Consider the following 57,671-nt stretch of genomic DNA (forward strand, 5'->3'; position numbering starts at 1 on the left):
AGGTCGCCGTCACGCAGCGCGGTGTCGTCCGGGATGCCGTGGCAGATCACCTCGTTCACGGAGCTGCAGATGGACTTCGGGTACCCGCGGTAGCCGAGCGTCGACGGGTACGCGCCCGCGCCGACGACGAAGGCGTGTCCGATGGCGTCCAGTTCGTCGGTCGTGACCCCGGGGCGGACCGCCGCTCCGACCGCCTGGATCGCGTCGGCTGCGATGGTCCCGGCGACGCGGATCCGCTCGATCTCCTCGGGCGTGTAGAGGTCGCCGCGGTCGTCAGGGGCCGGAGCCGCGCGACCGACGTACTCCGGTCTGGCGATCACCGCCGGCACCGTTCGCGGACGGCCGACGAGGCCGGGGATCAGGTGACCTGCGGAGTCGAAAGGCATAGGATCGAGCCTAACCGAGCAGGGGAGCAGCGCCGTGGCCAAAGAACCGTCCGAGCAGTACTGGTACAACACGAAGACCGGTCAGGTCGAGTTCGGATTCGAGTCGAGCGTCGTCGACCGCGTCGGCCCCTTCGAGACGGCCGCGGAGGCCTCGCACGCACTCGAGCGTCTGCGCGCGAACAGCGCGAAGTGGGACGCCGAGGAAGCCGCCGACGACTGAGCCCCCGGCTCGCATCGCGAGCTGCGTGCGGGTCTTCCCTCTTCCGGAGCTGCGGTGTGTTCCGCCAGGATGGGCCGAGCGATGAAGCTCGAGCGGGGGGAACATGCACAGGATCGACCGTCCGCGGACGCCACGTGGTGTGCCCTGGAAGGTGGCCGCAGTCCTCGTGGCAGCCGTCGTCGTCCTGCTGCCGGCCATCCCTGCGGTCGCCGTGCCGACGGCTCGCGCCGAGGTCCGCGCAGCCGAGTGCGTGGTCGAGGTGCCGGGCGGTTCCCGCTGCGGTGAGCTGAGCGTCCCGATCTCGCGTGAGGTGCCCGATTCGGCCCAGGCGATGCTCCCGTACGTGCTGGTACCCGCCACCCTCGACACCGGCCGGGTGCCCCTCGTCTACCTCGCCGGAGACACGCCGCTCTCCGAACTCGACGTCGCCGCGCTGACGGTCGAGCGTGGACTGGCGGCCGACCGAGACGTGGTCCTCGTCGAACGGCGGGGCGGAGCGGATGCGGCCCCGACGCTGGCATGCGATCCGGCGGCCGAGGCGTTCCGGTCGGCGCTCGGTACCGAGGGGAGCCGCGAGGAACGGGTCACCGCCGTCGCAGCCGCCTTCACGAGCTGCGCGGAGGGCTGGCAGGAGGACGGCTTCTCGGCGGGCGACTTCGGGGTGCAGGCTGCGGCTGCGGACCTGCGGGACCTCCGGCAGGAACTCGGCTATGCCCGCTGGACGGTGCTGGCGGTCGGCTCCTCGGCCGGTGTCGCGCTCACCGCGGCGGGGGTCGACCCGGAGGGTGTCGAGGGGGTCGTCCTCGACGGACCCGATCTGGGCGCACCGGGGATCGTGTCCTCCGGAGGGCTCGAAGCGGCGCTCTCCGTGATCCGCGCGCGGGGCGACGATCGCGCACCGACTCCGTCGAGCCCCGACGAGACCGAGACGAGCGATGCGGCACCGGCGACCGCCTCGGCGCCGATCCTCGACACCTCCTGGTCGGCTGCGCGGCTGACGGCGGCGAGCGAGGCGCTCACCGCCAGCCCGCACCGCACGACCGGTGCTCGGCCGACGACGATCGGTGGCGACGCACTGCTAACGCTCGTCTCGCACGCCCTGTCCGACCCGACGACCCAGGCGGCGCTTCCCGTGCTGCTGGAGACCGTCGCGGACGGGCACCGTGCCGCGCTCGACCCGCTGGCCGCGGCGGCGGTCGACGACCTCTCGCAGGGCGGCGTGCTCGGGCGCGTGCTCGGGTGCTCGACGGCCGCCTGGCCTGGAGCTGCCGAACGGACCGATCCCGGGACCCCGACGACGACCCTCCTCGAGGACGTCGCCGCGGCGGCCTGCACCACGTTCGGCGTGGCGACGAGCCCCGCGCCATCACCGCTCGACCGCCCGCTCCTCGTCGTCAGTGCGCCCGAACAGGACGCCGCCTGGGCGTCCCCGCCGAGCACCTGGTCGGCCTCCGCCATCGCCGCGGTCTTCCCCGGCTCCGGCGCGATCCCCACGGCGGACAGCTCCTGTGCGTCGGTTGCGGTCCGCTCCTGGCTGAGTGAACCGTCGAGCTACCGAGCGGCACTGTGTGCCGGTGACGACGCCGCGATCCCCGTCATCGACGCAGCAGCCGTGTCCCCGAGCGCCAGGTGGGTGACGGACACGACCGGTGGCGGCGGACCGTGGCTCGTCCTGGCGCTCCCGATGCTGTTCGCCCTGGTCGCGATCGGATGGTCCATCGCCTGGGCCTACCGACTGATCGCCCAGGCACTCCGGCGCGAACCGGTGCAGGACGGTCTCCGCCTGGGGATCGCGCCGGTGTTCGGCGCGAGTTGGGCCGTGGGCGCGGCGGCTCTGCTCCTGCGGGACGGCCTGACGAACCCGGCGGTCGGCCTGATCGGCGTCCCCGCGGCCCTGCCATGGCTGTCGATCGCGCTCCTCGTCAGTTGCCTCGGCCTCGTACCGGTCTGGGAGGGGGCGCACCGCGGTTCACGAGTCCGGATCGCGGCGATCTCCGCGCTCTGGGCGGCGACTGCGCTGTGGACGGCGGTCTACGTGCTCGCCTGGTGGTGACGGACCTGTCGAACGCCTCCGCCTGGCGTGCTGATGAGCACGAAGACGGACGGAGCCAGTAGCCTAGACACGGGCCGCCGGCCGAAGGAAGAGGGGCAGATGGATAAGCAGCGCGACTTCGTTCTCCGCACGATCGAGGAGCGGGGCGTCAAGTTCGTCCGGCTGTGGTTCACCGACGTCGTCGGCACCCTCAAGTCCGTCGCGATCGCGCCGGCCGAGGTCGAAGGCGCCTTCTCCGAGGGCCTCGGTTTCGACGGCTCCGCGATCGAGGGGCTCAGCCGGTCCTACGAGTCGGATCTGCTGGCGCACCCGGACCCGACGACGTTCCAGATCCTCCCGTGGCGCGGCGAGATCGACCCGACCGCGCGCATGTTCTGCGACATCACGACGCCCGACGGCCAGCCGGCCGTGGCCGATCCGCGGAACGTCCTGAAGCGCACCCTGGCCAAGGCGGCCGACATGGGGTTCACCTTCTACACGCACCCCGAGATCGAGTTCTACCTCCTGAAGTCCTCGCAGTACGGCGTCGACGGCCCGGAGCCCGTGGACTCCGCCGGCTACTTCGACAACGTCCCCGGCGGGACCGCGCACGACTTCCGTCGTCGCTCCGTCCGGATGCTGGAAGACCTGGGCATCTCCGTCGAGTTCAGCCACCATGAGGCCGGGCCGGGTCAGAACGAGATCGACCTCCGGTACGCGGACGCCCTCACCACGGCGGACAACATCATGACCTTCCGCACCGTCGTGAAGGAGGTGGCGATCGAGCAGGGCGTCTACGCGACCTTCATGCCGAAGCCCCTCGTCCACCAGCCGGGGAGCGGCATGCACACGCACATGTCGCTGTTCGAAGGCGATTCCAACGCGTTCTACGAGGCCGGTGCGCAGTACCAGCTCTCGAAGACGGGCCGGCAGTTCATCGCCGGGCTCCTCACGCACGCTCCGGAGATCACCGCGGTCACCAACCAGTTCGTGAACTCCTACAAGCGACTGTGGGGTGGAGTCGGGCCGAACAAGCTCTCCGAGGCGCCGAGCTTCGTCTGCTGGGGTCACAACAACCGTTCGGCGCTCGTCCGGGTCCCGCTCTACAAGCCCAACAAGGGCCAGAGCGCCCGGGTCGAGTACCGTGCCATCGATTCGGCGGCCAACCCGTACCTCGCGTTCTCGCTCATGCTCGCGGCCGGCCTCAAGGGCATCGAGGAGGGCTACGAACTCCCACCCGAGGCCGAGGACAACGTCTGGACCCTCTCCGACACGGAGCGTCGTGCCCTCGGGTACAACGCCCTGCCCGCCAGCCTCGATCGTGCCGTGAGCCTCATGGAGGGATCAGAACTCGTCGCGGAGACGCTCGGTGAGCAGGTCTTCAACTACGTCCTGCTGAACAAGCGCCAGGAGTGGCAGGAGTACCGCGCCCAGGTGACCCCGTTCGAATTGGCCAGCAACCTGGAGATGCTCTAACCGAGGGGGCCGGTGGCTCGTATGGTCCGGGAGAACATCTCACTCAGCACCCTCGCGAGGCTCGGCTTCACCGGTCTCGGTGAGGCCCGGGATCGGTTGCAGGAACTCGCGGCGCTCGTCCCGGTCGACCCGGCGGTCATCACGCCGTCGTTCGCCGTCGCGGCGGATCCGGACGCAGCGCTCGTCGGTGTGCTCATGATCGGCCGGAAGTCGCCCGACGAGCTCGCCGCACTCCTCGCCGACCAGGCGTCGACCGAACGCTTGTTCCGGCTGTTGGGTGCATCGCAGGGCTTCATCGACTTCTTCCTGCGGCACCCCGACCAATTGTCTGTCTTCGAGTTGCCGGTCACGAGGGTCCCCACCCTCGACGAAGCCCGCGACGAGCTGCTCGCGAGCGTCGGTGCCGTGGACGGCTTCGCCGAGGTCGTCGAGGAACCGGCCTGGGACGCGATCCGCGTCGTCTACCGGCGTCTGCTCGCGGAGGTCGCGCTCTTCGACCTCTGCGCACCCGATCCCATCGTCGTCCTCGACCGCGTCGCGAGCGCCCTCTCCGATCTCGCTGCAGGCGCCTTGGAGGCGTCGATCGCGGTCGCCAGGACGCAGACGAGCGGCTCACGCGGTCCCGGCGTCTATCCGCGCGAGGAGGTCGCGGCGACACGGTTCGCCATCATCGGTATGGGCAAGGCCGGCGCGCGAGAACTGAACTACGTCTCGGACGTGGACGTCATCTTCGTCGGCGAGGGCTCGGGGGATGACGAGGGCGGCCTCGACAACGGTCGCGCCGTCGAGATCGCCACCCGACTCGCCGTCCTCACCATGCGGGGCCTCGGCCAGGCCGGTCTCGAGCCGAGCCTCTGGGAGGTCGACCCGAACCTGCGCCCGGAGGGAAAGGCGGGCGCCCTGGTGCGCACCCTCGAGTCACACCTGGTCTACTACGACCGGTGGGCGAAGAGCTGGGAGTTCCAGGCCCTCCTCAAGGCCAGGGCTCTCGCCGGCGATCAGGAGCTCGGGGCGCGCTACATCGAGGCGGTGCAGCCGAAGGTGTGGGGGAGTGCGTCACGTGAGGGCTTCGTCGAGTCCGTGCAGCGCATGCGCGAGCGCGTCACCGAGAACATCCCCGCGGAGGACGTCCACTATCAGTTGAAGCTCGGCCCGGGCGGCCTCCGCGACATCGAGTTCACCGTCCAGCTCCTCCAGCTGGTGCACGGCCAGCTCGACGACTCCGTCCACCAGCGCGGCACGCTCGCGGCGCTCGACGGCCTCGCCACGGCCGGATACATCGGTCGCGCCGAGGCGCAGGAGTTCGCGCACGACTACCGCCTGCTCCGCGTCCTCGAACACCGTCTCCAGCTGACGCGACTGCAACGCACCCACATGATGCCGCGCGACGAGCCGTCGCTGCGGTCGCTGGCCCGCTCGAGCACGCTCGCGACGACCGCCCAGGCGCTCGTCTCCCGGTGGGAGACGACGAAGCACGGCGTCCGGCAACTGCACGAGCGGCTGTTCTACCGTCCGTTGCTCTCGGCGGTCGCCGCCCTGCCCGAGAGCGGACTGAGTCTGACCAGCGGGCAGGCTGAGGCCCGACTCGCGGCGATCGGCTTCGTCGACCCCCGCGGTGCGCTGGCCCACATCGGAGCGCTCACCGCCGGGGTGTCCCGTCGCGCGAACATCCAACGGCACCTCCTCCCCGTCATGCTGGGGTGGTTCGCGGACGGCGCCGACCCCGACTACGGCCTGCTCGCGTTCCGACGACTCAGCGAAGCGCTCGGCGAGTCGCACTGGTTCCTCCGGATGCTGCGCGACTCCTCGGGTGCGGCCGAGCGCCTCACCCGCGTCCTGTCCGGCTCGCGGTTCATCGGCGAGCTCATGGACCGGATCCCGGAGTCCGCTGCCTGGCTCGCCGGCGATGAGGACCTCCGCCCTCGGTCGTCGGCAGCGCTCGGCGAGGAGATCGCGGCGATCCTCCGACGACACGACTCTCCCGACTCCGCGGCCGCGGCCATTCGGGCGGTACGGCGCCGCGAGGTCCTGCGCCTCGCGATGTCCTCCACGGTCGGCATGCTCGACGTCCAGGGGCTGGCCGCAGGTCTCACCGACGTCTCGACGGCCACGCTCGCCGGACTCCTCGGTGCCGTCCGCCGCATCGGCGGGCTCGGAGCCGACATCGAGTTCGCCATCATCGCCATGGGTCGGTACGGCGGAGCCGAGCTGGGCCTCGGGTCGGACCTGGACGTCCTCTACGTCTTCCGGGCGCTTCCGGACGTCGAGCCGCAGCTCGCGCAACGGCAGGCGGCTGCGATCGCCGCCGAGCTCAACCGGCTGAGCGAGGACGCACGGCTCCCGCTCGACCTCGACCTCGACCTGCGTCCGGAGGGCAAGAACGGGCCCCTCGTGCGGTCCCTCGACTCCTACCGGAACTACTACGCGCGCTGGTCGCTCACCTGGGAGGCGCAGGCGCTCCTGCGGGCTGCCGGCGTCGTCGGCGACGTCGACCTGATCGCCGCCTTCACCGAGGTGGCGGACACCGTCCGCTACCCGGCGGAGATCAGTGAGCAGTCCGTCCGTGAGGTGAAGCGGATCAAGGCGCGGGTCGAGAACGAACGACTGCCGCAGGGCGCCGATCCGACCAGACACCTCAAACTCGGACGCGGATCACTGAGCGACGTCGAGTGGTTCGTGCAGCTGCTGCAGCTCGAGCACGGCGCGGATGTGCCTGCGCTCCGGACGACGTCGACGCTGCGCGCGCTCGACGCGGCGGTGGAGGCGGGCTTCGTCGATCGGGAGTCCGCCGACCGTCTGCGCGACGCGTGGATCCTGGCGTCGCGGATCCGCTCGGCCATGACCCTGTGGTTGAACAAAACCCAGGACGTGCTGCCCAGCGACCGACTGCAGCTCGAGGGCGTCGCACGGTTGTTGGAGTACCCGACCGGATCGGCGAGCCTCCTGGAACAGGACTACCTCGCCGCCACCCGTCGGGCCCGCACCGTCTTCGAGCACGGGTTCTACGGGCTCTGAGCCCGGCTCACCGATCACGCGGAACCGCCCCGCCATCCGGAGGGATGACGGGGCGGTTCGTGGTGCTGAAGGGACTCAGACGCCGTAGTACAGCTCGAACTCGAACGGGTGCGGGCGCTGGGCCAGCGGCTTGATCTCGTTCTCGCGCTTGTACTGGATCCAGGTCTCGATGAGCTCCGGCGTGAAGACGTTGCCGGCGAGGAGGAACTCGTGGTCCGCCTCGAGTGCCTCGAGTGCGGCACCGAGCGATGCGGGCACCTGCGGGATGTTCTTGGCCTCCTCGGGGGGAAGCTCGTAGAGGTCCTTGTCGACGGGCTCGTGCGGCTCGATGCGGTTCTTGATGCCGTCGAGGCCCGCCATCAGCTGCGCGGCGAACGCCAGGTACGGGTTGCCGGAGGCGTCGGGCGCGCGGAACTCGATGCGCTTGGCCTTCGGGTTCGTGCCCGTGATCGGGATACGGATCGACGCTGAGCGGTTGCCGGCCGAGTAGACCAGGTTGACCGGAGCTTCGAAGCCGGGGACGAGGCGGTGGTAGGAGTTCACCGTCGGGTTCGTGAAGGCGAGGACCGCGGGGGCGTGCTTCAGCAGACCACCGATGTACCAGCGGGCGAGGTCGGAGAGACCGCCGTAGCCGTTCTCGTCGTAGAAGAGCGGCTTGCCGTCGCTCCAGAGCGACTGGTGCGTGTGCATGCCCGAACCGTTGTCGCCGAAGAGCGGCTTCGGCATGAAGGTCGCGGTCTTGCCCCACAGCTCAGCCGTGTTCTTGACGATGTACTTGAACTTCAGGATGTCGTCCGCCGCGGCGACCATGGTGTCGAAGCGGTAGTTGATCTCAGCCTGGCCGCCGGTGCCCACTTCGTGGTGAGCGCGCTCGAGGATGAGGCCGGCGTCGATCAGCTTGAGGCTGATGTCGTCGCGGAGGTCGGCCTGCTTGTCGACGGGGCTGACGGGGAAGTAGCCACCCTTGTACGGCGTCTTGTTACCGAGGTTGCCGCCCTCTTCGGCGCGACCGGTGTTCCAGGCTCCCTCTTCGGAGTCCACCGAGTAGAAGCTCGAGTGCTGGTTCACCTCGTAGCGGACGTCGTCGAAGATGTAGAACTCTGCTTCGGGGGCGAAGAACGCGGTGTCCGCGATGCCGGTCGAGGCGAGGTACTTCTCAGCCTTCTTGGCGACCTGACGCGGGTCCTTCGAGTAGATCTCGCCGTTGCGGGGGTTGTAGATGTCGAACACCATGATGAGCGTGCGCTCGGCACGGAAGGCGTCGATGTAGGCGGTGGAGACATCCGGGATCAGCTGCATGTCGGACTCGTGGATGTTGGCGAAGCCACGGATGGACGAGCCATCGAAGAGCTGGCCGACGGTGAAGAACTCCTCGTCGACGGTGCTGGCCGGGATGTTGAAGTGCTGCTGCACGCCGGGAAGGTCCGTGAAGCGGATGTCGAGGAACTTGACATCGGTGTCCTTGATGAACTTGAGCACTTCGGAAGAATCACTGAACATGTGAATGGCTCCAAATGGGGTTGGTACAGGGAGGCTGCACAGCGCAGCCACCTGTGAGACTACGGGGAGGGGGTTACCCCGCCATGACACCCATGTTTCGTGGATGTTACGAGAATCCCCGCCCGAATAGAATGGCACAGTGCCCCAGACCCCGCAGAATCCACGGACCTTCGGTGAGCTTCCTCCCAGTGCCTTCCCTGGCGAACGGCTCGGACTTCCCGAGAGCGGCGTCCGTTCGGTCGCGCGGGTCGGTCGGCGTATCACCGCCCTCGTGATCGACTGGGCTCTCGCCGTCGTGCTCTCCGTCGCCTTCTTCGCCTACGACGCCACGGCGACGCTCGTCATCTTCGCGATCATGCAGCTCGTATTCATCCCGACGATCGGTGGCAGCATCGGTCACCGCCTGTGCGGCATGCGGTTGATGCCGTTGACCGGCGGTTGGGTCGGGCTGTGGCGTCCGGTGGTCCGGACGGTGCTCCTGTGCGTCGTCGTGCCGGCGCTCGTCTGGGACTCGGACCAGCGCGGCTTCCACGACAAGGTCGCCGGCACGGTGCTCCTCCGCGTGCGCTGAATCCGCGCCGACGATCGGAACACGACAACGGCCGCCCTCCGGAGAGGGCGGCCGTTGCGGTTGCGCGGGAGACGTTGCGCGACGTCAGGTGATCAGCGTGCGCGCTGCGGGCGGACCCGCATCGGGTCGACGCCCTTCGGGATCGGGAGCTGGGTGCCGAACGACGACAGACGGTTGCTCACGGCGAGCACCTCGGGGTTGGTCAAGGACTTCTTGACCTTCCGGAGGGCACCGGAGAGCTGACGGAGCTGCACGGAGTCGGCGTCGGGGCCGACGTGGAAGACCGTGATGGGCACGTTCGGGAGGATACGGGTGACCTTGCGCTTCTCGTCCTCGAGCAGGCGTGAGGTGCGCGAACGTGGTCCCTCGGCGATGAGGGCGACGCCCCCGCGACCGACGGCGCGGTAGATCGCGTCCTGGGTCTTGGGGTTCACGGCGACGGGCATCTCGCTGGTCTGCCACGAGCGCGGAGCCGCACGGAGGACCTGTCCGACAGCGCCGGGCCGACCCTCGATCTGCGTGTAGACGACCTTGTCCGCGCGACGCGTGAGGATGAACAGCGCAACCAGGATGCCCGCGAGCACGCCCGCGATGATCCACATGACGAGCGCGAAGATGTTCCCGGCGGAGAACAGCAGCGCCACGGCGATGCCGATGAGCACCGGCAGGATGAACCCACCGAGCATCAACCACTGCGCCGCCTTGTCGTGGCGACGGGTGAGCTGGAACACCTGCCAGAGCTGCTTGATCCGCCCTGGTTCCTTCTGCGCCGCCGGGGGCGCGTCCTTCTGAGCCATGCTCCCAGGATAGCCGGTGCCGGAGGGTCGTGATGCTGCGATGTGCTCCACAGGAGCGCCCCGCCGGTTCCTTGTCCACAACGATGTGAGCGGAAGGACGCACCGGACCCTCGACGTCACAGGATCGGGATATGGAAACGACGATCGATCCGTCCGATGCAGCAGTCACCGTGGCAGGCCGTCGCCTCGTCAGGCGCCTGGGTACCGGCCAGGAGTGGACGGCCTACTCGACGGTCCCGGTCGAGGTCCAGCCCGGCGGACGCGGCGGAGGAGTCCTTGCGCCGACCGTCGCCGACGCCGTCCTGCTCCGCGCCAGGGCGGACGCCGCTGAACGGAGCCTCTGGCGGCGGGCGGCCATCCTGTCGCGTCTCGATCATCCGCACATCGTGAGACTCATCGATGTCGCAGAGGACCCAGGTGGCCTTCCGTGCCTGCTGGTCGAGCGGCTCGCCGGTGGCACGCTGGGGGAGTTGTTACGACGCCGCGAGTCGATCGCTCCTGGCGAAGCCGTCACCATCCTGGCGCCGCTCGTCGACGCCGTCCGAGCGGCGCATCTCGCGGGCATCAGTCACGGTGGCATCGCGGCCACGGCGGTGTCGTTCGCCGCCGACGGTCGACCGGTCCTCGCCGGTTGGTCCCAGGCCGTCGCCGTCGACCGTCCCGGTCTCAGCGGCGGCACCGGCCAACCCGACCCGGCGTTCGTCGAGGATTGGTCGGCGTTCTCGAGACTCATGGACGGCGTGCTGCGATCGACGCCGTCCGCCGATCAGCCCGAGACTGAGTCGTGGGTCGCGGAAGTCGCGCCCGGACTCGCCGACCATGAGATCGCCAACCGCCTGCAGCAGCGGATCCATGCCCTCGCACGACCCCTGCCTGTCCTCCTGGACCGCATCGATCCTCCGGCGGGTACCGCAGCCGACGAGATCCGCGCTGCCGTCGAACACGACCGGGTGATGCGGTCGACCGCGCCGCCGACGAGACGTGCTGTTGCCGAGGCGAGGCGCCGCACGCCCCTGACCACGAGGCTGCGTCAGCGCATCGACGTTCGTGGGGGTCACCGCTCCCGTGAGGCGAGCGCCGACCGCCCTGCGGTGCGGCGGAGCGGCCCACCGCGCCGGCGCCTGATCCTCGGGGGAGCGGGCATGGCGGTGGTACTGGCGTCGACCGCGATGGTGCTCCTGCCACCGGAGGTGCCGAGCACCGCCGACGCTGGTTCGAGCGAGCAGCAGCCCTCGACGGTGCAGGCGCCGTCCTCCGCTCCTGCGCCCGTCCCCTCCGTGCAGGCCGATGCCGGCGAGGCCGGCGAGGCCGGCGAGGGCGCCGAGGCCGGCGAGGGCGCCGAGGGCGATGAGGCCGTCGAGGGCGATGATCCGCTCGCAGCCGCCCGCGCACTCGTACTCAGACGCGACCAGTGTCGTTCGAGTTCGGATGCAACGTGCCTCTGGGAGGCTGTCGAACCGGGATCGCCGTTCGGCGACGAGGAGCAGGTGGGCGACGGGATCGGATCGATCGAGGCGGCGACGCTGGAGCTCGTCGACCGCCAGGGCGACGCGGCGGTCCTCCGTGGCACCGGCGAAGGAGTGGCCACGGACGACGGTGCGACGAAACGACGCCAGCCCGTCACGCTCCTCGTGGTGAGGGGCGAGACGGGCTGGCGTCTGCGGGAGGTCTTCACCGCCGGATGAGGCGGAGATCCCCGGGTGGTCGTGCTGCGATCAGATCCCGAGCGAGCCGCGGAAGTCGCCTGCTTCGAGGCGGTTCTTCACCTGGACGAGGAAACGTGCAGCGTCCGCGCCGTCGATGATCCGGTGGTCGTAGCTCAGGGCGAGGTAGACCGTCGAGCGGATGGCGATGGCGTCGGCCCCGTCGACCGTCACGACGACCGGCTTCTTGGTCACGATGCCGGTTCCGAGGATCGCCGACTGCGGCAGGAACACGATCGGGGTGTCGAACAGCGCACCCCGCGAGCCGGTGTTGGTCAGCGTGAACGTCCCGCCGGAGAGCTCGTCGGGCTGCAGCTTGTTGTCGCGCGTCCGCTGAGCGAGGTCGGCGATCTCCGCGCCGAGCTCCGCGATCGACTTGGAGCCGGAGTCACGGATGACCGGGGTGAGGAGACCACGCTCGGTGTCGACCGCGATCGCGAGGTTCTCGGTCTCCGGGTAGACGATCTGATCGCCATCGACCGTGGCGTTGATGATCGGGTACGTCTGGAGCGCCTCGCTGGCTGCGAGGGCGAAGAACGGCAGGAAGGAGAGCTTGTTGCCGGTCTTGGCCAGGAACTCGTCCTTGACGGCCGTGCGCAGTGCGGCGACCTTCGTGACGTCGACCTCGACCACGCTCGTGAGCTGGGCGGTGCCCTGCATCGAAGCGACGGCGCGCTCGGCGACGACCTTGCGGAGACGCGACATGGCCTTGCTCGTGCCGCGGAGTTCCGAGACCTGGACGGCGGGTGCCGCTGCGGTCTCGGTGTCGGTCGTGCTGCCGGCACGCTGTGCCTGGAGGACGTCCTCCTTGCGGATGCGTCCACCGACACCGGTGCCGGTGACGGTGTTGAGGTCGACCCCGTGCTGGTTCGCCAGGCGGCGGACGAGCGGCGTGACATAGCCGGAGTTGACGACACCGGAAGGCTGCTCGGAAGCAGCAGGTGCCGGAGCAGCGGCCGGAGCCGGAGCAGCAGGCGCGGGAGCCGGAGCAGCGGCGGGGGCCGGAGCAGCAGCCGGTGCCGGAGCAGCAGCCGGTGCCGGAGCAGCAGCCGGAGCCGGAGCAGCAGCCGGAGCCGGAGCAGGCTCGGCTGCCGGGGCCGGCTCGGGCTCGGCGGCAGGGGCAGGTGCTTCAGCTGCCGGCTCCGCCGCCGGAGCGGGCTCTTCAGCCGCGGCAGCGCCCGAACCATCACCGATGGTCACGAGGGCGGTACCGACCTCGACGGTCTCGTCTTCCTGGACGAGGATCGCTTCGATGACACCTGCGACGGGCGAAGGGATCTCGGTGTCGACCTTGTCGGTCGAAACTTCGAGCAACGGCTCGTCGACCTCCACGGTGTCGCCGACATTCTTCAGCCAGCGGGTGACCGTACCCTCGGTGACACTCTCGCCGAGTGCCGGGAGGCTGACGGATTCGCTCATGACCTTGTCTCCTTTGAAACCTGTTGTGTGTGCTTTAGCTTATTGGGGTGTTCGGGCCGCGTCACAGCGCGTGCAGGGGCTTGCCTGCGAGCGCGAGGAATGCTTCGCCGAGCGCCTCGTTCTGCGTGGGGTGTGCGTGGATGAGCGGCGCGATGTCCTCCGGGTATGCCTCCCAGTTGACGGCGAGCTGGCCTTCGGCGATGAGCTCGCCTACCCGGGCACCGATCATGTGGACGCCGATCACCGGGCCGTCGTTCACGCGGATGACCTTGACGTTGCCGCTCGTGCCGATGATCTCACTCTTACCGTTGCCGGCGAGGTTGAAGTCGTAGCTCGTGATGTTGTCGGCGCCGTACTGCTCAGCCGCCTTCGCCTCGCTCAGACCGACCGACGCGATCTCGGGGTCGCTGTAGGTGACCTTCGGGATGTTGATGTCCTCGATGACGACCGGCTTGAGACCGGCGATCTCCTCGGCGACGAAGATGCCCTGCTGGAAGCCGCGGTGCGCGAGCTGGAGGCCGGGCACGATGTCGCCGACGGCGTAGAGGCCGGGGATGTTCGTCTCGAGGCGGTCGTTGGTGATGACGAAGCCGCGGTCGATGGTGACACCGACCTCCTCGAAACCGAGTCCGGCGGTCGACGGGCCACGGCCGACGGCGACGAGCAGGAGCTCGGCGTCGATGGTCTTGCCGTCCTCGAGCGTGATCTGCACACCCTGGTCGTCCTGGGTGACGCCCTGGAACCGGACGCCGAGCGAGTACTCGATCCCGCGCTTGCGGAACGCGCGCTCGAGGGCCTTGCTGATGGCCTCGTCCTCGTTGGGGACGAGGTGGGGGAGCGCCTCGATGATCGTCACCTCGGTGCCGAAGGACTTCCACACGCTGGCGAACTCGACGCCGATCACGCCGCCGCCGAGCACGGCGACCTTCTTGGGGACGAAGTCGAGCTGCAGCGCCTGCTCGCTCGTGATGACACGGCCACCGATCTCGAGGCCGGGGAGCGAGCGGCTGTACGAACCCGTCGCGAGGATGACGTTCTTGCCCGTGATGAGGTCGTCGCCGACCTGCACGCTCGTCGGGGAGACCAGACGGCCCTCACCCTCGATCGTGGTGATGCCACGAGCCTTCACGAGGCCTTGGAGCCCCTTGTACTTCTTCGCGACGATGCCCTCGCGGTACTTCGTGACACCCTCGATGTCGATGCCCTCGAAGGTCGACTTGACGCCGAACTTCTCGGACTCGCGGGACGCGTCGGCGACCTCGGCGGAGTGCAGCAGCGCCTTGGTCGGGATGCAGCCGCGGTGCAAGCAGGTGCCGCCGACCTTGTCCTTCTCGATCATGCCGACGGTGAGGCCGAGCTGCGAAGCGCGCAGCGCCGCAGCGTATCCGCCGCTTCCGCCTCCCAGGACTACCAGGTCAAAATTCTGCTCGGACACTCCGTTGCTCCTTGTGTGTGCTTCGTGGTCGATCGGAAACCGTCGTGGTGTGTTCGGCGGTGTCGAGGCAGGTCGAACCGCCCCCGTCGACCTTACTACGGGTGGCTAATCTCCTCGGCCATTGCGAGGAGGGTACGGACCGCGACACCGGTCGGTCCCTTGGCGGTGAAGCCGTATGCGGCGTCGCCGTTCATGGCGCTGCCGGCGATGTCCAGGTGCGCCCACGGGATGCGGGTCGCCACGCCCTCGGCATCGGTGCGTTCGGGGATGAACTCCTGCAGGAAGGTCCCGGCGACGAGCATGCCGCCCGCGGTGGTGCCAGGCTTCGCGTTCGCGAGGTCGGCCACGTCCGAGTCGAGCACCTTGCGGAGTTCCGCTGGGAACGGCATCGGCCAGAAGAGCTCGTCGGCGCCGGACCCGGTCGCGATGAGGTCGGTCACGAACGCGGCGTCGCCCATGACCCCGGTGTAGCGGTTGCCCAGCGCCACCACGGCGGCGCCGGTGAGGGTCGCGACGTCGATGATCGCGTCCGGCTCCTCCTCGCCGGCGGCGACCAGACCGTCCGCCAGGACCAGACGGCCCTCGGCGTCGGTGTTGGTGACCTCGACCGTGCGTCCACCACGGATGGTGAGGACGTCGTTCGGTCGGATCGCGGTCCCGGACGGGAGGTTCTCGGCGAGACACAACCAGGCGGTGAGTCTCGTCGGCACGCCGAGGCGCGCAGCGGCGGCCAGGACGGCGAGGACGGTGGCCGCCCCGGTCATGTCGTACTTCATGCCGACCATCGACACCGGCGGCTTCAACGACAGCCCACCGCTGTCGAAGGTGATGCCCTTGCCGACGAGCGCGAGGTGCGTTCGAGCCGCCTCCGGGTGGTAGCTCAGCTTCACGAGACGCGGGGGCCGTGAGGATCCCTGCCCGACCCCGAGGATGCCGCCGAAGCCGTCCTCGGCCAGGCGGGTCTCGTCCCATTCCTCGACCTCGACGTCGAGGCCGTCGACGGCGGCCCGCGCGGCGTCGGCGAAGGTCGCCGGGTAGAGCTCGTTCGGTGGGGTGTTGACGAGGTCCTTGACGAGCCCGATGGCTTCGGCGACCGCCGCAGCGTGCTCGGCGACGTCGACACCAGGGGCGTCGAGGGCGGGCGGGACGACGACGGTGACGCGCTCGAGGGGGTCGGGCGCCGACGGCGTTCCCGTGCCACGGGACGCGGCGTAGCGGTACGCGCCGATGGCCGCGCCCTCGAGGACGGCTTCCGCTGCCTCCGCCGTCTCCTCCGTCAGCGCGAACGTGATGGAGGCGTGGCCGTCCAGCCCTCGGGTCACCGCGCCTGCGGCGCGACGGAAGGCCGCAGGGTCCGTGTCGGCGCCGAGTCCCATGAGGACGAGACCCGCCGCGGTCCCGAAGTGGTCGGGGAGCCGACGCACCTGGTCTTCGGCCCCGGAGACACCAGAGGCGCGAAGTTCTGCGGTCAGTGCCGTGTACGGCTCGGGAGCGAGCAGTTCCGGGCCGTCCTGGCCCTGCCTCACTGCGAGGACGAGTAACTCGCCCTCGAGCTGCTCCACGGTGGCGGACACGACGGACAGTGCGGGGATCGTCATGTCTCCATCGTAGGCACGCGCCCCGCGGGCCGGACGCGACGCCGCCCCTGTTCGCTCTCGGCGGTACCCGGAGGGGCCAGAGGGGCGGAGCCCTCGGACACCCCCGTTTAGAGTTGGACCATGCCTACGCCAGACGACCTCTACGAGGTGCACGCAGAGATCGACGTGCCGGCCGGCCTGCACCTGGTCGCGGGGCTCACCGGTTTCTCCGACGCCGGGGGAGCGGTCGGGCAGCTGAACTCCTACCTCGACGACGTGCTCGACACGACGGTCGTCGCCGAGTTCGACGCCGACGTGCTGCTCGACTACCGCGCGCGCCGACCGATCATCTCCTTCGACCAGGACCACCTGACGGAATACCGTCCGCCGCGGTTGACGCTCTCGCTCGCGCATGACGAGCTCGGATCGCCGTTCCTCCTCCTCACCGGCTTCGAGCCGGACTTCCTGTGGGGACGGTTCGTCGCCGCGGTGCTGGAACTCGTCGACCGGTTCCGGGTGAGCGACACGACGTGGGTCCACGCGATCCCCATGCCGGTCCCGCACACCCGACCCATCGGCGTGACCGTGAGCGGCAACCGCTTCGATCTCATCGAGTCGCTCTCGGTCTGGCGCCCGCGGACTCAGGTGCCGTCCAACGTGCTGCACCTGCTCGAACACCGCCTCTATGAGCGCGGCGACAGCATCGCGGCGTTCGTCCTCCTCGTCCCGCACTACCTGGCGGACACGGAGTTCCCCGCCGCGGCGATCATGGCCATCGAGAGCCTGAGTGCCGCGACCGGTTTGATCTTCCCCACGGACCGGCTCCGTGAGGACGGCCGTGACTTCCTCGCCAAGATCGACGAACAGGTCGGCACGAACCACGAACTCGGTCAGCTGGTCACGACGCTCGAAGAGCGTTACGACGCCTACATGGCGGACAACTCCCCGAAGTCGCCGCTCACCGACATCGACGGTGCCCTGCCGACCGCCGACGAGATCGCGGCCGAACTCGAGAAGTTCCTCGCCAGCAGGCGGCACGGCGACGAGGACCGTTCGAGCACCTAAGCTGGATCGGTGGGATCTCGACGCGTCTGGTGGGTGTTCGGCGTCGGGGTGTTCGCCTACCTCATCACCGTCATGCAGCGGTCGACGCTCGGTGTCGCAGCCGTCGACGCCACAGGCCGATTCCACATCGACGCCGCCGCCCTGTCGACGCTGGCGGTCGCGCAGCTGATCGTCTACGCCGCGATGCAGGTCCCCGTCGGCGTCCTCATCGACCGCCTCGGTCCACGGATCCTCATCGCAGCGGGCTTGTCGGTCGTCATGATCGGTCAGATCTGGTTGGGGCTCACGACCGAACTGGGAGGCGCCATCATCGGGCGGATGCTCGTCGGACTCGGCGACGCCGCCGTGTTCACCTCGGTCCTCCGGCTCGTGAACTCCTGGTTCCCGACGCACCGGGTCCCGATCGTCTCGCAGTGGGTGGGCAACATCGGGCAGATCGGGCAGGTCCTGTCGGCGGTCCCCTTCTCGTTCGTCCTGCACGCCCTCGGGTGGTCGCCGGCGTTCCTCGGCGCGGCGGGCCTCGTCCTGCTCGCCCTGGTCGGCGTGTTGATCGTCGTCCGCGACCGCCCGACGGGGTCCGACGAGGCACCCCGGCCGGAGAGCTGGGGCCACGTCGTCCGCGAGGTGGTGGTCAGCCTGCGGCGGCCCGGCACCCGTCTCGGGTTCTGGTCGCACTTCGTGACCCAGTCCTCCGGGACCGTCCTCACCCTCCTCTGGGGCTTCCCGTTCATGGTCTACGCGCTCGGGTACTCGCAGCCGCTTGCGGCGTCGCTCCTCATCGTGATCGTCGTCTCCGGCATGATCGCGGGACCGATCATCGGCGTGCTCACCGCTCGGTTCCCGTATCGGCGCAGCAACCTGGTGCTCTGCATCGTGACCGTCATGGGCCTTGCGTGGGCGGCGCTGCTCCTGTGGCCCGGCGTGCCACCGATGTGGCTCGTCATCGTCCTGTTCGTCGTCGTGGGGGTCGGCGGACCGGGGTCGCTGATCGGGTTCGACTTCGCCAGGACCTTCAACCCCATCCGTGCGCTCGGCGGTGCGAACGGCATCGTCAACGTCGGAGGGTTCCTCGCGAGCTTCGTCATCATGTTCCTGATCGGCCTCATCATCGACGCGGTCAGTGGCGGCTCGCGCGCCGACTACTCGATGGACAGCTTCAGGATCGCGTTCTCGGTGCAGTACCTCGTGATCGGCTTCGGCGTCGCCATGCTGCTCGTGGCCAGGTCGCGCACACGGAAGCGCTTCGTCGAGGAGGAGGGGATCGCGGTCGGCCCGCTGTGGATCGCCGTCCGCGCCCGACTCGGTCGCCGTCGCTGAGCGTTCGCCCCGTGCGCCGGACCGGCTCTTGACAAACCGCCGGTGGCTCTGCGGCCTTCCGTAGCGCGCTATAATGGATCTCGGACCCGTTCACCTCTCGGAATGTCGGCGGCCCTTTTCGGGTTGCACTGCACCAAGACTTGACATGGGTCCTCGTAATGTCCGAAATCACGGACGATCCGGCGTTGACTCTCGAAGCCGGGTCCGAACAGGAAGGTGCAGCTATGGCCACCAAGACCGCTCGCGCAGACGAAGCAGCGCCGGCAGACGAGGCCACGGAGGCTCCCGCAGCGAAGGCTCGGACCACCAAGGCCGCAACGCCGCGCACGAAAGCCGCTCCCAAGGCGAAGGCCACGCGCGCCAAGGCCGCCCCGAAGGCGAACTCGGAGGCCGATGAGGCTGCCGACGACGAGGACGTCGTCGTCGAGGTCGTCGCCGACGACGCCGTGGTCGACGCACCCGCCGGCGAAGCGACGGAGACGGTCGAGGAGGAGGACGACAAGTCCGTCCCCGAGATCACCCTCCCCACCGACGCACTCGTGCTCTCCAACAGCGACGACGACGAGATCCCGGTCTACTCCGCCGCGATCACCGGCGCGACCGCCGACCCGGTGAAGGACTACCTCAAGCAGATCGGTAAGGTCGCCCTCCTCAACGCAGCAGAGGAGGTCGAACTCGCCATGCGCATCGAGGCCGGACTCTTCGCGGAGGACAAGCTCTCGCAGCTGTCCGACCTCGAGAAGCGTTCGCGGGTCGGCCGAGAACTCCAGTGGGTCGCGAAGGACGGAGCCCGGGCGAAGAGCCACCTGCTCGGTGCCAACCTCCGACTCGTCGTGAGCCTCGCCAAGCGCTACACCGGACGAGGCATGCAGTTCCTCGACCTCATCCAAGAGGGCAACCTCGGTCTCATCCGTGCCGTCGAGAAGTTCGACTACACGAAGGGCTTCAAGTTCTCCACCTACGCGACCTGGTGGATCCGTCAGGCCATCACGCGAGCCATGGCCGACCAGGCGCGGACCATCCGCATCCCCGTGCACATGGTCGAGGTCATCAACAAGCTCGCTCGCGTCCAGCGCCAGATGCTCCAGGACCTCGGCCGCGAACCCACGCCTGAGGAACTCAGCCGTGAGCTCGACATGACGCCCGAGAAGGTCATCGAGGTGCAGAAGTACGGCCGCGAGCCCATCTCGCTGCACACCCCGCTGGGGGAGGACGGCGACAGCGAGTTCGGCGACCTGATCGAGGACACCGAGGCGGTCGTCCCCGCCGATGCGGTGAGCTTCACCATGCTGCAGAAGCAGTTGGAGTCGCTGCTCGATTCACTGTCCGAGCGTGAAGCCGGGGTCATCCGGATGCGCTTCGGCCTCGGAGACGGCATGCCGAAGACGCTCGACCAGATCGGCGACACGTTCGGCGTCACGCGCGAGCGGATCCGACAGATCGAGTCGAAGACCATGGCGAAGCTGCGTCACCCGAGCCGATCCCAGTCGCTCCGCGACTACCTCGAGTAGGAGCATGCGCTACGCCCCCGCCATCCTCGCGGGTCGAGCCGTCCGATTCCTCGCCAGGCTGCGTAAGCCGGGCGGGGGATCTGCCGTTCCCGGCCTCGTGGTCAACCGGGTCGCGCCCGGGTTCCTGCCAGATACGCTGAACAGCTTCCCGCGTGGCCTCGTCATCGTGAGCGGGTCGAGCGGGAAGTCCACCACGACCAAGATGCTCGTGGGTATCCTCCGCGCGCATCAGGTCTCGGTGTTCACGAACCCGTCCACGGCGAACATCTCACAGGGCCTCACCTCGGCATTGCTGGAACGTGCCGACCTGCGAGGTCGGATCGACGCGGACCTGGGCGTGCTCGAGATGGACGAGGGCCACGGCGCCCTGATCGCCCCGCGGCTCCGTCCAGCGCATGTCATCCTGACGAACGTGTCCGTCGACCAGATCGACCGCTTCCACGATGCCGCCATGGTGTCCCGGATGCTCGACGCGATCGCCGGACGATCGACCGGTTCGCTGGTGCTGAACGGCGACGACGCGCTGGTCGACGAGGTCGCCTCGGGCAGTGCCGCGACCCGGTGGCGGTACGGCGTCTCGGCCTCGGTCCTGGAAGCCAGCCCACGTGGTCTCGGTTACAGCTCGACCGCCCCGGATCGTGTGGACGCGGACGCCGGCACGGTGGTGCAGTCGCTGGCCGGCGACGAGGTGGTCATCGCGCACCGAGGCGAGACCGCGCGGTTCCGTCTTCCCGCTCGCGGCGTGCACTACGCCGTCGACGCGGCTGCAGCCATCTCCGGTGCCGCGGCCATCCTCGGGCCGGAGTTCCGACTCGCCACGGCGGCGGCCTCGTTCGAGGCCCTGACCCCGGTGTTCGGCCGAGGCGAGGTGACCACCGTGCGTGGTGTCGAGGTGGAGTTCGTGCTCGTCCAGAACCCGGCGAGCTTCCAACTGAACGTCGACAGTCTCGCTCCGGACACGGAACAGATCCTGGTGGCCGTCGGCAGCGACGTCCGCGACCCGTCCTACCTGTGGCCGGTCGACACGGCCCGTCTCGGTCGTGTCGCCGTCGTCTCCGGGTCGAAGGCCTGGGAGGCGGCGCTCCAGCTCGGGTACGACGGCGTCGAGATCGATCGCATCGAGCCGGATCTCGGTGCGGCCCTCGACGCGTTCCTGGCGCTTCCCGCCCCACGTGTCGGCCGCAAGACCGTCATCTTCACCGCCGACTCGATGCGTCGCACGCGTGCGCACCTCGGGCTCGCCTCGAACGATCAGGACGACGCATGACGACCGAGCCGACGATCATCATCGCCGTCCTGCTGCCGTCGAGCTGCAACGTCAACGGCGACGCCGAGAACGGCTCGGTCCTCGCTCGCCGTGGTCGCGCTCGGGGACTCACCGTCGAGCTGGTCCCGGTCGAGTCGGTGGCGGACCTGCCGGACGCGGCCCACGCCGTCGTGCTCGGCTCCTGCGACGACCCGTCCGCCCCGGTCGTCCTCGAAGCGCTCCGGCCGTTCCACGACGCCTTCATCGCGTGGGTGGAGGCTGGGGTGCCGGTCCTCGCCGTGGCGAACGGATGGAAGCTCCTCACCCGTCGTCTCGAACTGACACCGGGCAGCTGGGTGGACGGACTCGCGATCATCGAGGGGGACGCCCCGCTCCGCAGCGCCCGGGCCAGCGACGACCTGCTCGTCGTGCCGGCCGGCGACCTCGAGCTGGAGTCGCCCGTCCTCGTGGGCTACGAGAACCACGCGAGGGACTTCCGCGCCGGTACGGGCGTCCAGGCGGTCGGCGCGGTGCGCCACGGCCGCGGCAACGGAGACGGCACCGAGGGTGCGATGGTCGGTCCGTTCATCGGCACCCATCTGCACGGACCGGTGCTGGCGAAGAACCCCGAACTGGCCGACCGGCTGCTCCGTCAGGCCATCGCCGTCGCCGGTGGGACGTCGATGCTCGACGAGTCGCCGGAACTGAGGGCGCTCGACGACATCGCCGAGCAGGCACGGGCACAGATTGTCACGTCCATCGGCTGAACCCATGACGAAGGGCCCCGGATCTCGGATCCGGGGCCCTTCGTCATGACTGGGGAGGCTACGCGCGCTGCTCGGTGAAGAGCCGCGCGGACTCGTCGTGCCAGTCGGTCGCGACCTGCGTCAGCTTCTCCTGGTACTTCTTGCCGTGGTGCGCGCAGAACAGCAGCTCACCGCTGTTCATCTGCACGCGGATGTAGGCCTGTGCTCCGCACAGATCGCAACGATCGGCGGCAGTCAGTTGCTGGGCGTCGAGGTCACTCGGCGTGCTCTCGGTAGCAGTCTGTGACATGTGCTCCTCCTGACTCGGGCGGCTACGAAACTCGTAGTACTCATGAAAGCACGCGTTCGCCGCAACGGTGTGCCTTTGCGCGTTCGTTTCGCTCTGCGCGTAGATCATTCGGACCAGACCCTCAGCCGGATGGGTGGCCGGCCGGAATGCAGGATGGCGGGATCGCCGCCGAGTGTCACCATCGGCGTGTCGGACGCGGAGACTACTCTTGAGAGGTGAGCAGCGACTACTCCGCCCGGCATCTCTCCGTCCTCGAAGGCCTCGAGGCGGTGCGCAAGCGACCCGGCATGTACATCGGATCGACGGACTCGCGGGGCCTCATGCACTGCCTCTGGGAGATCATCGACAACTCGGTCGACGAGGCACTCGGCGGGCACGGTGACGAGATCGAGATCATCCTGCACGCCGACCAGAGCGTCGAGGTCCGAGACCACGCGCGAGGCATCCCGGTCGACATCGAGCCGAAGACCGGCCTGTCGGGCGTCGAGGTCGTGTTCACGAAGCTGCACGCCGGCGGCAAGTTCGGCGGTGGGTCCTACGCCGCGTCGGGCGGGCTGCACGGCGTCGGCGCCTCCGTCGTCAATGCGCTCTCGGAACGGCTCGATGTCGAGGTGGACCGCGGTGGCAAGACCTACGCGATGTCCTTCCACCGTGGCGAGCCCGGCATCTTCGCCGACACCGGTGAGCCCACGCCGGACGCACCTTTCACCCCCTTCGAGAAGCAGAGCGAACTCCGGGTCATCGGGAAGACCAAGCGCGGCGTGACGGGCACGCGGATCCGCTACTGGGCCGACCGCCAGATCTTCACGAAGGGTGCGCAGTTCCAGGCTGAGGAGCTGTTGGGCCGAGCCCGTCAGACGGCCTTCCTCATCAAGGGGCTCGGCATCCACATCCGCGACGAGACCGTCGAGGAACCGACCGAGGCGATCTACCGCTATGAGGGCGGCATCTCGGAGTTCGTCGACTACCTGGCGGGCGACACCGCCCTCACCGACACCTGGCGTCTCACCGGAAGCGGCACGTTCACCGAGACGGTGCCCGTCCTGTCGCCGTCGGGCACCATGGTCGCGACCGAGGTGGAACGGGAGGCGGAGGTCGACATCGCCCTTCGCTGGGGGACCGGGTACGAGACGGTCATGCGGAGCTTCGTCAACATCATCGCCACGCCGAAGGGCGGCACGCACCAGCTGGGGTTCGATCAGGGGCTGCTGAAGTTCCTCCGGGCCCAGGTGGAGCAGAACGCCCGCCGCCTGAAGGTCGGCTCGGACAAGCTCGAGAAGGACGACGTCCTCGCCGGCCTGACCGCCGTGCTGACGGTCCGGCTCGCGGAGCCGCAGTTCGAGGGCCAGACGAAGGAGATCCTCGGGACGCCTGCCGTGCGGGCCATCGTGGCGAACGTCGTCGCCAAGGAACTCAAGGAGCGGTTCGCTTCGACGAAACGGGATGACAAGGCGCAGACGGCGCTCGTGCTCGAGAAGATCGTGTCCGAGATGAAGTCCCGGATCTCCGCCCGGACCCACAAGGAGACGCAGCGCCGGAAGAACGCCCTCGAGAACTCGTCACTGCCGGCCAAGTTGGTCGACTGCCGCTCGGGCAACCTCGAGTCGAGTGAACTGTTCATCGTCGAGGGGGACTCCGCCCTCGGGACGGCGAAGCTGGCGCGCGACAGCTCGTACCAGGCGCTCCTCCCGATCCGCGGCAAGATCCTGAACGTGCAGAAGGCCTCCGTCTCCGACATGCTGTCGAACGCCGAGTGCGCGTCCATCATCCAGGTCATCGGAGCCGGGTCAGGTCGATCCTTCGACCTCGACGCCGCCCGGTACGGGAAGATCATCCTGATGAGCGACGCGGACGTCGACGGTGCGCACATCCGCACGCTCCTGCTCACGCTCTTCTTCCGCTACATGCGGCCGCTCATCGAGGCGGGCCGCGTCTTCGCTGCGGTGCCACCGCTCCATCGGGTCATCGTCATCAACCCCGGTTCGAAGCCGAACGAGACGATCTACACCTACTCCGAAGCCGAGCTGCACGCCGTGCTCGCCGACCTCAAGCGCACCGGCAAGAAGCATCAGGAACCGATCCAGCGGTACAAGGGACTCGGCGAGATGGACGCCGACCAGTTGGCGACGACCACGATGGATCGACGCCACCGCACGCTCCGCCGCGTGCGCGTCGAGGACGCCGAGTCGGCCGGACGTATCTTCGAACTCCTCATGGGCAACGACGTCGCCCCGAGGAAGGAGTTCATCGTGGACAGCTCCGACCGACTGTCCCGCGAGAGCATCGACGTCTGATCCTCGCGGGGTTCACGAGGCCCGAGGACGACCCCTCTGGTTCGGGAACGATCGAGGCCCGGTGCGAGCGGATGCTCGGACCGGGCCTCGTCGGCGCAGGACAGGATTCAGTCGGATTCGTCGCCGGCGGTCGCGTCATCCGTGGTCGGCGGAGCGACCGGCGGTGTGATCGCGACGCCGATGAACCCGATGGGAGCGTCGAGCGGCGTGCCGGATGCGTCACGCTTGGCCCCGACCTCCGGGAGCGTCCGAGGCGTCCCGTCCGTGCCGACGGCGTGTGCCGGACCGGCGCCGACCCAGGCGACGGCCAGCTGATCCTCACCCTTCAGGAAGCGTTGCGACCGGACCCCGCCCGTCGCCCGACCCTTGGCGGGGAACTCCGAGAACTCGGACACCTTCGCGCTGCCGGTGTCCGTCCCGGCCAGCGTGAGTGAGTTCGTCGCGACGGTGACGACGACGACCTCGTCGTCCGGGAGGACGGCGGTGAAGGAGATGACCTTCGCACCGGCGGCGAGGTTGATGCCGGCCATGCCACCCGCGGCACGACCCTGCGGCCGGACGGACGACGCGGCGAAGCGGAGGAGCTGCGCGTCGGAGGCGACGAACACGAGCTCGGCGTCGTCACCGACCTGCGCCGCACCGATGACGCGGTCGCGCGGCTTCAGCGTGATGACCTCGAAGTCGGGCTTCGCGGGCAGATCGCCCGGGATGACGCGTTTGACCACGCCGGTCTCGGTGCCGAGCACGATCGGCTGCTCGCTGGAGAGGGAGACGATGGCCAGCACCCGCTCATCGCGGTCGGGCAGGGAGAGGTACTCACCGATCCGGACGCCGGCCGCGAGCTGGATGGACGCCGCGGGCACCGCGGGGAGGTCGAGCGGCGTGAACCGGATGAGCCGTCCCTTGCTCGTGACGGCGCCGAGCTCGGTGCGGCTGGTGGTCTCGACGACGCTCAGGATCGCATCGTGCTTGCTCCGACGTCCTGGCCGGGGCGCCTGAGCGTCCGGGTCGAGGTCGACGCGGAGCGCCCGTCCCGTCGCGCTGAGGTAGACACGGCACGGGGTGTCGGCCAGTTCGAGGATCGGGGCGCTCTTGCCGCGCCCGGTCGTCGCGACGCTCGGCTTGGCGTTCGTCAGCATCGTCCGTCGTGGGGTGCCGAACTGCTCGGCTGCGGCGGCGAGTTCCGCCGAGACCGCCGCCCGGATCAGTCGCTGGCTCCCGAGCAGGCGCTCGAGTTCGGCGATCTCCGCGAGCAGCTTGTCGCGCTCCGCCTCGAGTTCGATCCGCGAGAACTTCGTGAGCCGTCGTAGCCGGAGCTCGAGGATGTACTCGGCCTGCAGCTGGGACAGGTCGAAGACCTCGATCAGTCTCGCGCGGGCCTGCTCCGAGTCGTCGCTCGCCCGGATGACCTGGATGACCTCGTCGATGTCGAGGATCGCGATGAGGAGACCCTCGACGAGGTGCAGGCGTTCCTTCCGCCTCGCCAGCCGGAACCGGCTCCGGCGGGTGACCACACTGATGCGGTGGTCGACGTACACCTGGAGCAGCTCGCGGAGACCGAGCGTCTGCGGGCCGCCGTCCACGAGGGCGACGTTGTTGATGCTGAACGAGTCCTCGAGGGGGGTGTACCGGTAGAGCTGCTCGAGGACGGCTTCGGGGGAGAAGCCGGTCTTGATCCCGATCACGAGCCGAAGTCCGTGCATCCGGTCGGTGAGGTCGGTGACGTCCGAGATGCCGTTGAGCTTCTTGGAGGTGACGCCGTCCTTGATCTTCTCGATGATCTTCTCGGGCCCGACCAGGTACGGGAGTTCCGTGATGACGAGGCCGGTCTTCCGGGCGGTCACCGGTTCGACGGACACCTTCGCGCGGGTCTTGAAGGAACCACGGCCCGTCGCGTATGCGTCCTTGATCCCGTCGAGCCCCACGATCGTCCCGCCGGACGGCAGGTCCGGTCCGGGCACGAACTCCATGAGGTCCTCGAGGGTCGCCTGCGGGTGCGCGATGAGGTGCCGGGCGGCGCCGATGACCTCGACGAGGTTGTGCGGCGCCATGTTCGTCGCCATACCGACCGCGATGCCGCTGGCACCGTTCACGAGCAGGTTGGGGAACGCCGCCGGCAGCACCTCCGGCTGCATGAACTGGTTGTCGTAGTTCGGGACGAAGTCGACGACGTCCTCGTCGAGGTCGGCGGTGAGCGCGAGGGCAGCGGCGTCCAGCCGGGCCTCCGTGTACCGGGGGGCGGCTGGTCCGTCGTCGAGCGATCCGAAGTTGCCGTGGCCGTCGATCAGCGGCACACGCAGGGTGAACGGCTGCGCGAGGCGGACGAGCGCGTCGTAGATCGCCGTGTCGCCGTGCGGGTGCAGCTTGCCCATCACCTCACCGACGACCCGCGCCGACTTCACGTGACCGCGATCCGGGCGGAGACCCATCTCGGTCATCTGATAGAGGATGCGGCGCTGGACGGGCTTCAGCCCGTCGCGGGCATCCGGGAGGGCGCGGGCGTAGATGACCGAATAGGCGTACTCCAGGAAGGAGGTCTGCATCTCCGACGAGACATCGATGTCCTCGATGCGCTCGCCACTGGGCTCCGTCGGCGGGGTCTGCTGTTGGCGGGTCATTCCGTGTCTCTGCTGAGGGACACCGAGCCGATGCTCGGCGGCGATGGCGGGGCTCGCTCGACCATGCGGTGTGCGAGACTGAGCCCGATGACCTCCATGCTACCGACGGTCGATCCTGACTCGCGCAGCCTTGCCGATGTCCTCCCGGATTGCCTCGCATCCCTGACCTCGAGCGGTGGATCGCTGCCGTCGGCCGACCACGCCATCGTCGTCCTCGTCGACGGCCTCGGCGCTGCGAACCTCCGCGGAGCCGCCGCTCACGCCCGCTTCCTCGCCCCCCGTCTCGGCCCTCGGTCGACGACGACCTCCGCGTTCCCGTCGACGACCGCCGCCGGGATCGCGACGCTGACCACCGGGGCACTCCCCGGCCGTCACGGACTCGTCAGCTATCGAGCCAGGGACCTCGCCGGAGACCGGGTCGTCAACCAGCTGAGCGGCTGGGACCCCGGCATGGTCCCCGAGACCTGGCAGCGTCTGCCCACCGTGTTCGAACGGGCACGTGCCGAGGGCGTCACCGCCACGGTCATCGGCCAGGAGCGGTACCGCGGTTCGGGCTTCACCCGAGCGGTCCTCCGTGGCGCGGACTACCGGGCGGGACGCTCGATGGCCGACCGTCTCGACGCGGCGCTCGACGTCGTCGCCGCGAGCTCCGGACGGACCCTGAGCTACGTGTACGTCCCGGAACTCGACCAGGCGGCGCACGAGTACGGGTGGGAGTCAGCCCGCTGGACGGCGCTGCTCGAAGAGCTCGACGGCGACCTGAGACGGTGGTCGGCCCGGCTACCGGCCACGGCGGGAGCCCTCGTCACCGCCGACCACGGCGTCATCGACGTCCCGGCCCACCAGCACGTCCTGTTCGATCAGGCCCCGGCGCTCGTGGACGGTGTACGACACGTCGGTGGCGAGCCGCGATGCCTGCACCTCTATCTCGACGCCGCCGCGGACGCCGCGGACCACGAGCGGCTGGCGGCGTCCTGGAGGTCCGAGGAGGGCGCTCGGTCCTGGGTCGCGACGCGAGCCGAGGCGATCGAGCACGGCTGGTACGGCGAGGTCGATCCGGAGGTGCTGCCGCGTATCGGGGACGTCATCGTGGCCGCCCGCAAACGCATCGCCTACTACGACTCCCGGCCGACCGATCAGAGTGCGCGCGGGATGATCGGCCAGCACGGGTCACTCACCGACGACGAACGTCGGATCCCGCTTCTCGGCCTCGGGCGCTACGAGCCCTGACGGCTCCGCCGATCAGACGGGGTCGTCGTCGGACTTCGCACCGAACACGATCTCGTCCCAGGACGGCATCGACGCGCGTCCGCGTCGTGCCTTCGCACCGGCCGGTGTAGCACCGTCCCCATGGGGATCGGTGTCGCCCGAGCGTCGCTGCTGCGCCGCCTCGAACTCACCGGTGTCGAACACCGCCAGGGGCGTCTGCTGGTCCGGCACGGCATGCGGCGTCGACGGCCGTTCGGCGGGTTCGGGTTCGCTGGGCGCGGACTCCCGCTCACCTCGACGCTTCCGGAGCGCCTCGAGGAGGTCCGCGGTCTGGTTGTGCTGATCGGGGCTGGAGGCCTCACGGTTGATGGCCGCCTGGGTCGCCGCCTTCGAGGAGGGCGCGCGGCCGAAGCCGGTGTCGGCCGCGAACGGCAGCGGATCGATCGGACGGGTCTCCGCCGCTCGCGTCACCTCGGCGGGCGGTTCCGTGGACGCCCGGTCGAGGGAGAACGCTCCGCTGTCGAAGCGGGAGGTGTCGGGGGAGTCGTCGGTGTCGACCGCACGCAGGCGTGGGATCAGCGCGGCTGGGAGGTCGCCCTGCCGGGAGAGCGTGGTGGCTTCACTGCCGATGGGGGTGAGCGCGAGCTTCTTCGGCTCGAACGCCCAACGCGCGTCGTGGTCGACCTGTTCAGCCGTGAAGGAGAGCTTGACGATCCAACCACCCTCCGGTTCCTTCCAGCTGGTCCAACGTTCGTCGGTGGCTCCGAGCTTCTCGAGCCGGGCCCGGATGACGTTCCCGAACGTCGCCTCGATGTCGTCGGCGGTGGTGTCCGTCGTCGGGAGCACGGCGACCCCGAGGGCGGTGCCGACGATGTGTTCGCGTTCCGCCATCACCGGACCCTCGAACCGCTGGACGTACTCCAGGGACGCTCCCGTGACCGCGGCGACGTCCTCGGCGGACAGACCGCTGCGGATATGCGCCTGCACTTCGCGCGGGCTGATCTTGGTGGCGCCGCCGATGGGGGCCCCGGCCGGTTTCGCCCGCCGGAGGTTGACGTGGAATGCGTCGTCGACGATGAGGCGGTACTCCTCCTCGTTCCGATCAGCAACGATCAGAGCTCCGAGCTCCGCCCCGACTACCTTCAATTCCTGCATGATGAATGCCTCTCAGCGCGCCACGTGATTGACCCACGTTCTCACGGATCACCGGGTGATCCGGGGAATACACCGGGCGTGCCGTCAGTTGCACGGGAAGGTTCCGCACCCCCTCCTGAACACGGTTTGCTATTCACGCGGAACTGATGCAAACTGTGCCCGCCGATTTTGTATCCGACGGCATCGAGAAGTGGATAGGCATGGCAACTGATTACGACGCTCCCCGCAAGACCGACGACGATTCCGAGTCGATCGAGGCCCTGAAGGAGCGCGTTCCAGACAAGCTGTCGGGAGTCGTCGACTCCGAAGACGCCGACAACCCGGGCGATTACAACCTGGGCGGATCCGATCTCTCCGACCTCGACCTCGACGTCGTCGTGCTCCCGCCTCAGGCGGACGAATTCACCTGCATGGAGTGCTTCCTCGTGAAGCACCGCTCGCAGCTGGACCACGAGGGCAAGTTCGGCCCGATCTGCGCGGAGTGCGCAGCCTGACGACACCACCGCATCAGCGGTAGACGGAACCCCTCCGGATCTCGATCCGGAGGGGTTCCGTCGTTCCCGCTCCCGCCGGGTGCGGTTCGGTCGGGTTCAGACGGTCGAGCGCGCGGCGGCGATCGCGTCGGCGAGCAGCTGCGGCCGCCGGGACGACAACAACCAGTACGGCGTCGGGTCGGCCGGGTCGGTGATCTCCACCTTGACGAGGCTGTGGACCCACCCGCGGATCATCAGCCACGCCCTGGCGTCCAGCTTGGTGCGGAGCTGTGCGGTCGCCTCCGCTCCGGTGTACACGACGACCTCACCCACCTGCGCGAGCGGGATGGACGCCTTGCCGACCGACAGGGTCGTACCGGAGACCTCGATCCTCGGCGCCGACCCGAAGGCGAAGGCGAGACACCCGCCGTAGAGGACCACCGCCCCGATGACCCCGGCCGGAAGCGACACCGGCGCGAGGACGAGCATGGTCGCCGGCACCACGAGGGCGAGGGCGATGATGACCCAGGGACTGGGCCAGAGGGTTTCACGGTACGGCTGCATGTCTGCCTTGTCTCAGAGAACTGCACTACCCTCGATTCGTGACCGAAAGCGTTGACGTACTCATTATCGCGCCGGATCTGCCCGGCTACGCACACCCGGGCGATGCGGGAGCCGATCTCGTCTCCGCCGAACACGTCGTCCTCCGACCGGGGGAGCGTGCCCTCGTCGGAACCGGGGTGTCCATCGCCCTGCCCGACGGGTTCGCCGCCTTCGTCGTCCCCCGGAGCGGCCTCGCAGCCAAGCACGGCATCACGGTCGTCAACGCGCCGGGCACCGTCGACGCCGGCTACCGGGGCGAGGTCAAGGTCACCCTCCTCAACACGGACCGCGACGCCGCGTTCACGATCGAGCCCGGCGACCGGATCGCCCAGCTCATCGTGATGCCGGTGGCCCGTGCCAACTTCATCCCGGTGGACCGCCTGCCGGGGAGCGCACGCGGAACGGGTGGGTTCGGCTCGACGGGCCGCGGCGCCCTCGCACACGCACCCGCCGACTCATCCACCAGCACCCACGGTGCCGCGCAGACAGGAACCCTCGCATGAGCGAACTCGAAGACCTTCCCGACCTCGACGTCGACGCCGAGCTGCCCGACGACGCGAAGTCCGCGCCGGAGGACCGCGACAGCGCCGGCCCGTTCGACGAGAGCGAGGCCAACCCGGTCCGTCCGTACATCGACCTCGGCGGCGTCAAGGTGTTGCCGCGCGAGGGTCTGAACCTCCGTCTCGAGGTCGAGGAGGCCACCAAGCGTGTCGTCGCCGTCGGCCTCGACTACGCCGGTTCGACCCTGCAGGTCCAGCCCTTCGCCGCCCCGCGGTCCACCGGACTGTGGAACGAGACCCGCGCCCAGATCGCCGAGCAGATCGCGCAGCAGGGTGGGACGGTCACCGAGCGCGAAGGGGAGTTCGGCCCGGAACTCGTCGCCGAGGTCCCGACCGGCGGAGCCGCCGGTGCCGAAGCCACCCACCTCGCACGGTTCATCGGGGTCGACGGCCCGCGCTGGTTCCTCCGTGGCGTGGTCGCCGGCGAGGGTGCCTCCAAGCCGGACGCCGCAGCGCTCGTCGACGACCTCTTCCGCAGCCTCGTCGTCGTCCGGGGAAACTCGCCGATGCCGCCGCGCGACCTCATCCCGCTGCGCATGCCGACGGCCACGAGCGCCTAGAGCATGTCGGGAGCAGCAGGAACCGGGCCGCACGACCCCGAGCGGCACGCCGCGGCCTCGGCCGAGGGCGCCGATCCGGTGGCCGATGGCGGTCGCCCGCAGGCGGGTCCGTCGATGAGCGCCGCGTTCGGTGCGGCAGCCCGCAAGTCGGGCCTCGGAGCCATGGCGGAGGGTGACGCCCCCACGGGGAAGGCCCTCCTCGCGGCCATGGGCGGCATCCGGGGCATCGCCGAGGCGATCCTGCCCGGACTCGTCTTCCTCATCGTCTACACCCTCACCTTCGACCTCGTGCCGTCGATCGTGGCTCCCGTCGCCCTCGGCGTCCTGTTCGCCATCGCGAGACTCGTACAGCGCCAGCCGGTGACCCAGGCTGTCGGTGGACTGCTCGGGATCGCGCTCTCCGCCGCCCTCGCGCTGCTCTCCGGACGCGCCGAAGACTTCTACGTGCTCGGATTCTGGACGAACGGGGCGTACGCGGTGGCCCTGCTCGTCTCCGTGCTCGTCGGATGGCCGGCCGTCGGACTCGTCGCCGGGTATCTCATGGGGAGTGGCACCAGCTGGCGCACCCACCCAGGACAGCGCCGCGCCATGCGCTGGCTCACGCTCGTGTGGGTGGCGATGTTCGCCGCCCGTCTCCTCGTCCAGCTCCCGCTGTACTTCAGCGGGAACGTCGAACTGCTCGGAACCCTCCGCCTCCTGATGGGGATCCCGCTCTACGCTCCGCTGCTCGTGCTCAGCTGGCTCGTCGTGCGGGCCGTGTTCCCGAAAGCGCCGGCGTCCACCGTCGCATGACCACGACCGAGAGCCCGGACCGACGCCGTCGTGCGTTCGGCACCGGGCTCTCGTGCTGTCCGGGATCCTGACGGCGCGGTGCTAGAATTGTCTCGACATCAAGATATATGCGCGGTGCCGAGATGACACGACGACTCCGACCCTGTAGTTAGGCAAGCCTTGCTAGCCCCGGAGACCCCGGCCGAAGCAAGATTGGTCGCAACGCACGTGAGTACTCGCCGCCGCCAATGAAGGAGAAGACGTTATGTCCACCGTGAACAGCTTCGGGGCGAAAGACACCCTGACTGTCGGGACGACCGACTACGAGATCTATCGCATCGACACGGTGGAGGGCCACGAGAAGCTGCCGTTCAGCTTGAAGGTGCTCCTCGAGAACCTGCTGCGGACCGAGGACGGCGCCAACATCACCGACGCGCACATCCGCGCCATCGGCGAATGGGTCCCGACCGCCGAGCCCGACACCGAGATCCAGTTCACGCCGGCCCGCGTCGTGATGCAGGACTTCACCGGCGTCCCGTGCATCGTCGACCTCGCCACCATGCGAGAGGCCGTCGAGGCCCTGGGTGGCTCTGCGGACAAGATCAACCCCCTCGCTCCGGCCGAGATGGTCATCGACCACTCCGTCATCGCCGACCTCTTCGGCAGCGAGAACGCGCTCGAGCGCAACGTCGAGCTCGAGTACGAGCGCAACGGCGAGCGGTACCAGTTCCTCCGTTGGGGCCAGACCGCGTTCGACGACTTCAAGGTCGTCCCGCCGGGAACCGGCATCGTGCACCAGGTGAACATCGAGTACCTGGCGCGCGTCACCATGACCCGCGAGGTCGGCGGCGTCCTGCGCGCTTACCCCGACACCTGTGTCGGAACCGACTCCCACACCACCATGGTCAACGGCCTCGGCGTGCTCGGCTGGGGCGTCGGCGGCATCGAGGCCGAAGCCGCGATGCTCGGTCAGCCGGTCTCCATGCTCATCCCGAAGGTCGTCGGCTTCAAGCTCAACGGCTCGATCCCGACCGGTGTCACGGCGACCGACGTCGTGCTGACGATCACGCAGATGCTCCGGAAGCACGGCGTCGTCGGCAAGTTCGTCGAGTTCTACGGTGCCGGTGTCGCCGAGGTCCCGCTGGCCAACCGCGCCACCATCGGCAACATGAGCCCCGAGTTCGGTTCGACCGCCGCCATGTTCCCGATCGACGACGTCACGCTCGACTACCTGCGCCTTACCGGTCGCAGCGAGGAGCAGATCGCCCTGGTCGAGGCCTACGCCAAGACCCAGAAGCTCTGGCACGATGCCGACGTCGAGCCCGCCTTCAGCGAGTACCTCGAGCTCGATCTCGCGACGGTCGTCCCCTCGATCGCCGGCCCGAAGCGCCCCCAGGACCGCATCGAGCTGAGCGACGCGAAGTCGCAGTTCGAGCGCGACCTGGTGGACTACGCCTCCGTCGAGCACGACATCGTCGACCTCGTCGGCGCCGACTCGTTCCCCGCATCCGACCCCGCCGGCACGACGCCGCAGGACGAGGACAACCAGCACCACCACACCCACCGCAGCCACGCGCCGAAGTCGCTGTCCAAGCCGACGTCGGTCAGGCTCGAGGAGAACGGGGTCGACTTCACCCTCGACCACGGGGCCGTCGCCATCGCGGCGATCACCTCGTGCACGAACACCTCGAACCCGTCGGTCATGCTGGCCGCCGGCCTCCTCGCCCGCAACGCCAGCAAGAAGGGCCTGAAGGCGAAGCCGTGGGTCAAGACCACGCTCGCCCCGGGCTCCAAGGTCGTCACCGACTACTACGCGAAGGCAGGCCTCACCGAGTACCTCGAGGACCTCGGCTTCTACACCGTCGGCTACGGCTGCACGACCTGCATCGGCAACTCCGGTCCACTGCTCGACGAGATCTCGACCGCCGTCCAGGACAACGACCTCGCCGTCACCGCGGTGCTCTCCGGTAACCGCAACTTCGAGGGGCGCATCAACCCTGACGTGAAGATGAACTACCTGGCGAGCCCGCCGCTCGTCATCGCCTACGCCCTCGCCGGATCGATGAACTTCGACTTCGAGGTCGACGCCCTGGGCGTCGACGCCGACGGCAACGACATCTTCCTGAAGGACATCTGGCCCGACGCGGCCGAGGTCCAGGACACGATCGACTCCTCCATCAACAAGGAGATGTTCGACCACGAGTACAGCGGTGTCTTCGACGGTGACGAGCGCTGGCGTTCGCTCCAGACCCCCGAGGGCTCGACCTTCGAGTGGGACGAGCAGTCGACGTACGTCCGGAAGCCCCCGTACTTCGACGGCATGACCATGGAGACGACCCCCGTCTCCGACATCGTCGGTGCCCGCGTCCTCGCGAAGCTCGGCGATTCGGTCACGACCGACCACATCAGCCCGGCCGGCAACATCAAAGCCGACTCGCCCGCAGGTCGCTACCTCGACGAGCACGGCGTCGGACGCAAGGACTACAACTCCTACGGCTCGCGCCGCGGCAACCACGAGGTCATGATCCGCGGCACGTTCGCGAATATCCGCCTGAAGAACCAGCTGCTGGACGGCGTGGAGGGTGGGTACACCCGCGACTTCACGCAGGCCGATGCACCGCAGTCCTTCATCTACGACGCGTCGCAGAACTACCAGGCCGAGGGCACGCCCCTCGTCATCTTCGGTGGCAAGGAGTACGGCTCCGGTTCCTCCCGCGACTGGGCGGCGAAGGGCACGAGCCTCCTCGGCGTCAAGGCGGTCATCACCGAGAGCTTCGAGCGCATCCACCGCTCGAACCTCATCGGCATGGGTGTTGTGCCCCTGCAGTTCCCGGCCGGTGAGAGCTGGTCGTCCCTCGGTCTCGACGGCACGGAGGTCGTCTCGATCGCCGGCCTCGAGGAGCTCAACAACGGCACCACGCCGAAGACGGTCCGCGTGACGGCTGCTCCGAGCGAGCACTCGGCTCCCGGCAAGGAGACCGTCGAGTTCGACGCGGTCGTCCGCATCGACACCCCGGGCGAGGCAGACTACTACCGCAACGGCGGCATCCTGCAGTTCGTGCTCCGCAGCCTCGTCTGACGCCGAGGTTCTACCACCAGGCCGGTCTCGACAGCAACCGTCGGGGCCGGCCTGCGGCGTTCGCCGCCCACCCCGTCCACGACGCGTACACTCGAAAGACGGGCTCCGAGCGATCGGGAGGCCCACGGTGGAGGGACGACAGCGTGACAGTGCTCGATCAGGTGAACGGCCCACGGGACCTCGACCGCCTCACGGAGGCGGAACTCGTCGAACTCGCCGGAGACATCCGTGCCTTCCTCATCGCCAACGTCTCCAAGACCGGCGGGCACCTCGGGCCGAACCTCGGTGTCGTCGAACTCACGATCGCGATGCACCGGGTGTTCGATTCCCCGACGGACCCGATGGTGTTCGACACCGGTCACCAGTCGTACGTGCACAAACTCCTGACCGGCCGCCAGGAGTTCTCCGGTCTCCGGACCCGTGGTGGCCTCGCCGGCTACCCGCAGCGTTCCGAGTCCGAGCACGACATCGTCGAGAGTTCCCACGCGTCGAGTTCCCTCAGCTGGGCTGACGGCATCTCCCGCGCCTTCCAGATGACCGGGCAGGACGAACGACACGTCGTCGCCGTCGTCGGCGATGGAGCCCTCACCGGTGGGATGACGTGGGAGGCGCTCAACAACATCAGCGACGACAACACGCGTCGGCTGGTCATCATCGTGAACGACAACGGGCGCTCCTACGCGCCGACGATCGGTGGCATGGCACGCTTCCTGAGCGGCGTCCGCACCCGCCGGACGTACCGCGACCTGCGTGAGCGCAGCCAGCGCGCGTTCAACCTGCTCGGTGCACCCGGTCGCGCCATCTACCGGGGTGTCCGCGGAGGCGCCCACGGGTTCCTGTCCCGGCTCACGAACAACGAGGCGCTCTACTCCAACCTCGACATCAAGTACATCGGGCCGGTCGACGGACACGACATCCACGCGATGGAGGAGGCGCTGACCCAGGCAAAGCACTACGGCGCGCCCGTCATCGTCCACGCGATCACCGAGAAGGGGCGCGGGTTCCAGCCGGCACGGGACGACGACGCGGATCAGTTCCATGCCATCGGCGTGATCGATCCCGAGACCGGGGAACCGGTCGGGGCAGCGTCCCGACCGTCCTGGACGGCCGTGTTCAGCGAGGAGATGCTCGCGGTGGCCGAGGCCGACGACCGCGTCGTGGCCATCACGGCCGCCATGCTGCGACCGGTCGGGCTCCACGCCTTCGCCGAACGCTTCCCCGAGCGGGTGCACGACGTCGGCATCGCCGAGCAGCACGCCTTCACTTCAGCGGCCGGGCTCGCCTTCGGTGGACTGCACCCGGTGGTGGCCGTGTACGCGACGTTCGTGAACCGCGCCTTCGACCAACTGCTCATGGACGTCGCGCTGCACCGCGCGGGGGTCACGATCGTCCTCGACCGCGCCGGCGTGACCGGCCCCGACGGACCGAGCCACCACGGCATCTGGGACCTCGCGATCCTGCAGGTCGTCCCGGGTATCCGGATCGCGGCACCGCGTGATGGTGAGCGGCTGCGCGAGGAACTGCGTGAGGCCGTCTCGATCGACGACGCCCCGACCGTCATCCGGTTCCCGAAGGGCAGCGCCCCCGCCGAGCTCCCGGCCGTCGAGCGTCTCCACGACGGTGTCGACGTCCTCCGGACGACCGAGCAGCCGGACGTCCTCATCGTCGCCGTCGGCCCGATGGCGCCCATCGCGATCGACGTGGCGGACCGGCTCGCCCAGCAGGGCATCGGTGCGACCGTCGTCGACCCTCGCTGGGTGGTCCCCGTCGCCGAATCGCTCGTCGAGCTCGCCGCGGCACATCGGCTCGTGATCACCGTCGAGGACGGTATCCGCGTCGGAGGCATCGGCACCCGCATTAGGCAGACCCTCCGCGAGGCCGGTGTCGACACGGCCGTCGACGAACTGGGCGTGCCGGACGAGTTCATCGACCACGCGTCCCGCGAGCAGATCCTCGAGGATGCGGGCCTCACGGCGCAGCAGATCGCCCGCGACGTCGTGGCACAGGTCCTCGGTAGCCGGATCCCCGTCGCCCGCCCACTGCCTGACGACCGCGTCGAGCAGGACACGTCTTCGGAGCGGAGCACGACGAGGCCGCACGGCGCCTGACCGCGGGCTGTGGCGCGCTTGACTTCGAGCGCACTCGAAGTCGTATCGTGTGGACATGACCACTCTCCACGAGGGCTACGCCATCTCCGACGTCGCTGAACGAACCGGACTGAGCGTCCACACGCTCCGGTACTACGAGCGCGCAGGGCTCATGCCACGTCCGATCGGCCGCAGCTCATCGACGCACCGCCGCTACAGCGAGGGCGACGTGTCCTGGGTCGTGTTCCTGACGAGGCTCCGATCGACGGGCATGCCGATCGCGACGCTCCGCGAGTACACGGAGTTGGCTCAGCGCGGTGACGACACCGCCGAGGCGAGGCTCGAGCTGCTGCTGCGGCATCGGATCTCGTTCCTGGCCCGCCTCGAGGAGATGCAGCAGTCGCTGGGGGTCATCGATCGCAAGATCGAACTCTACACAGAACAGGTGGCAACACGATGAAGCACATCACACTCGGCACAGCGGGACCAGACATCGCCCGGATCGGCCTCGGCTGCATGGGGATGTCCGCGTTCTACACCGGTGCCGCCCTCGACGACGAGGCGTCGACCGCGACGATCCACCGTGCCTTGGACCTCGGCGTGACCTTCTTCGACACCGCGGAGATGTACGGCCCATACCTCAACGAGGAACTGCTCGGAGCTGCACTCGGCTCACGCCGGGACGAGGTGACGCTCGCGACCAAGTTCGGCACGATCCGCAATTCCAGTGACGGACAGTTCGGCGCCGATGGCAGCGCCGCGAACGTGCGCCTGTCGATCGAGGGATCGCTGCGCCGGCTCGGCACCGACGTCGTGGACCTCTACTACCTCCACCGCGTGGATCCGGGCGTGCCCATCGAGGAGACGGTGGGTGCACTCTCGGAGCTCGTCACCGAGGGCAAGATCCGGTACATCGGTCTGTCGGAGGCGGCTCCGGACACGATCCGGCGTGCACACGCCGTGCACCCGATCACGGCTCTGCAGACGGAGTACTCGCTCTGGAGTCGCGACCCCGAGGCGGAGATCCTGCCGACCGTCCGTGAGTTGGGCATCGGCTTCGTCCCGTACTCGCCGCTCGGTCGTGGGTTCCTCACCGGCACGATCCGATCGCTCGACGTGCTCGACGAAACCGACTTCCGTCGCGCCAACCCGCGCTTCACGGGGGACAACCTCGCTGCGAACATCGCGATCGTCGAGGAGGTCGACCGGATCGCCGCGTCGCTCGACGCGACACCGGCCCAGGTGGCGCTCGCCTGGTTGCTGGCCCAGGGTGACGACATCGCGCCGATCCCCGGCACGAAGCGGATCCCATACCTCGAGGAGAACCTCGGCGCCGACGAGCTCTCCCTGTCGGCCGACGCGCTCGCTCGACTCGACGCACTCCGTCTCCCCGCCGGTGACCGGTATCCGGACATGAGCACCGTCAACCGCTGAGCTCCGTCAGTCGCTGAGGGCCGGCGTCGCTCGAGGCTCAACCACGAGAGCGGGGTGCCGTCCACCGATGGTGGACGACACCCCGCCTCTCGCGATACCGCGCGGACTACGCCTGCACCCCGCGGATGGGCGGATGGTGGAACGTGTCGCCGAAGGCACGCTCACTGGCACCCACACGGTCGAGGTACGGCGTCGCCCCACCGTCCTGGAACGGCCAGCCGGCCCCCAGGATGAGACCGAGGTCGATGTCCTGCGCCGCAGCGACCACACCCTCGTCCAACATGAGCTTGATCTCCGACGCGAGACCGTCCTCGACCCGGCGCAGGATCTCGGCTTCCGAGAGCGGCGCATCGCCCGTGACGAGCGCCTTCTGCGCCTGCTTCGTGAAGCCCGTCACCTTGCCGCCCTTGTCCTTCTCGACGACCGAGTCCAGCGCGGCCAATCGGTGCAGGTTCTCGGAGGCGAAGAAGCGATCCGGGAACTTGCCGACCATGGTGTCCTGCACGTGTGCGGCGACCTTCCAGCCGACCAGGTCGATGAGCTGGAAGGGCGTCATGGGGAGGCCGATGGGTGCGAAGGCGCGTTCGACGGTCAGCACCGGGGTGCCGGCGTCGAGCGCGTGCGCCGCTTCGCCCATCACCTTCGCGAGGAGCCGGTTCACGATGAAGCCGGGCGCGTCTGCCGTGAGGATCGCACTCTTCTTCAGCTTCGCCGCGGTGGCGAAGGCCGTCGCGAGCGTCTCGTCGTCGGTCTGCGGCGTCTTCACGACCTCCAGCAGGGGCATGACGGCCACCGGGTTGAAGAAGTGGAAGCCGACGAGCCGCTCCGGGTGGGCGAGCTTGGCGCCGATCTCCTCGACGGAGAGTGACGAGGTGTTCGTCGCGAGGACGGTCTGCTCCGAGACGTACTGCTCGACCTCGGCGAAGACGCTCTGCTTCACCCCGACCTCTTCGAAGACGGCCTCGATCACCCAGTCGCAGTCCGCGAAGTCGGCCTTGTCCGTGGTGCCGGACAGGAGCGCCTTCAGGCGGTTCGACTCGTCGGGGGAGATGCGACCCTTCTCGCGAAGCGTGTCGATCTCGCCGTGGATCCGGGTGACGCCGGCGTCCACGTGCCCCTGATCGAGGTCGGTGATGACGACCGGGACCTGCAGCCGCCGGAGGAACAGCAACGCGAACTGACTGGCCATGAGCCCGGCACCGATGATGCCGACCTTGGTGACCCGTCGGGCGAGCTGCTTGTCGGGCGCTCCTGCCGGGCGCTTGGCGCGCTTCTGCACGAGGTCGAACGCATACATGCTCGCCTGGAACTGGTCGCCGACGATGAGCTCGGACAGCGCCCGGTCCTCTCGCTCGAACCCCTGTGCCTTCGTGCCGCTGCGGGCGGCCTCGAGCAGGTCGAGGGCCGCGTAGGGCGACTTCGCGACGGTGCCGATCTTGCTCTCGAGCATCTTGCGGGCGGTGCTGATGGCGAGCGGCCACTTGATCGTCCGCTCGACCTTGCCCGGCACGTTCTTACGCTGCACGGTCACCGTGCCACCGAGCACCCCGTCGGCCCAGCGCAACGAGTCCTCGAGGAAGGCGGCGGCGGGGAACATGACGTCGGCGATGCCGTAGGCGAGCGCGTCCTGCGCCTTGAGCATCCGGTTGTTCTTGAGCGGGTTCGAGATGACGACGTTGAGTGCGTTCTCGATGCCGATCAGGTTCGGGAGCAGGTAGGCACCGCCCCAGCCCGGGATGAGTCCGAGGAACACCTCGGGGAGCGCGATCGCGGGCGCCGAGGCGTCGACGGTGCGATAGTTCGCGTTGAGGCCGATCTCGAGTCCGCCACCGAGCGCGAGTCCGTTGATGAAGACGAAGGTCGGTACGCCGAGGTCCTCGAGCTTGCCGAAGACATGGTGGCCGAGCTGCGCGAGCTTCGTCGCCACCGCACGGGACGGGATGTCGCCGACCTTGCTCAGGTCGGCGCCCGCCGCCAGGATGAACGGCTTGCCCGTGATGGCGAGACCGTCGATCTCACCGGATGCGGCACGGGTCCGCTGCGCCTCGATGACCCCGTCGAGTTCGAGCAGGGTCACCGGGCCGAGGGTGTTCGGCCGGGTGTGGTCGCGACCGTTGTCGAGGGTGATGAGCGCGATCGTGCGCCCGCTCGCCATCGTGACGTCCTTGACGTACGAGCGGGTGACGACCTCGTCGTCGCCGCTGATCGCGACGAGTTCCGAGAAGTCGATGGTCGTGTAGTCGGTCATCTACTTGCGTCCCTTCTTGCCGGTGAAGTGCGGGTTCTCCCAGATAACGGTGCCGCCCTGGCCGAGGCCGACACACATGGCGGTGAGTCCGTAGCGGACCTCGGGGTGCTCGGCGAACTGCGCGGCGAGCTGGATCATGAGCCGGACGCCGGATGCCGCGAGCGGGTGTCCGACGGCGATCGCGCCACCCCACGGGTTCACGCGCGGGTCTTCGTCGTCGATGCCGAAGTGGTCGAGGAAGGAGAGCACCTGGACGGCGAACGCCTCGTTCAGTTCGAACAGACCGATGTCGTCGATGGAGAGCCCCGCCTTGCGCAGGGCCTTCTCGGTGGACGGGACGGGGCCGATGCCCATGATCTCCGGTTCGACACCGGCGAAGGCGAAGCTGACGAGCCGCATCTTCGACGTGAGGCCCAGCTCCTTGGCCGTGTCGGCGCTCGCGAGCATGCTCACGGTCGCCCCGTCGGTCAACGGCGAGGCGTTGCCGGCCGTGACCCGGCCGTGGGGCCGGAACGGCGTCTTCAGCCCGGCGAGACCCTCCATGGTGGTCTCGGGCCGCAGCCCCTCGTCGCTCGTCGCGAGTCCCCAACCGCTGTCGCTCCGGAGTGCGACGGGGATGAGGTCCGGCTGGAGGCGTCCCGCCTCGTAGGCGGCCGCGACCTTCTGCTGGCTCCGCATGCCGAAGCGGTCGGAGCGTTCCTTCGTCAGGTGGGGGAACCGGTCGTGGATCCGTTCCGCCGTCTTACCCATGTTCAGTGCGTCCTCGCTCACGAGGCGCTCGGCGAGGAAGCGGGGGTTCGGGTCGGCGTCGAGCCCCATCGGGTGGCGGCCCATGTGCTCGACACCGCCGGCGAGGACCAGGTCGTAGGCACCGAACGCGATGCCGCTGCCCAGGGTGGTGACCGAGGTCATCGCCCCGGCGCACATGCGGTCGATCGCGAAGCCGGGGACGGACTTCGGCAGGCCCGCGAGCAGCGCAGCCGTCCGGCCGAGCGTGAGTCCCTGGTCACCCTGCTGGGTCGTGGCGGCGATGGCCACCTCGTCGATCCGGTCGAGTGGCAGACCAGGGTGACGTTCGAGCAATCCGATGATCGCCTTGACGATCAGATCGTCGGCCCTGGTGTTCCAGTACATGCCCTTTTCGCCGGCTCGTCCGAACGGTGTCCGGACTCCATCAACGAATACGACGTCGGCTTGTTCGGCCACGTTGCCTCCTCATTCTCGGGTACGCCCCGATCCTAGGCGGCGGACGCGTACCGGCGTCCTGGTGCAACGCTTCCTACGAAGCGTCCGGGTCAGGCTCCTCGAGGGATTGGGCCGACTCCACAAAGGCGTCGGTGATCGCGCGAGCGGTCGCGTCGATCTGCCAGGGCCGTGCATCGTGCTCGGAGAGGGCTGCCGCGACCGCCTCGACGGTGAGCGGCTCGGGCGGCGACCACGCCAGGCGGCGCAGCGTCTCCGGGGTGAGCAGGTTCTCGACGGGCATCGTCAGGAACTCCGCCGTCGCGAGGATGCGCGTCCGTGCCGCGGTGTACCTGGCGTGCGCCTCGGGGTTCTTGTCGGTCCAGCTGCGCGGGGGAGGGAGCGTGTCGGAGCTCGGGCGCGCTCCCGGCAGGTCCTCGGTGGTCTGGCCCGTGTGGATCGCAGTCCACCAGAGGTCGAGCTCCGTGCGGCTCGCACGGCCGCGGAAGTCGGAGAGTGCCGCGAGGTCGCGTTTCGACGCCGGGTTCGCCTTGGCTGCCGCGGTGATCGACGCATCGGGGATGAGGCGACCCGGCGCGGTGTCGCGGCGCTGCGCGAGGGCGTCGCGGGCGAGCCACAGCTCTCGGGCGACCGCGAGGTTCCGCTGCCCGCGGACGGCATGGAGTCCGGAGAGCCGACGCCACGGTTCGGCTCGGGGCGCTTTGGCCTCGCGCGCGAGCGTCGCCTCGAACTCCTGCCGGGCGATGTCGCTCTTGCCGGCCTCCTCGATCCGGGCGGCCAGTTCGTCCGCCGCGTCCACGAGGAGTTCGACGTCGAGCGCCGCGTATTCGAGCCAGGCGGCCGGCAGTGGACGGGTCGACCAGTCGGCCGCGGAGTGCTCCTTGGCCAGGTGGATACCCAGCAGCTCCTCGACCACGGCTCCGAGCCCGACCCGCGGCAGGCCGAGCAGCCGCGCACCGAGTTCGGTGTCGAAGAGTTCACTCGGATCGACGCCCACCTCGCGGAGGCAGGCGAGGTCTTGGCTCGCGGCGTGGAGGATCGACCGCTCGCCCTGGATCAGCTCGCCGAGTTCGGCCATGGAGCCGATCGCCGGCGGGTCGTAGAGGAACACACCGGCGCCGCGGCGGTAGACCTGGATGAGATAGGCACGCTGGGAGTAGCGGTACCCGGAAGCACGCTCGGCGTCGAGTGCGAACGGGCCGTTCCCGGCTGCCAGGACCTCGAGCGAGGCGAGGTAGGCCTCGCGGGTGTCGGTGACGATCCGTGGTCCGGTGGATGCGGGTGGGTCGAGCAGCGGTGCTGGTTCGGGGGCCGCGTCACTCACGGTGAGCTCGTTTGACGGACAACAGGGACACCCCTTCGGTGGTCGGAGGCAAGCCGGCGAGCATGCACAGCAGCTCTCCCCATCCTTCCACGTGCGCCGCGACGTCGCTCTCGAGCGGCGTCCACGAGGCCCGGAGCTCGATCTGTGCGCCGTCGCCCTGGCGAGCCAGTTCACCGAAGCCGCTCGAGATGATCTTCGTCGCCGTTCCGGAGGCGGCCTGATAGGCGGCACCTCGGGTGTCCAGCGCGTCGACGAGCCAGGACCACGCGACGTCGGCGAGGAACGGGTCGAGGCCGATCTCGGTCTCCAACGGCGCCTGTGCGAAGCAGACCACGCGGAACCGGCCACCCCAGGCCTCCGATCCCTCCGGGTCGTAGAGGAGCACGAAGCGTCCCGTGCCGAGGTCCGAGTCCGCGTCGTGTCGACTCGGCGACACATCCGCAGCGAGGGCGATCGCGAAGGGCGCGAGGTTGCTCGGCGCGGGGATCTCCGTGACCCGCAGATCGGGTCGGACGGCAGCCGCGCGAACAGCGTCCACCGCTCGGGCGAACTCTTCGGGAACCTTTGCCGTCGTCGGACTCTCTACCACGACTGAAGACTAGAGTTACATCCCGATGAATGGGCAGAGGCACGCCGGGCGGAGACGCGGACCCGGGTCGTTGGCGGGCGGTCTTGGATCGACGATCAGCGAGGTCCGTCGACGACGTTCACCGGTCACCGACGCGGTCCTCATCGCGGGTGGGGCGACGGCCGCTGTCGGCGCCCTGGGACTCGCGATCGTGGCGACCATCGCACGGAAGGTCGTGGTGCCGGCCCGCGACCGACCGAGCGAGGCGCGCATCCTCGCGCTCGATCGAGCGGCGGGGACGCTCGAACTGGTCGCGACCCCGGACACCGTGGTCCCCGGCCGGTACGGCAGCTGGGTCACCCGGCGGGCCGCCTACGTGCAACTGGGGGACATCGTCGAGATGCGCCCGCACACCGTCGTCCGCACGCTGCTCGGCGGAGACGTCGACGCGCTCCGGGTCGGTCAGGAGGCCGAGTTCAGCGGCTGGTTCTTCCGGCGGCCCGATGAGCTCGGACTCGCCGCGGAGGACGTGCTCGTGCCGACACCGCTCGGTCCCGCCCCGGCGTGGGCGATCCATCCGGAGGAGGGCCCGTCGACGCGCTGGGCCGTCCTCGTACACGGTCGGGGAACGACCCGGTCCGAAGCCCTGCGGGCCGTGCCCAGCTTCCGGAACGCCGGGTACTCCTGCCTGCTCGTCTCCTACCGGAACGACGGGGACGCACCGCCGGCACTCGACTTCCGGTACGCCCTCGGCGACGAGGAGTGGCGGGACGTCGACGCGGCGATCGGCTGGGTGCGCGAGCAGGGTGCCGCGGACGTGGTGCTCATGGGATGGTCCATGGGCGGCGCCATCGTGCTGCAGGCCTCACGCCGGACGACGCACCCCGAGTTGATCCGTGCCGTCGCGCTCGACTCGCCGGTCATCGACTGGGTGGACGTCCTGCAGCACCAGGCGCGGGAGAACCGTATCCCGAGCGTGGTGGGGCGCGTCGCGCTGCTCGCCATCAGCCGTCGATGGGGGAGACTCCTCACCGGGCAGGCGACGAGCATCGACCTCGCCAGGCTCGACTACGTCGCCAACGCCGCCGACCTCGCGCTGCCCATCCTCCTGATGCACAGCGACGACGACGGATACGTCCCCGCCGGACCGTCGAGGGCCCTCGCGCTCGCCCGCCCGGACATCGTGACCTTCGTCCCCTTCACCGTCGCCAGACACACGAAGCTCTGGAACTACGACCCGGAGCGCTGGACCGCGGCGGTCTCGGACTGGCTCGACGAGATCGTGCCGCTCCCTCCCGGCCACTGAACGGGCGTTCGCGCGAGTTCCGGCGACCGCCCGCCGCCTCAACGGGCGAGCGACGGCGGCGGTGGCTCAGGCGAACTCGCGGAGGCGACGCTTGGCGCGACCGAGGAGGGCCGACATCCCTCGCAGTCGAAGCGGGGAGACCGCGCGCGACAGCCCGATCATCTGCGGGAAGTCGTCCGGGACGGCGAGCACCTCGTCGACCGTCAAGCCCTCGAGCCCCTGGACCAGGATGCTCGCGAACCCGCGAGTCGTCGGTGCCTCCTCCGGTGCCGTGGCGAACAGGTGCACGATCCCGTCCTCGTCGACCTCGATGAAGAAGAACACGGGCGCCTGACACTCGAGCACGCGTTCCATAAGGTCCGGGTGGTCGCGGTAGCGCTCGGGCAGCGGCGGCAACTCGTCGCTGAACTCGAGCAGCAGTTGGAGCCGGGATCGTTCCTCGACGGCGAGGAATTCGTCGCGGATCTCGGCGAGGTTCGGGGCGAGGAGGGCATCGGTCATGGTTCCTCCAGTATCGCAGCCACCGGACGCGGAACCGCCCTCCGAGCCGCGGACGGGTCTCGGAGGGCGGTCAGGGAACGCGCGGTCAGGGAACGCGCGGTCAGTGGACGAGCACTCAGCGCGTCGGCACCTCGCCGGGCTCGGAGCCCTGCGCGATCGGCACCCGGACGGCGCTGCCCCACTCCGTCCACGAGCCGTCGTAGTTGCGGACGTCGTCGAAGCCCAGGAGGTGCTGCAGCACGAACCAGGTGTGGCTCGACCGCTCGCCGATGCGGCAGTAGGCGATCACCTCGTCGCCCTCGGCCAGACCGGCTCCGTCCCGGTAGATCGCGTCGAGCTCCTCGGCCGGCCGGAACGTGCCGTCCTCGGCCACGGCCTTGCCCCACGGGACACTCTGGGCGCTCGGGATGTGCCCGGCGCGCAGCGCACCCTCCTCGGGGTAGGCGGGAGCGGTCGTCCGCTCGCCGCTGTACTCCTCGGGGGAGCGCACGTCGATGAGCGGCTTCCCGAGGTGCGCGAGCACGTCGTCCTTGTAGGCGCGGAGCTTCGAGTCGTCGCGCTCCACGACGGGGTATGTGGTCGCCTCGCGGTCGGCGACGTCGCGGGTGATCGCCCGGCCGTCCGCGATCCACTTGTCGCGCCCGCCGTCGAGCAGGCGGACGTCCTCGTGTCCGAAGAGGCTGAACACCCAGAGCGCGTACGCGGCCCACCAGTTGTTCTTGTCGCCGTAGACGACGATCGTGTCGTCGCGGGAGATCCCTCGGGAGCCGAGCAGGTCCGCGAAGGCGGCCCCCTCGATGTAGTCGCGCTCGACGGGGTCGTTGAGGTCCGTGTGCCAGTCGATCTTCACCGCACCCGGGATGTGACCGGCCTCGTACAGCAACACGTCCTCGTCGGACTCGACGACGACGAGCCCCGGTTCGCCCAGGTGCGCTTCCAGCCAATCCGCCGTGACGAGGCGCTCGGGGTGGGCGTAGGCGGCGAACTTGGTCGAGGTCGAATCGGCGTCGACGGTCATGGGTACCTCCGGTCGTGCAGCTGGCTGCGATGGGGCTCGGGTGTCGTGCATCTAGGCTGGAAGCCTATCCCTTCGACAGTACGCCGTCCGGGCCGTCGCCCCGCACCGATCCGTCAGACGCCGTAACCCTGCACCAGACTCAGAGCCAGAGGTTTGCCGTGACCATGTCCTCCGTCCCGACCGGGAACCGCAGCCTCACGGACCGCAATCCGGCGGTCAGCGGAGCCGAGATCGTCGCCAGCCTGACGCCGCCGCGACAGTTCCATGAGGCGAGCTTCGACTCGTACCGTCCGGATCCCGACTTCCCGGGCCAGGCGGCCGCCGTCGAGCAGTTGCGTGGCTTCTTCGCCCCGCAGGCCGGCGGCGGAGGCGGCTTCTTCGGCCGACGGAAGTCCAAGGAACCGAAGGCCAAACCCGGCGTCTACCTCGACGGCGGCTTCGGCGTCGGCAAGACCCACCTGCTCGCCGCGCTCTGGCACGACGCCCCCGGGCGGAAGAAGTACTTCGGCACTTTCATCGAGTACACCGCGCTCGTCGGCGCGCTCGGGTACGCGGCGACGGTCGCCGAGCTCAGCGGTGCCACGCTCATCTGCATCGACGAGTTCGAGCTCGACGACCCGGGCGACACCATGGTGATGACCCGGCTGCTCGGCGAACTCGTGTCGACCGGCACCCGGATCGCGGCGACCTCCAACACGCCGCCGAACGCCCTCGGCGAAGGCCGATTCGCCGCAGCCGACTTCCTCCGCGAGATCCAGGCCATCAGCGCCAACTTCGAGACCCTGCGCATCGACGGGACCGACTACCGTCGCCGCAGCATCGAGGGACACGCCGTCGTGAGTTCCGACGAGCGGTTCGACGAACGCGTCGCCGACGCCACAGCCGCCGGCCGCCACGTCACCGTCGACAGCTTCGACGAGCTCATCACCCATCTCGCGGCCGTGCACCCCTCCCGGTTCATCGGACTGCTCGAGGGGGTCGACGTCATCGCACTCCGCGAGGTGCACGTCCTCACCGACCAGGGCCAGGCGCTGCGCCTCGTCGCCTTCATCGACCGCGTGTACGACGCCCAGATCCCCCTGGTCACGACCGGGACCGCCCTGGACGAGGTCTTCGGCGGCGACATGCTGAACGGTGGCTACCGCAAGAAGTACCTGCGGGCGATGTCGCGCATGATCGCCCTCACCTCGATGGACTGACCGGTCCCACCGGGTCACGAAACACGCTGTTTACCTGGGCGGCACTCGCGTAACACATCGGAAACACGCTGACCGTCGCGCCGAAACCTCCATTCCCCAGACTGGTCGCTGTACCGAGTCGGACGGCGAGACCTGGCTCAGCCGGTCCTCACCATCTCGGTCACCCGTTGCAAGACCACGATGTGTGAGGAAGATCCAATGGATACAGGCAGTATCGCCTGGGGAGTCACGGCAACCGCTCTGGTGCTGTTCATGACCCCCGGCGTCGCATTCTTCTACGGCGGCCTCGTGAAGGCGAAGAGCGTCGTCAGCATGATGATGATGAGTTTCGGCGCACTGGGCCTCATCAGCGTGCTGTGGATCCTCTACGGCTTCAACATGTCGGCCGTCGGCAGCCCGCTCGAGTTCGCGGGCAACCCGTTCTCCGACTTCGGGATGACCGCACTCGCGAGCGGCGAGACGGCGAACACCGACCTGGTGGGAGCGACCTACGGCGCCACCTTCGCCATCATCACGATCGCGCTGATCTCCGGCGCCATCGCCGACCGTGCAAAGTTCGGCTCCTGGATGATCTTCGCCGGTCTCTTCGCGACCATCGCCTACTTCCCGATCGCCGCCTGGGTCTGGGGCGGCGGCTGGATCATGAACCTCGGCACGACGCTGTTCGGCGAGGACGCCGGCATCGGCGTCATCGACTACGCGGGCGGAACCGCGGTACACATCAACGCCGGAGCCGCCGCCCTCGCCCTCGCTCTGGTCCTCGGCAAGCGCATCGGCTTCCAGAAGGGCATCACGAAGCCGCACAACGTGCCGCTGACCCTCCTCGGTGCGGCCATCCTGTGGTTCGGCTGGTTCGGCTTCAACGCCGGTGCGGAATGGCTGAACGAGCTCGCGAACGTCGGACTCATCGTCGTCAACACCGTCGGGGCGACCGCGGCCGCCATCATCGGTTGGATCGTCGTCGAGAAGGTCAAGGACGGCAAGGCGACCTCGGTGGGCGCCGCGTCCGGTGCCGTCGCGGGCCTCGTCGCCATCACCCCGGCGTGCGCGAACCTGACTCCGGGTTGGGCGCTGCTGCTCGGCATCGTGGCCGGCGCCGTCTGCGCCATCGCCGTCGAGCTGAAGTTCAAGCTCGGCTTCGACGACTCGCTCGACGTCGTCGGCATCCACCTCGTCGGCGGCCTCATCGGGACGCTCTACCTCGGTCTCTTCGCCACCGGGACCGGCCTCTTCGTCGGCGGCGGTGTCGAGCAGCTCGCGGTCCAGGCCATCGCCGCCTTCGCCGTCCTCGTCTACTCCTTCGTCGTGGCCTTCATCATCGGCTTCGCGATCGAGAAGACGATCGGCTTCCGCGTCAAGAACGAGGACGAGATCGCCGGCGTCGACACCTCCGTGCACGGCGAGGAGGGGTACGCCCTCGTCGATTGACGCGCACTGCAGTGCACCACGGAGTGGGCGTCGTCCAGTTGGACGGCGCCCACTCCGCGTTGCAGGCCGTCGGCCAGGACCGGCGGTCAGGCGGCGGACGGTAGGGTGACGGCGTGCCAACCTTCGTCTCGATCCTCCGCCGGGTGGCGGGTGCCCTCCTCGGCCCGTCGACGAGCGCCGCCTCGAGCGCCGCTCGCACGGCTCGCCGCTCGTCCGCCCCGACCACGACGCACGCCTCCACCCCGACGACGACCGCCACACCGGGACGGACCGGTCCGACCGCGACGGTCGAAGTGGATCCGCGGGCTGTCCGCGGCGTGTCGCTCGAGTACGCACCGGTCGTCGACGGAGATCCCGACCCGGGGGAGATCGTCTGGACCTGGGTCCCCTACGAGGAGCGTGACGGGCGCGGCAAGGACCGCCCGGTCCTCATCGTGGCCCGGTCCACCGGCGGCCGGGTGCTCGCGGTGCAGTTGACGAGCAAGGACCACTCGCAGGAGGGCGACTTCGTCCCGCTCGGCTCAGGTGCTTGGGACAGTGCCGGCCGCCCGAGCTGGGCGAACCTCGACCGGGTGTTCCACGTCCACCCCGACGGGATGCGGCGAGAGGCGGCGCAGGTCCCTCGCGACCGCTTCACCCGGGTCGCCGCGGCCTTGCGTGTGCGATACGGATGGCGCTGACGACCACGAGCCGGACGCCTCAGGCGTAGCGGTCGCTCCGACGAGGTGCGGCGTCCCACGGCACCTGGCCGTGTTCCCACGGATCCTCAGCCGTGGCCGCCTTCGGCGACGGAGCCGTCCGTCGGCCGACCGGCACGGATCGCTCCGCCTCCGCGAGCGTCGCGAAGCGGCCGATCAGTCGGCGATCCGCTGAACGCGGTGCCCATGAGACGCACCGGAAGTACGCGGGCGCTCCGCTGGGGGCGAAGTACTTCACCAGCGCGGCAGGCCGGTCCGGTTCTTCGCGCATGATGATCCATTCGGCCTCGCCGATGCGGATCGGCGGGGCCGCGACACGCGATGCACCACTCGGATCCGGCATGATTCGAACATATGTTCGATTCCACCCGGAGTCAAGTCGAGTGCAGACGGTCGCCGCCCCACCCGCGGGTCACCCGATCCGTTCGAGCGGTTCGACGGGCTCGGCACGCTCGATCTCCGCCACCCAGGCGTGTCGTGTCTCCGGGTCCTTCCGGATGGACAGGAGTCGGTCCATGTACGGCTCGAGCGCCGTCACCTTGTCGAGCGGGGCACCGATCACGAGCTGGAACCCGAGGCGGAGCCAGGCCACCACGGCCCGGCCGGCGAACTCCGAGTCCGCCTTGATGAAGCCTTCGTCGAGCAGGACGGGCGCGAACCTCGGCCGAGGCCGGTCCTCGTCGCCGAGCTGGTAGCGGAGGGCGGCTCCGACGATGAACGCGACGAGCTCCTGGGTCTCGCCACCACTCTTGTCGCCGAGCGAGGAGTAGACGCTCACATCGCGACCGGAGGTGTCGTACCGCACGGCGGTGATCTCGACGTGTCGACGGACGTCGAGCACCTGGTCGCGGGTGGACGCCGAAGTCGACGTGGCAGCGGTGTCCCGCATCGACTCCATGAAGCGGCGCAGGCGCTGGAACCGGCCCTCCAGGGCGTCGTCGTCGAGTTCGGCGGTCACCTCGCCCGAGAGCGCCCGGAGCTCCCGTCGGAAGGCGGCGGCCTCCTCGCGGTGCACCCGGCGGAGGACGATCTTCAGCCGGTCGTGGGCGGGCCCGAACGGGAGGTCGCGCAGGATGTCGTTGACCGGGACGAGCCGGTCCTCGATCTCCTCGACCGCGCTGTCGAACGCGCTGCTGAGGGGGACCAGGTCCTCGCCGCTCCACTGGGACAACCGGCGGCGCCACTCCTGGCGGCGCTCGGGCAGGCCGGTGCCGAGGATGCCGTCGAGGATCGCGCGGTAGTCCCCGTAGGACTCGAGCGTCGTGCCGAGGTTGGGGTCGTGCCAGATCGACTGGTAGTGCTCGAACACGTGGACCTGGGCGATGGCGGCCTGTTCCGCCAGGCGGACGGCGGCGCTCAGCTCGTCACCGAGACGGGTGCGGAGCCGTTTCATCGCGTCCGCGAAGCCGCCCAGGGACGGGACGCCTCCCACGGCGGCGAGGGCGGCCTCGATGCGTTCGACGTCGTCGGTGGAGACCTCGTCGACGCCGGAACGCTCGAAGCGGTCGATCACCGTCGTCGCCGCGTCCTGCTGGTCGACGAGCGAACCGTGTTCCTCGTCCAGGCGTCGGACGCGGTCCTCGGCGGGGAACCGCTCGGCGTTCGCGGCGTCGAGTTCGCGCTGGGCGGCCGTCACCGAACCCTGCAGCTCCTGCAGGACGTCGCTGGCGTCCAGCAGGCGTTCGAGGTCCGCCGCGGCGGCATCCCGACGCGCTGCGGCTCCGTCGACATCGATCCGCGACCACTCGCTGTCGAGGCGGTAGCGGTGGGCCGCACGCTCGGCCTCCCTGCCCGCCAGGCGCCGCTGGACCGCGGCCTGGCGACCGGCGATGAGTTCGAGTCGCCCGCGGAGCTCGGCCATCTCGGACTCGATGGACGCGATCCGTGCCTCGTTCGTGAAGCCGAGGATGGGGGCCCCACCGGGATCCCCGTGTGAGCCACGACGTCCGTCGCGCAGCTGGCCGTTGGCCGTGACGCGTCGGCCACCTCCCGAGAGCTGGGACGGCGAGTCGACGCATCGGGCATCGATGCGGTCCGACGTCACCCGCTGCTCGACCCAGGCACTGAACGGGGAGGCCTTGTACGTGATGCGGCCCGAGACGAAGGCGGGATCACCCGGCGCCGGGGCCGTGGTCGCGCCGAGCGGCACCCCCTCGAACTGCAGGCGGACCGGGATCCGCACCGCGTCGATCGCCCGCGCGAACGCGTCGAGGTGCTCCTCGTCGACCAGTACCGTCCTGGCGAGTCCGTGCAGGGTGACCTCGATCGCCGGACGCCAGGCGGCGTGCGTCGGCGCCACGTCGATGAGCTCCGCGACGAACGGCAGCTGCTCCGGATCGAGCCCGGCGGCTTCGGCAAGCGCGAGTCTCGCCCGGTGGAGCCGATCGGGGACCGCGCCGTCGCGACCACGGAGGGACTGCAGCTCGAGCCGGAGTTCGGTGTTCCGCTCCTCGAGCGGGAACGCCTCGCGGTGGAGCTCGGCGCGTTCGGCCTCGATGGCCTCGAGTGCCGCGTCGTCGTCGTCGAGGAACTCCTCGCTGCGGCTGAGCGCCGCCACGAACGAGGCCTCATCGTGGAGTGGTTCGTCGAGGGGTTCGGTCCGCTCGTCGAACAGGGCTCGTGTCCGGACGGCCTCGGCGTGGGCCGCTTCCGCCGCCTCGCGACGTTCCTCCGCCCGGCGCAGCGCACTGCCGCCCTGCTCGGACACCTGGCGTTCGAGCTCCCGCACCCGGACCCCGGCGGCGGTCGCCCGGGCTCGAGCCGCCTCGAGGGTCGCACCGGCGGCGAGTTTCTCACGGCGGTTCCGAGAGACGGCCTCGTCGAGCAATGCCTCGTGCGCACGACTGCGCCACACGGCGAAGGGCGTTTCGCCGTCTTCAGCGAAGCCGAGCCGCTCGAGTTCGGCTGCGGCCCGGTGTCCGTCCTCGTAGTCCCGTCGGAGTTCGCCGAGCCGTTCCAGGACCCGCGCCTTGCGGCTCTCGGTCTCCATGGCGAGGTACGCCTCGTCGAGCGCCTCGAAGTGGGAGAGCGCGCGATCGGCCGCCTCATAGGTGCTCGGTCGCTCCAGCACCATCGACTTGTACAGTCCGTCGACCGTCGGCAGGTGCTGCCCGGCCTGGATGCGCGCCAACAACCGCATCGCGCGGCCGCCGTCACCGCCGGCTCCGATGCCGAGACGGGTGTGCAGCGTGTAGGACAGCTCCGCGTACGTGTCGCGGACGACGAACCCGGGGATCCGACCCTGGAGCTCACCGGCGTCGAACCGCTTGGGGACGAAGGCCTCGAGCTCGGTGAGGTCGAAGGGTCCGTCGACGGTCGCCATCGTCATCGACAGGTCGCCGGTGCGGAGCGCACGTCGAGGGACGAGGTACGCGCGGACGACGGTGAACCGGCGGTCGTCGTCGTTGACGAAGGTGACCGCCACGGCGCCCCAGGTGAGTTGCTCCGATCCGCGGAGGTTGATGTCGCGCATGGCGCCGGTCTGGGGGTCTCTGGCCGAGTCGACCTTGCCGCGCAGGTAGGTCAGCAGGTTCCGCTGATCCGGGTTGCGCGCTCGTCCCACGGCCGCATCGTTCGACGCCCCGTTGAACGGGACGTCCGACGGCATCATGACCGCGAGGTAGGCGTCCATGAGTGAGCTCTTGCCGGTGCCGGACGCGCCGGAGATGAGCGTCGCCCGCGAGGCGAAGTCGACCGAGCGGTACCCGTCGAACCCACCCCAGTTGATGAGCTGCATGCGCTCGATGCGCCACTGCTCGACGAGGTCGAGCAGGGTGTCGGTGTCGGTGGGGCGGCTCATCGTCCGTCCTCTCCTGGTCGTGATGCGGTGTCCGATGCCACGTCGTCCGGCTCGGTGTCGTCGGGTTCGGCGTCGTCGTCTCCATCGGTGGCTGCTGCCCCCGGACCGGACGGCGTGTCCGGCTCCTGCTCGGGTTGCAGCGCATCCGCCGCGGGCGTCTGCGTCTCCAACCACTCGAGCAGCTCCTGAAGGCGTTCGAGCGGAAGGAGCGTCTCGACGACGGAGGCGATGCGATGACGACGGGCGTCCTTGGTGCGGAGCAACACGCGGGCGGTCAGCAGCTTCTCGATCGCGCGCTCCACCCGGCCGTCGTCGCGGGCCCGGTCGGTGGCGTGCTCGGGTCGGAAGCTCGCGACGAAGCCCAGGAGTTCGTCGTGCTCGACGATGGCGGCGCGGGCGCCGTTCGCCAATTCGGTGCGCAGCCGGGTGCGCAGGTAGACGAGCAGGATCGTCTCCTCACGGCTGTAGCTCGTGTCGTGGAGCAGCGTCGGGAACGGCCGCCGCCCGCTCTCGGAGCCGGCCTGGCGTTTGAAGGCGACCTCGGCGGATCGATCGACCTGGAGTTCCAAGAACAGCTCGTTCAGCCGCGAGCCGAGCAGGGCCTCCGACTCGAGGATGGTCCGCCATTCGGCCGGTTGCAGTGCCGGGCTGACGTACCGGTGCTTCAGTAGGGCGACCAGCGCGCGGCGCTGAGCGGCGTCGAGTCGACCCTCGTCGCCCTCGAAGAGCGCGAACGACTCGGCGTCCGAGGCGCGGTCCGGCGTCGCGACCGGGGCAGCGCTGAGGGCGCCGTCGGTCGCTGCCTCGGTCGATTCGCGGTGGGTGGGTTCCGGTTCGATGGTCATGTCATTCCGTTCCGCGCGACGCGCGATCGCGGGTCGCCGTGGTCGAGGTCGTCGTGGCCCGGGTCAAGCCGGTGATGCCGGTCTCGCCGAGGGGGAAGGCCGGAAGGTCGAAGGCCGCCGTCGTCCCGTCGGGGCGGACCGTCTCATAGCGGCGTCGGGGACCCGCCTCGTCGTACGCGCCGAGCTGCGTCATCAGGTGGACCAGACCGAACAGTTCGACGGGGCGCCGCAGCTCGGGGTCGAGCCCGGTGAACGCCGTGTGGGCGTCCGAGGCTCCGGACGTCGCCGACGCGAGCAACCCGGCTCGGAGCTCGTCGAGCAGGGGGCCGCCCTGCGAACGCAAGGTGTCGAGTGACATGGACGCGACGTCCGTCCGTTCCGGCGCCGTGGTGATCGGCGGGGGAGCGGCCTCGACGTCGGGGTCGTAGAAGCGCTCACGCAGGTGTTCGACGTCGATCGCCTCGGGGAGCAACGGCACGTCCACCGTCGCGCGGGGACCAGCGGTCCGCATCCAGATGCCGAGTCGCTGGTTGAGCGCGCGCAGCGTCGTGTCGAGCTCGCGGTCCTGGACGACGTCGTGATGGACGATGTGGTCGCGGAGCGTCGCGGTGAGCCGACGCCGCTGCGCGAGGACGTCGTCGATGCCCTGACGGATGATGCCGACGGCGCCGCGGAAGCCCCGGAGCTCCGCCGGGCCGAGGCGGGAGGAGAAGGGGTGGTCGAGGATCGTCGAGAGGTCGCGTTTGAGGTCCTGCAGCAGCTCGTCGTTCCGCAGCAGCTCGAACGCGCCCTCGAACGCACGGCCCTCGGCGGTGGCCGTCATCAGTTCGTCGGTGCGTCGGAGGTAGTCGTCGAGGATCTCACCGATCGGCCGCGTGTCGTTCCGGAAGTCCTCGACGATGCGCCGGTGCATCGCGATCACGGACTCCTCGACCCGGCGGAAGTCGCTCGGCAGCTGGCGGATGAGGTCGGCGATGTTCGCGTAGCCGTCGTGCATGCGGTCGTCACTCGCTGCGACGACCGTCCCGCCGGCCGCGACACGCTCCCGCTCCGCCTGGAGTTCGGCGAGTTGCGCGTCGATGCGCCGCAGGTGCTCCTCCCGATCGGGGTCGGCCTGCAGCGCCCAGCGACGGACGGAGTCGAGGATCATCGTCAGCCGCGATTCGCTGATCAACGCCCGGTCGTGCGCCAGTCCGTCGACGAGCGACACCGCCTCCAGCGCGTGGGACGTGAGCGAATACTGCTCCTCGCCGTCGTCGGTGCTGGTCCGGACGAGCCACTGATCGTGCACCCACTCCCGGCAGAGGGTCCGCCCGCCACCGCGCTCGTCGCCGCCCGCCGGGATCCGGGCGCCACGGGCTCCGAGCTCCGCGAGATACTCCTCCACCTGCAGGTGGAAGCGATCGGCCGCGACGAACTGGACGTCCCGCCCGAAGGTGGTGCGGAAGATCGCGACGACAGCCGGCGCCGTGGGACGACTCAGCAAGCGGATGGCGGGCCGTTCCAGAGCGTTCCGGACACGGTCGAACTCGCCGTCGATCTCTCCCACTGCACTCCTCGATCGTCCGGGCACACGAACACCCCGAGGCCACTGCAGAAGCAAGATTATCAGCGCCGCGCGCCTCTCGACGGCCGACGGGGTGGAGCAGGCCCTCCTGTCAAGGTCCGAGGCCGTGCCGGGCGCCCCCGATACGGTGATGGCATGGGAACAGGTGCACGCCCCGGCCTTCGGCGGGGAGACGATTGAGGCGGACGGCGGTGCGACGGTGATCCGATCCGCACTGCGGACGCTCGGCTGGTGGATCCGCGACTACGGCTACGCCGCCGTCTGGCAGGTGCGGGCGTTCGCCAGTCGGACGGACCCGCACGGGTTCCTCTCCGGCGACCGATCACCCGTCGTCGTCCTCCCGGGCGTCTACGAGACCTGGCGCTTCCTCGAACCGCTCATCCGCCGCCTCCACGACGACGGTCACCCGGTGCACGTGATCGACCCGCTCGGGCGCAACGACCGGTCGGTCCCGGTCGCGGCCCGGCTGGTCGCCGACTACCTGGTGGCGACCGACCTCCAGGACGCGGTGCTCCTCGCACACAGCAAGGGCGGCCTCGTGGGCAAGTACGTCATGTCGCTCGGCGGAAGCGGAGACCGGATCACCGGGATGGTGGCCGTCGCCGCACCGTTCGCCGGATCGCGGTACGCGAGGCTCATGCTCCTCCCGAGTCTTCGGATCTTCGTCCCGAACGACCCGACGATCCTCGCCTTGGCCCGCGAGGCAGCCGTGAACCCGAGGATCGTGTCCGTGTACGGCCGCTTCGACCCGCACATCCCCGGCGGAAGCCGACTCGACGGCGCCAAGAACGTGCAGCT

General features: G+C 69.3%; 46 protein-coding genes (2 of these 46 only partly in view). 26 read left to right on the forward strand and 20 right to left on the reverse strand.

Going from position 1 to position 57,671, the window contains the following annotated elements:
- Window positions 1–386, reverse strand: partial view of a type I methionyl aminopeptidase gene (gene map / locus QRN26_RS00795; protein ID WP_285034908.1) — the 5' portion only. The gene continues 517 nt to the left of window position 1, outside the view; the window shows 386 of its 903 coding nt (coding positions 1–386); the start codon lies at window positions 384–386; the stop codon falls past the left edge of the window.
- Window positions 387–420: 34 nt separating this feature from the next.
- Here map and QRN26_RS00800 point away from each other — a divergent pair, with 34 nt between their 5' ends.
- The 4 genes from QRN26_RS00800 to QRN26_RS00815 all read left to right on the forward strand — a co-directional run bounded on the left by QRN26_RS00800 (window position 421) and on the right by QRN26_RS00815 (window position 7,129).
- Window positions 421–606 carry a hypothetical protein gene (locus QRN26_RS00800; RefSeq protein WP_056005997.1) on the forward strand — a complete coding sequence of 62 codons (186 nt, stop codon included), beginning with the start codon at window positions 421–423 and terminating at the stop codon, window positions 604–606.
- 103 nt (window positions 607–709) lie between these two features.
- The gene (locus QRN26_RS00805; RefSeq protein ID WP_285034909.1) at window positions 710–2,659 is read left to right on the forward strand and encodes a hypothetical protein; all 1,950 of its coding nucleotides are present in this window, start codon (window positions 710–712) and stop codon (window positions 2,657–2,659) included.
- A gap of 99 nt (window positions 2,660–2,758) precedes the next feature.
- Window positions 2,759–4,114 carry a glutamine synthetase family protein gene (locus QRN26_RS00810; RefSeq protein WP_056005992.1) on the forward strand — a complete coding sequence of 452 codons (1,356 nt, stop codon included), beginning with the start codon at window positions 2,759–2,761 and terminating at the stop codon, window positions 4,112–4,114.
- Window positions 4,115–4,135: 21 nt separating this feature from the next.
- Complete coding sequence (locus QRN26_RS00815; RefSeq protein WP_285034937.1) at window positions 4,136–7,129, forward strand: bifunctional [glutamine synthetase] adenylyltransferase/[glutamine synthetase]-adenylyl-L-tyrosine phosphorylase; 2,994 nt, start codon at window positions 4,136–4,138, stop codon at window positions 7,127–7,129.
- 75 nt (window positions 7,130–7,204) lie between these two features.
- Here the strand turns inward: QRN26_RS00815 and glnA are convergent, their stop codons facing one another.
- Window positions 7,205–8,629 carry a type I glutamate--ammonia ligase gene (gene glnA, locus QRN26_RS00820; protein ID WP_056005986.1) on the reverse strand — a complete coding sequence of 475 codons (1,425 nt, stop codon included), beginning with the start codon at window positions 8,627–8,629 and terminating at the stop codon, window positions 7,205–7,207.
- Window positions 8,630–8,768: 139 nt separating this feature from the next.
- Here glnA and QRN26_RS00825 point away from each other — a divergent pair, with 139 nt between their 5' ends.
- A complete protein-coding gene (locus QRN26_RS00825) occupies window positions 8,769–9,200 on the forward strand; it encodes an RDD family protein (protein WP_056777588.1) in 432 nt (143 codons plus the stop codon).
- A 92-nt stretch (window positions 9,201–9,292) separates the two neighbouring features.
- Here the strand turns inward: QRN26_RS00825 and QRN26_RS00830 are convergent, their stop codons facing one another.
- Window positions 9,293–9,997 carry a DUF4191 domain-containing protein gene (locus tag QRN26_RS00830; protein ID WP_285034910.1) on the reverse strand — a complete coding sequence of 235 codons (705 nt, stop codon included), beginning with the start codon at window positions 9,995–9,997 and terminating at the stop codon, window positions 9,293–9,295.
- A gap of 131 nt (window positions 9,998–10,128) precedes the next feature.
- Between QRN26_RS00830 and QRN26_RS00835 the strand changes: the two genes are divergently transcribed.
- Entirely contained in the window at window positions 10,129–11,682 is a 1,554-nt protein-coding gene (locus QRN26_RS00835; RefSeq protein WP_285034911.1) for a protein kinase domain-containing protein, read from the forward strand.
- A 30-nt stretch (window positions 11,683–11,712) separates the two neighbouring features.
- Here QRN26_RS00835 and QRN26_RS00840 read toward each other — a convergent pair whose 3' ends face one another.
- The 3 genes from QRN26_RS00840 to QRN26_RS00850 form a co-directional block, all read right to left on the reverse strand.
- Complete coding sequence (locus QRN26_RS00840) at window positions 11,713–13,119, reverse strand: 2-oxo acid dehydrogenase subunit E2 (protein ID WP_285034912.1); 1,407 nt, start codon at window positions 13,117–13,119, stop codon at window positions 11,713–11,715.
- A 61-nt stretch (window positions 13,120–13,180) separates the two neighbouring features.
- Window positions 13,181–14,554, reverse strand: a complete 1,374-nt coding sequence (gene lpdA / locus QRN26_RS00845) for a dihydrolipoyl dehydrogenase (RefSeq protein WP_056005971.1) — start codon at window positions 14,552–14,554, stop codon at window positions 13,181–13,183.
- A 95-nt stretch (window positions 14,555–14,649) separates the two neighbouring features.
- Window positions 14,650–16,152: a leucyl aminopeptidase gene (locus tag QRN26_RS00850; RefSeq protein WP_285034913.1), complete on the reverse strand. Its 1,503-nt coding sequence runs from the start codon at window positions 16,150–16,152 to the stop codon at window positions 14,650–14,652.
- A 120-nt stretch (window positions 16,153–16,272) separates the two neighbouring features.
- Between QRN26_RS00850 and QRN26_RS00855 the strand changes: the two genes are divergently transcribed.
- The 5 genes from QRN26_RS00855 to QRN26_RS00875 all read left to right on the forward strand — a co-directional run bounded on the left by QRN26_RS00855 (window position 16,273) and on the right by QRN26_RS00875 (window position 22,037).
- Window positions 16,273–17,196 (forward strand): proteasome assembly chaperone family protein, encoded by a 924-nt coding sequence (locus QRN26_RS00855; protein WP_056005965.1) that lies wholly within the window; start codon window positions 16,273–16,275, stop codon window positions 17,194–17,196.
- A 9-nt stretch (window positions 17,197–17,205) separates the two neighbouring features.
- On the forward strand, window positions 17,206–18,513 hold the full coding sequence (locus tag QRN26_RS00860; RefSeq protein WP_056005962.1) for an MFS transporter: 1,308 nt from the start codon (window positions 17,206–17,208) through the stop codon (window positions 18,511–18,513).
- Between the two features lie 224 nt (window positions 18,514–18,737).
- Entirely contained in the window at window positions 18,738–20,024 is a 1,287-nt protein-coding gene (locus tag QRN26_RS00865; protein WP_056777573.1) for an RNA polymerase sigma factor, read from the forward strand.
- Window positions 20,025–20,028: 4 nt separating this feature from the next.
- Entirely contained in the window at window positions 20,029–21,291 is a 1,263-nt protein-coding gene (locus tag QRN26_RS00870) for a MurT ligase domain-containing protein (protein WP_056777571.1), read from the forward strand.
- Window positions 21,288–22,037: a type 1 glutamine amidotransferase gene (locus tag QRN26_RS00875; protein WP_285034914.1), complete on the forward strand. Its 750-nt coding sequence runs from the start codon at window positions 21,288–21,290 to the stop codon at window positions 22,035–22,037. Before QRN26_RS00870 ends, QRN26_RS00875 begins: the two co-directional genes overlap by 4 nt.
- A 58-nt stretch (window positions 22,038–22,095) precedes the next feature.
- Here QRN26_RS00875 and QRN26_RS00880 read toward each other — a convergent pair whose 3' ends face one another.
- Complete coding sequence (locus tag QRN26_RS00880; RefSeq protein WP_056011197.1) at window positions 22,096–22,326, reverse strand: DUF7455 domain-containing protein; 231 nt, start codon at window positions 22,324–22,326, stop codon at window positions 22,096–22,098.
- Between the two features lie 215 nt (window positions 22,327–22,541).
- Here QRN26_RS00880 and QRN26_RS00885 point away from each other — a divergent pair, with 215 nt between their 5' ends.
- Window positions 22,542–24,620 carry a DNA gyrase/topoisomerase IV subunit B gene (locus QRN26_RS00885; RefSeq protein ID WP_285034915.1) on the forward strand — a complete coding sequence of 693 codons (2,079 nt, stop codon included), beginning with the start codon at window positions 22,542–22,544 and terminating at the stop codon, window positions 24,618–24,620.
- Window positions 24,621–24,727: 107 nt separating this feature from the next.
- Here QRN26_RS00885 and QRN26_RS00890 read toward each other — a convergent pair whose 3' ends face one another.
- Window positions 24,728–27,238, reverse strand: coding sequence for a DNA gyrase/topoisomerase IV subunit A (locus QRN26_RS00890; protein ID WP_285034916.1), 2,511 nt, complete (start codon window positions 27,236–27,238; stop codon window positions 24,728–24,730).
- Between the two features lie 87 nt (window positions 27,239–27,325).
- On the opposite strand from QRN26_RS00890, the gene QRN26_RS00895 reads away from it, so the two are divergent.
- Window positions 27,326–28,468 (forward strand): alkaline phosphatase family protein, encoded by a 1,143-nt coding sequence (locus QRN26_RS00895; protein ID WP_285034917.1) that lies wholly within the window; start codon window positions 27,326–27,328, stop codon window positions 28,466–28,468.
- A gap of 12 nt (window positions 28,469–28,480) precedes the next feature.
- Here the strand turns inward: QRN26_RS00895 and sepH are convergent, their stop codons facing one another.
- Window positions 28,481–29,602: a septation protein SepH gene (gene sepH / locus QRN26_RS00900; protein WP_056005941.1), complete on the reverse strand. Its 1,122-nt coding sequence runs from the start codon at window positions 29,600–29,602 to the stop codon at window positions 28,481–28,483.
- Between the two features lie 200 nt (window positions 29,603–29,802).
- On the opposite strand from sepH, the gene QRN26_RS00905 reads away from it, so the two are divergent.
- Entirely contained in the window at window positions 29,803–30,096 is a 294-nt protein-coding gene (locus QRN26_RS00905; RefSeq protein WP_056005937.1) for a DUF4193 domain-containing protein, read from the forward strand.
- Between the two features lie 96 nt (window positions 30,097–30,192).
- Here the strand turns inward: QRN26_RS00905 and QRN26_RS00910 are convergent, their stop codons facing one another.
- Window positions 30,193–30,639, reverse strand: coding sequence for a DUF3093 domain-containing protein (locus tag QRN26_RS00910; protein ID WP_056005932.1), 447 nt, complete (start codon window positions 30,637–30,639; stop codon window positions 30,193–30,195).
- 38 nt (window positions 30,640–30,677) lie between these two features.
- On the opposite strand from QRN26_RS00910, the gene dut reads away from it, so the two are divergent.
- The 7 genes from dut to QRN26_RS00945 all read left to right on the forward strand — a co-directional run bounded on the left by dut (window position 30,678) and on the right by QRN26_RS00945 (window position 39,169).
- Complete coding sequence (gene dut / locus QRN26_RS00915) at window positions 30,678–31,181, forward strand: dUTP diphosphatase (protein WP_056005929.1); 504 nt, start codon at window positions 30,678–30,680, stop codon at window positions 31,179–31,181.
- The gene (locus tag QRN26_RS00920; protein WP_056005926.1) at window positions 31,178–31,798 is read left to right on the forward strand and encodes a DUF3710 domain-containing protein; all 621 of its coding nucleotides are present in this window, start codon (window positions 31,178–31,180) and stop codon (window positions 31,796–31,798) included. The genes dut and QRN26_RS00920 overlap by 4 nt, the downstream gene beginning before the upstream one ends.
- A 3-nt stretch (window positions 31,799–31,801) precedes the next feature.
- Window positions 31,802–32,590: a DUF3159 domain-containing protein gene (locus QRN26_RS00925; protein ID WP_056005922.1), complete on the forward strand. Its 789-nt coding sequence runs from the start codon at window positions 31,802–31,804 to the stop codon at window positions 32,588–32,590.
- A 244-nt stretch (window positions 32,591–32,834) separates the two neighbouring features.
- Window positions 32,835–35,648, forward strand: coding sequence for an aconitate hydratase AcnA (gene acnA, locus QRN26_RS00930; RefSeq protein ID WP_285034918.1), 2,814 nt, complete (start codon window positions 32,835–32,837; stop codon window positions 35,646–35,648).
- Window positions 35,649–35,791: 143 nt separating this feature from the next.
- Complete coding sequence (dxs, locus tag QRN26_RS00935) at window positions 35,792–37,756, forward strand: 1-deoxy-D-xylulose-5-phosphate synthase (protein WP_285034919.1); 1,965 nt, start codon at window positions 35,792–35,794, stop codon at window positions 37,754–37,756.
- Window positions 37,757–37,811: 55 nt separating this feature from the next.
- Window positions 37,812–38,195, forward strand: coding sequence for a MerR family transcriptional regulator (locus QRN26_RS00940; RefSeq protein ID WP_056780849.1), 384 nt, complete (start codon window positions 37,812–37,814; stop codon window positions 38,193–38,195).
- Entirely contained in the window at window positions 38,192–39,169 is a 978-nt protein-coding gene (locus QRN26_RS00945) for an aldo/keto reductase (RefSeq protein WP_285034920.1), read from the forward strand. Before QRN26_RS00940 ends, QRN26_RS00945 begins: the two co-directional genes overlap by 4 nt.
- A 106-nt stretch (window positions 39,170–39,275) precedes the next feature.
- Here the strand turns inward: QRN26_RS00945 and QRN26_RS00950 are convergent, their stop codons facing one another.
- From QRN26_RS00950 to QRN26_RS00965, 4 genes are all read right to left on the reverse strand, one after another.
- Window positions 39,276–41,417: a 3-hydroxyacyl-CoA dehydrogenase NAD-binding domain-containing protein gene (locus QRN26_RS00950; RefSeq protein WP_285034921.1), complete on the reverse strand. Its 2,142-nt coding sequence runs from the start codon at window positions 41,415–41,417 to the stop codon at window positions 39,276–39,278.
- The gene (locus QRN26_RS00955; RefSeq protein WP_056005907.1) at window positions 41,418–42,623 is read right to left on the reverse strand and encodes a thiolase family protein; all 1,206 of its coding nucleotides are present in this window, start codon (window positions 42,621–42,623) and stop codon (window positions 41,418–41,420) included.
- 73 nt (window positions 42,624–42,696) lie between these two features.
- On the reverse strand, window positions 42,697–43,944 hold the full coding sequence (locus QRN26_RS00960) for an HRDC domain-containing protein (protein WP_082455768.1): 1,248 nt from the start codon (window positions 43,942–43,944) through the stop codon (window positions 42,697–42,699).
- Window positions 43,937–44,533 carry a DUF3000 domain-containing protein gene (locus QRN26_RS00965; RefSeq protein ID WP_056005904.1) on the reverse strand — a complete coding sequence of 199 codons (597 nt, stop codon included), beginning with the start codon at window positions 44,531–44,533 and terminating at the stop codon, window positions 43,937–43,939. Before QRN26_RS00965 ends, QRN26_RS00960 begins: the two co-directional genes overlap by 8 nt.
- A gap of 70 nt (window positions 44,534–44,603) precedes the next feature.
- Between QRN26_RS00965 and QRN26_RS00970 the strand changes: the two genes are divergently transcribed.
- Window positions 44,604–45,818, forward strand: coding sequence for an alpha/beta hydrolase family protein (locus QRN26_RS00970; protein WP_056777548.1), 1,215 nt, complete (start codon window positions 44,604–44,606; stop codon window positions 45,816–45,818).
- A gap of 66 nt (window positions 45,819–45,884) precedes the next feature.
- On the opposite strand, the gene QRN26_RS00975 is transcribed toward QRN26_RS00970, so the two are convergent.
- Together QRN26_RS00975 and QRN26_RS00980 are read right to left on the reverse strand one after the other, a co-directional pair.
- A complete protein-coding gene (locus QRN26_RS00975; protein ID WP_056005898.1) occupies window positions 45,885–46,319 on the reverse strand; it encodes a SufE family protein in 435 nt (144 codons plus the stop codon).
- Between the two features lie 115 nt (window positions 46,320–46,434).
- Window positions 46,435–47,337: a sulfurtransferase gene (locus QRN26_RS00980; protein WP_285034922.1), complete on the reverse strand. Its 903-nt coding sequence runs from the start codon at window positions 47,335–47,337 to the stop codon at window positions 46,435–46,437.
- Between the two features lie 164 nt (window positions 47,338–47,501).
- Here QRN26_RS00980 and zapE point away from each other — a divergent pair, with 164 nt between their 5' ends.
- The 3 genes from zapE to QRN26_RS00995 all read left to right on the forward strand — a co-directional run bounded on the left by zapE (window position 47,502) and on the right by QRN26_RS00995 (window position 50,644).
- A complete protein-coding gene (gene zapE, locus QRN26_RS00985) occupies window positions 47,502–48,536 on the forward strand; it encodes a cell division protein ZapE (RefSeq protein ID WP_285034938.1) in 1,035 nt (344 codons plus the stop codon).
- Between the two features lie 198 nt (window positions 48,537–48,734).
- The gene (locus tag QRN26_RS00990; protein ID WP_056777542.1) at window positions 48,735–49,964 is read left to right on the forward strand and encodes an ammonium transporter; all 1,230 of its coding nucleotides are present in this window, start codon (window positions 48,735–48,737) and stop codon (window positions 49,962–49,964) included.
- Between the two features lie 113 nt (window positions 49,965–50,077).
- Window positions 50,078–50,644, forward strand: a complete 567-nt coding sequence (locus QRN26_RS00995) for a type II toxin-antitoxin system PemK/MazF family toxin (protein WP_056005885.1) — start codon at window positions 50,078–50,080, stop codon at window positions 50,642–50,644.
- Between the two features lie 19 nt (window positions 50,645–50,663).
- On the opposite strand, the gene QRN26_RS01000 is transcribed toward QRN26_RS00995, so the two are convergent.
- The 4 genes from QRN26_RS01000 to QRN26_RS01015 form a co-directional block, all read right to left on the reverse strand.
- Window positions 50,664–51,005, reverse strand: coding sequence for a hypothetical protein (locus tag QRN26_RS01000; RefSeq protein ID WP_056005882.1), 342 nt, complete (start codon window positions 51,003–51,005; stop codon window positions 50,664–50,666).
- A gap of 69 nt (window positions 51,006–51,074) precedes the next feature.
- Window positions 51,075–54,461, reverse strand: coding sequence for an ATP-binding protein (locus QRN26_RS01005; RefSeq protein WP_056777540.1), 3,387 nt, complete (start codon window positions 54,459–54,461; stop codon window positions 51,075–51,077).
- Window positions 54,458–55,306, reverse strand: a complete 849-nt coding sequence (locus tag QRN26_RS01010; protein WP_285034923.1) for a DUF4194 domain-containing protein — start codon at window positions 55,304–55,306, stop codon at window positions 54,458–54,460. Before QRN26_RS01010 ends, QRN26_RS01005 begins: the two co-directional genes overlap by 4 nt.
- A gap of 1 nt (window position 55,307) precedes the next feature.
- Window positions 55,308–56,855, reverse strand: coding sequence for a DUF3375 domain-containing protein (locus tag QRN26_RS01015; protein ID WP_285034924.1), 1,548 nt, complete (start codon window positions 56,853–56,855; stop codon window positions 55,308–55,310).
- Between the two features lie 148 nt (window positions 56,856–57,003).
- Here QRN26_RS01015 and QRN26_RS01020 point away from each other — a divergent pair, with 148 nt between their 5' ends.
- A protein-coding gene (locus QRN26_RS01020) for an esterase/lipase family protein (protein ID WP_285034925.1) crosses the window boundary here: on the forward strand, window positions 57,004–57,671 show its 5' portion. 85 nt of this gene lie beyond the right edge of the window; only the first 668 of its 753 coding nucleotides appear in the window; it begins with the start codon at window positions 57,004–57,006; the stop codon falls past the right edge of the window.

The sequence above is a fragment of the Plantibacter sp. ME-Dv--P-095 genome, from assembly GCF_030209365.1.
GTDB lineage: Bacteria > Actinomycetota > Actinomycetes > Actinomycetales > Microbacteriaceae > Plantibacter.

Bases quoted from the DNA above. Each gene is read 5' to 3' on its own strand.
- QRN26_RS00870 (WP_056777571.1), top strand. From the start codon at position 20,029: ATGCGCTACGCCCCCGCCATCCTCGCGGGTCGAGCCGTCCGATTCCTC.
- QRN26_RS00810 (WP_056005992.1), top strand. From the start codon at position 2,759: ATGGATAAGCAGCGCGACTTCGTTCTCCGCACGATCGAGGAGCGGGGC.
- QRN26_RS00920 (WP_056005926.1), top strand. From the start codon at position 31,178: ATGAGCGAACTCGAAGACCTTCCCGACCTCGACGTCGACGCCGAGCTG.
- QRN26_RS00925 (WP_056005922.1), top strand. From the start codon at position 31,802: ATGTCGGGAGCAGCAGGAACCGGGCCGCACGACCCCGAGCGGCACGCC.
- QRN26_RS00975 (WP_056005898.1), bottom strand. From the start codon at position 46,319: ATGACCGATGCCCTCCTCGCCCCGAACCTCGCCGAGATCCGCGACGAA.
- QRN26_RS00945 (WP_285034920.1), top strand. From the start codon at position 38,192: ATGAAGCACATCACACTCGGCACAGCGGGACCAGACATCGCCCGGATC.
- QRN26_RS00895 (WP_285034917.1), top strand. From the start codon at position 27,326: ATGACCTCCATGCTACCGACGGTCGATCCTGACTCGCGCAGCCTTGCC.
- sepH (WP_056005941.1), bottom strand. From the start codon at position 29,602: ATGCAGGAATTGAAGGTAGTCGGGGCGGAGCTCGGAGCTCTGATCGTT.
- QRN26_RS00910 (WP_056005932.1), bottom strand. From the start codon at position 30,639: ATGCAGCCGTACCGTGAAACCCTCTGGCCCAGTCCCTGGGTCATCATC.
- QRN26_RS00940 (WP_056780849.1), top strand. From the start codon at position 37,812: ATGACCACTCTCCACGAGGGCTACGCCATCTCCGACGTCGCTGAACGA.
- zapE (WP_285034938.1), top strand. From the start codon at position 47,502: ATGTCCTCCGTCCCGACCGGGAACCGCAGCCTCACGGACCGCAATCCG.
- QRN26_RS00850 (WP_285034913.1), bottom strand. From the start codon at position 16,152: ATGACGATCCCCGCACTGTCCGTCGTGTCCGCCACCGTGGAGCAGCTC.
- QRN26_RS00950 (WP_285034921.1), bottom strand. From the start codon at position 41,417: ATGACCGACTACACGACCATCGACTTCTCGGAACTCGTCGCGATCAGC.
- QRN26_RS00815 (WP_285034937.1), top strand. From the start codon at position 4,136: ATGGTCCGGGAGAACATCTCACTCAGCACCCTCGCGAGGCTCGGCTTC.
- QRN26_RS01005 (WP_056777540.1), bottom strand. From the start codon at position 54,461: ATGAGCCGCCCCACCGACACCGACACCCTGCTCGACCTCGTCGAGCAG.
- QRN26_RS00855 (WP_056005965.1), top strand. From the start codon at position 16,273: ATGCCTACGCCAGACGACCTCTACGAGGTGCACGCAGAGATCGACGTG.
- QRN26_RS00875 (WP_285034914.1), top strand. From the start codon at position 21,288: ATGACGACCGAGCCGACGATCATCATCGCCGTCCTGCTGCCGTCGAGC.
- QRN26_RS00890 (WP_285034916.1), bottom strand. From the start codon at position 27,238: ATGACCCGCCAACAGCAGACCCCGCCGACGGAGCCCAGTGGCGAGCGC.
- QRN26_RS00805 (WP_285034909.1), top strand. From the start codon at position 710: ATGCACAGGATCGACCGTCCGCGGACGCCACGTGGTGTGCCCTGGAAG.
- QRN26_RS01000 (WP_056005882.1), bottom strand. From the start codon at position 51,005: ATGCCGGATCCGAGTGGTGCATCGCGTGTCGCGGCCCCGCCGATCCGC.
- acnA (WP_285034918.1), top strand. From the start codon at position 32,835: ATGTCCACCGTGAACAGCTTCGGGGCGAAAGACACCCTGACTGTCGGG.
- QRN26_RS01010 (WP_285034923.1), bottom strand. From the start codon at position 55,306: ATGACCATCGAACCGGAACCCACCCACCGCGAATCGACCGAGGCAGCG.
- QRN26_RS00865 (WP_056777573.1), top strand. From the start codon at position 18,738: ATGGCCACCAAGACCGCTCGCGCAGACGAAGCAGCGCCGGCAGACGAG.
- QRN26_RS00990 (WP_056777542.1), top strand. From the start codon at position 48,735: ATGGATACAGGCAGTATCGCCTGGGGAGTCACGGCAACCGCTCTGGTG.
- QRN26_RS00880 (WP_056011197.1), bottom strand. From the start codon at position 22,326: ATGTCACAGACTGCTACCGAGAGCACGCCGAGTGACCTCGACGCCCAG.
- QRN26_RS00835 (WP_285034911.1), top strand. From the start codon at position 10,129: ATGGAAACGACGATCGATCCGTCCGATGCAGCAGTCACCGTGGCAGGC.
- QRN26_RS00980 (WP_285034922.1), bottom strand. From the start codon at position 47,337: ATGACCGTCGACGCCGATTCGACCTCGACCAAGTTCGCCGCCTACGCC.
- QRN26_RS00830 (WP_285034910.1), bottom strand. From the start codon at position 9,997: ATGGCTCAGAAGGACGCGCCCCCGGCGGCGCAGAAGGAACCAGGGCGG.
- QRN26_RS00840 (WP_285034912.1), bottom strand. From the start codon at position 13,119: ATGAGCGAATCCGTCAGCCTCCCGGCACTCGGCGAGAGTGTCACCGAG.
- QRN26_RS00905 (WP_056005937.1), top strand. From the start codon at position 29,803: ATGGCAACTGATTACGACGCTCCCCGCAAGACCGACGACGATTCCGAG.
- glnA (WP_056005986.1), bottom strand. From the start codon at position 8,629: ATGTTCAGTGATTCTTCCGAAGTGCTCAAGTTCATCAAGGACACCGAT.